General features: G+C 41.0%; 55 protein-coding genes and 1 tRNA gene (2 of these 56 cut by a window edge). 34 read left to right on the top strand and 22 right to left on the bottom strand.

The window, feature by feature from the left end; all coding sequences use genetic code 11:
- The 3 genes in view from DCK90_RS06005 to DCK90_RS05995 are tightly spaced (at most 28 nt apart) and all read left to right on the top strand, a layout consistent with a single transcriptional unit that may run on beyond the window.
- On the top strand, positions 1-263 hold the 3' portion of the coding sequence (locus tag DCK90_RS06005; RefSeq protein WP_108245281.1) for a 6-pyruvoyl trahydropterin synthase family protein. Its footprint begins 145 nt before the window's first position; 263 of the gene's 408 nt are visible here — the last part of the coding sequence; its start codon lies beyond the left edge, outside the window; its stop codon occupies positions 261-263.
- A 4-nt stretch (positions 264-267) separates the two neighbouring features.
- Entirely contained in the window at positions 268-1236 is a 969-nt protein-coding gene (locus tag DCK90_RS06000) for a type I phosphomannose isomerase catalytic subunit (protein WP_108245280.1), read from the top strand.
- 28 nt (positions 1237-1264) lie between these two features.
- Positions 1265-1537 (top strand): hypothetical protein, encoded by a 273-nt coding sequence (locus DCK90_RS05995; RefSeq protein ID WP_108245279.1) that lies wholly within the window; start codon positions 1265-1267, stop codon positions 1535-1537.
- Here DCK90_RS05995 and DCK90_RS05990 read toward each other — a convergent pair.
- Positions 1534-2160, bottom strand: a complete 627-nt coding sequence (locus DCK90_RS05990; RefSeq protein ID WP_234414659.1) for a DUF4369 domain-containing protein — start codon at positions 2158-2160, stop codon at positions 1534-1536. The genes DCK90_RS05995 and DCK90_RS05990 overlap by 4 nt on opposite strands.
- A gap of 117 nt (positions 2161-2277) precedes the next feature.
- Complete coding sequence (locus tag DCK90_RS05985) at positions 2278-3540, bottom strand: DUF819 family protein (RefSeq protein ID WP_108245277.1); 1263 nt, start codon at positions 3538-3540, stop codon at positions 2278-2280.
- A 250-nt stretch (positions 3541-3790) separates the two neighbouring features.
- On the opposite strand from DCK90_RS05985, the gene DCK90_RS05980 reads away from it, so the two are divergent.
- Positions 3791-3958: a lmo0937 family membrane protein gene (locus tag DCK90_RS05980; protein ID WP_108245292.1), complete on the top strand. Its 168-nt coding sequence runs from the start codon at positions 3791-3793 to the stop codon at positions 3956-3958.
- A 106-nt stretch (positions 3959-4064) separates the two neighbouring features.
- Here DCK90_RS05980 and DCK90_RS05975 read toward each other — a convergent pair whose 3' ends face one another.
- Positions 4065-6263: a DUF5916 domain-containing protein gene (locus DCK90_RS05975; protein ID WP_108245276.1), complete on the bottom strand. Its 2199-nt coding sequence runs from the start codon at positions 6261-6263 to the stop codon at positions 4065-4067.
- A 136-nt stretch (positions 6264-6399) separates the two neighbouring features.
- On the opposite strand from DCK90_RS05975, the gene DCK90_RS05970 reads away from it, so the two are divergent.
- Complete coding sequence (locus DCK90_RS05970; protein WP_108245275.1) at positions 6400-7170, top strand: S1/P1 nuclease; 771 nt, start codon at positions 6400-6402, stop codon at positions 7168-7170.
- A gap of 5 nt (positions 7171-7175) precedes the next feature.
- On the opposite strand, the gene DCK90_RS05965 is transcribed toward DCK90_RS05970, so the two are convergent.
- Positions 7176-8048, bottom strand: coding sequence for an AraC family transcriptional regulator (locus DCK90_RS05965; protein WP_108245274.1), 873 nt, complete (start codon positions 8046-8048; stop codon positions 7176-7178).
- Between the two features lie 213 nt (positions 8049-8261).
- On the opposite strand from DCK90_RS05965, the gene DCK90_RS05960 reads away from it, so the two are divergent.
- Positions 8262-8639, top strand: coding sequence for a hypothetical protein (locus tag DCK90_RS05960; RefSeq protein ID WP_108245273.1), 378 nt, complete (start codon positions 8262-8264; stop codon positions 8637-8639).
- Positions 8640-8689: 50 nt separating this feature from the next.
- Here the strand turns inward: DCK90_RS05960 and DCK90_RS05955 are convergent, their stop codons facing one another.
- Positions 8690-9322, bottom strand: a complete 633-nt coding sequence (locus DCK90_RS05955) for an MOSC domain-containing protein (RefSeq protein ID WP_108245272.1) — start codon at positions 9320-9322, stop codon at positions 8690-8692.
- A 68-nt stretch (positions 9323-9390) separates the two neighbouring features.
- Entirely contained in the window at positions 9391-9744 is a 354-nt protein-coding gene (locus DCK90_RS05950) for a DUF6249 domain-containing protein (protein ID WP_108245271.1), read from the bottom strand.
- A 135-nt stretch (positions 9745-9879) separates the two neighbouring features.
- On the opposite strand from DCK90_RS05950, the gene DCK90_RS05945 reads away from it, so the two are divergent.
- A complete protein-coding gene (locus tag DCK90_RS05945; protein ID WP_108245270.1) occupies positions 9880-10467 on the top strand; it encodes an RNA polymerase sigma factor in 588 nt (195 codons plus the stop codon).
- On the top strand, positions 10451-10861 hold the full coding sequence (locus DCK90_RS05940) for a hypothetical protein (RefSeq protein WP_108245269.1): 411 nt from the start codon (positions 10451-10453) through the stop codon (positions 10859-10861). The genes DCK90_RS05945 and DCK90_RS05940 overlap by 17 nt, the downstream gene beginning before the upstream one ends.
- On the opposite strand, the gene DCK90_RS05935 is transcribed toward DCK90_RS05940, so the two are convergent.
- The 3 genes from DCK90_RS05935 to htpG form a co-directional block, all read right to left on the bottom strand.
- The gene (locus DCK90_RS05935; RefSeq protein WP_108245268.1) at positions 10858-11214 is read right to left on the bottom strand and encodes a DoxX family protein; all 357 of its coding nucleotides are present in this window, start codon (positions 11212-11214) and stop codon (positions 10858-10860) included. The two genes, DCK90_RS05940 and DCK90_RS05935, sit on opposite strands and share 4 nt — an antisense overlap.
- 5 nt (positions 11215-11219) lie before the next feature.
- The gene (locus tag DCK90_RS05930) at positions 11220-12560 is read right to left on the bottom strand and encodes a hypothetical protein (RefSeq protein WP_108245267.1); all 1341 of its coding nucleotides are present in this window, start codon (positions 12558-12560) and stop codon (positions 11220-11222) included.
- 95 nt (positions 12561-12655) lie between these two features.
- Positions 12656-14542 (bottom strand): molecular chaperone HtpG, encoded by a 1887-nt coding sequence (gene htpG, locus DCK90_RS05925; protein ID WP_108245291.1) that lies wholly within the window; start codon positions 14540-14542, stop codon positions 12656-12658.
- Between the two features lie 313 nt (positions 14543-14855).
- Between htpG and DCK90_RS05920 the strand changes: the two genes are divergently transcribed.
- Both DCK90_RS05920 and DCK90_RS05915 read left to right on the top strand, forming a co-directional pair.
- The gene (locus tag DCK90_RS05920) at positions 14856-15512 is read left to right on the top strand and encodes a TetR family transcriptional regulator C-terminal domain-containing protein (RefSeq protein WP_108245266.1); all 657 of its coding nucleotides are present in this window, start codon (positions 14856-14858) and stop codon (positions 15510-15512) included.
- Between the two features lie 5 nt (positions 15513-15517).
- Positions 15518-16828 carry an ABC1 kinase family protein gene (locus DCK90_RS05915; RefSeq protein ID WP_108245265.1) on the top strand — a complete coding sequence of 437 codons (1311 nt, stop codon included), beginning with the start codon at positions 15518-15520 and terminating at the stop codon, positions 16826-16828.
- Between the two features lie 77 nt (positions 16829-16905).
- On the opposite strand, the gene DCK90_RS05910 is transcribed toward DCK90_RS05915, so the two are convergent.
- A complete protein-coding gene (locus DCK90_RS05910) occupies positions 16906-19323 on the bottom strand; it encodes a S9 family peptidase (RefSeq protein ID WP_234414657.1) in 2418 nt (805 codons plus the stop codon).
- A gap of 154 nt (positions 19324-19477) precedes the next feature.
- Here DCK90_RS05910 and DCK90_RS05905 point away from each other — a divergent pair, with 154 nt between their 5' ends.
- Positions 19478-20488, top strand: a complete 1011-nt coding sequence (locus tag DCK90_RS05905; protein ID WP_108245263.1) for a 3-oxoacyl-ACP synthase III family protein — start codon at positions 19478-19480, stop codon at positions 20486-20488.
- A gap of 115 nt (positions 20489-20603) precedes the next feature.
- Here the strand turns inward: DCK90_RS05905 and DCK90_RS05900 are convergent, their stop codons facing one another.
- On the bottom strand, positions 20604-23054 hold the full coding sequence (locus tag DCK90_RS05900) for a TonB-dependent receptor domain-containing protein (protein WP_108245262.1): 2451 nt from the start codon (positions 23052-23054) through the stop codon (positions 20604-20606).
- 350 nt (positions 23055-23404) lie between these two features.
- On the opposite strand from DCK90_RS05900, the gene DCK90_RS05895 reads away from it, so the two are divergent.
- Positions 23405-23764, top strand: coding sequence for a CoA-binding protein (locus DCK90_RS05895; RefSeq protein WP_108245261.1), 360 nt, complete (start codon positions 23405-23407; stop codon positions 23762-23764).
- Here the strand turns inward: DCK90_RS05895 and DCK90_RS05890 are convergent.
- Positions 23748-25235, bottom strand: a complete 1488-nt coding sequence (locus DCK90_RS05890; RefSeq protein WP_108245260.1) for a sodium:solute symporter — start codon at positions 25233-25235, stop codon at positions 23748-23750. The two genes, DCK90_RS05895 and DCK90_RS05890, sit on opposite strands and share 17 nt — an antisense overlap.
- A 76-nt stretch (positions 25236-25311) precedes the next feature.
- Between DCK90_RS05890 and recR the strand changes: the two genes are divergently transcribed.
- The 13 genes from recR to rimO all read left to right on the top strand — a co-directional run bounded on the left by recR (position 25312) and on the right by rimO (position 36900).
- The gene (recR, locus tag DCK90_RS05885; protein WP_108245259.1) at positions 25312-25932 is read left to right on the top strand and encodes a recombination mediator RecR; all 621 of its coding nucleotides are present in this window, start codon (positions 25312-25314) and stop codon (positions 25930-25932) included.
- A gap of 79 nt (positions 25933-26011) precedes the next feature.
- Positions 26012-27376, top strand: a complete 1365-nt coding sequence (locus DCK90_RS05880) for a dihydrolipoamide acetyltransferase family protein (protein WP_108245258.1) — start codon at positions 26012-26014, stop codon at positions 27374-27376.
- 72 nt (positions 27377-27448) lie between these two features.
- Complete coding sequence (locus DCK90_RS05875; RefSeq protein ID WP_108245257.1) at positions 27449-28222, top strand: 3'-5' exonuclease; 774 nt, start codon at positions 27449-27451, stop codon at positions 28220-28222.
- A 32-nt stretch (positions 28223-28254) separates the two neighbouring features.
- Entirely contained in the window at positions 28255-28866 is a 612-nt protein-coding gene (locus DCK90_RS05870; protein WP_108245256.1) for a fumarylacetoacetate hydrolase family protein, read from the top strand.
- Positions 28866-29204 carry an Hpt domain-containing protein gene (locus tag DCK90_RS05865; protein ID WP_108245255.1) on the top strand — a complete coding sequence of 113 codons (339 nt, stop codon included), beginning with the start codon at positions 28866-28868 and terminating at the stop codon, positions 29202-29204. The genes DCK90_RS05870 and DCK90_RS05865 overlap by 1 nt, the downstream gene beginning before the upstream one ends.
- Entirely contained in the window at positions 29205-30455 is a 1251-nt protein-coding gene (locus DCK90_RS05860) for a competence/damage-inducible protein A (RefSeq protein WP_108245254.1), read from the top strand.
- Between the two features lie 74 nt (positions 30456-30529).
- Positions 30530-30757, top strand: coding sequence for a 50S ribosomal protein L28 (gene rpmB, locus DCK90_RS05855; protein ID WP_108245253.1), 228 nt, complete (start codon positions 30530-30532; stop codon positions 30755-30757).
- A gap of 28 nt (positions 30758-30785) precedes the next feature.
- Complete coding sequence (gene rpmG / locus DCK90_RS05850; protein WP_100817574.1) at positions 30786-30968, top strand: 50S ribosomal protein L33; 183 nt, start codon at positions 30786-30788, stop codon at positions 30966-30968.
- Between the two features lie 37 nt (positions 30969-31005).
- Entirely contained in the window at positions 31006-31158 is a 153-nt protein-coding gene (locus DCK90_RS05845) for a DUF4295 domain-containing protein (protein WP_108245252.1), read from the top strand.
- Between the two features lie 168 nt (positions 31159-31326).
- Positions 31327-32286, top strand: coding sequence for a signal recognition particle-docking protein FtsY (ftsY, locus tag DCK90_RS05840; protein ID WP_108245251.1), 960 nt, complete (start codon positions 31327-31329; stop codon positions 32284-32286).
- A gap of 47 nt (positions 32287-32333) precedes the next feature.
- On the top strand, positions 32334-33779 hold the full coding sequence (locus DCK90_RS05835; protein ID WP_108245250.1) for a DUF5018 domain-containing protein: 1446 nt from the start codon (positions 32334-32336) through the stop codon (positions 33777-33779).
- Positions 33780-33837: 58 nt separating this feature from the next.
- The gene (locus tag DCK90_RS05830) at positions 33838-35499 is read left to right on the top strand and encodes an amidase family protein (protein WP_199912653.1); all 1662 of its coding nucleotides are present in this window, start codon (positions 33838-33840) and stop codon (positions 35497-35499) included.
- Positions 35500-35598: 99 nt separating this feature from the next.
- Positions 35599-36900, top strand: a complete 1302-nt coding sequence (rimO, locus tag DCK90_RS05825) for a 30S ribosomal protein S12 methylthiotransferase RimO (RefSeq protein ID WP_108245249.1) — start codon at positions 35599-35601, stop codon at positions 36898-36900.
- On the opposite strand, the gene DCK90_RS05820 is transcribed toward rimO, so the two are convergent.
- Genes DCK90_RS05820 through DCK90_RS05810 form a run of 3 tightly spaced genes read right to left on the bottom strand, consistent with a single transcriptional unit; the run spans position 36897 to position 38757 of the window.
- Complete coding sequence (locus DCK90_RS05820) at positions 36897-38030, bottom strand: serine hydrolase (RefSeq protein WP_108245248.1); 1134 nt, start codon at positions 38028-38030, stop codon at positions 36897-36899. The genes rimO and DCK90_RS05820 overlap by 4 nt on opposite strands.
- 11 nt (positions 38031-38041) lie before the next feature.
- A complete protein-coding gene (locus DCK90_RS05815) occupies positions 38042-38299 on the bottom strand; it encodes a hypothetical protein (protein WP_108245247.1) in 258 nt (85 codons plus the stop codon).
- Between the two features lie 5 nt (positions 38300-38304).
- Positions 38305-38757, bottom strand: coding sequence for an SRPBCC family protein (locus DCK90_RS05810; protein WP_108245246.1), 453 nt, complete (start codon positions 38755-38757; stop codon positions 38305-38307).
- A gap of 116 nt (positions 38758-38873) precedes the next feature.
- Between DCK90_RS05810 and DCK90_RS05805 the strand changes: the two genes are divergently transcribed.
- From DCK90_RS05805 to DCK90_RS05780, 6 genes are all read left to right on the top strand, one after another.
- The gene (locus DCK90_RS05805; protein ID WP_108245245.1) at positions 38874-39755 is read left to right on the top strand and encodes a peptidylprolyl isomerase; all 882 of its coding nucleotides are present in this window, start codon (positions 38874-38876) and stop codon (positions 39753-39755) included.
- Complete coding sequence (locus tag DCK90_RS05800) at positions 39739-41136, top strand: peptidylprolyl isomerase (protein WP_234414655.1); 1398 nt, start codon at positions 39739-39741, stop codon at positions 41134-41136. Before DCK90_RS05805 ends, DCK90_RS05800 begins: the two co-directional genes overlap by 17 nt.
- Positions 41137-41140: 4 nt before the next feature.
- Positions 41141-42094, top strand: a complete 954-nt coding sequence (locus DCK90_RS05795) for an AAA family ATPase (protein ID WP_108245243.1) — start codon at positions 41141-41143, stop codon at positions 42092-42094.
- Positions 42095-42198: 104 nt separating this feature from the next.
- Positions 42199-44466 carry an aconitate hydratase gene (locus tag DCK90_RS05790; RefSeq protein ID WP_108245242.1) on the top strand — a complete coding sequence of 756 codons (2268 nt, stop codon included), beginning with the start codon at positions 42199-42201 and terminating at the stop codon, positions 44464-44466.
- 80 nt (positions 44467-44546) lie between these two features.
- Positions 44547-45107 carry a TlpA family protein disulfide reductase gene (locus DCK90_RS05785; RefSeq protein WP_108245241.1) on the top strand — a complete coding sequence of 187 codons (561 nt, stop codon included), beginning with the start codon at positions 44547-44549 and terminating at the stop codon, positions 45105-45107.
- Entirely contained in the window at positions 45104-45670 is a 567-nt protein-coding gene (locus DCK90_RS05780) for a TlpA family protein disulfide reductase (protein ID WP_108245240.1), read from the top strand. Before DCK90_RS05785 ends, DCK90_RS05780 begins: the two co-directional genes overlap by 4 nt.
- On the opposite strand, the gene DCK90_RS05775 is transcribed toward DCK90_RS05780, so the two are convergent.
- The 7 genes from DCK90_RS05775 to DCK90_RS05745 form a co-directional block, all read right to left on the bottom strand.
- Positions 45671-46123 (bottom strand): sterol desaturase family protein, encoded by a 453-nt coding sequence (locus DCK90_RS05775; RefSeq protein WP_108245239.1) that lies wholly within the window; start codon positions 46121-46123, stop codon positions 45671-45673. It abuts the gene before it with no gap.
- Entirely contained in the window at positions 46120-46962 is an 843-nt protein-coding gene (locus DCK90_RS05770) for a phytoene/squalene synthase family protein (RefSeq protein WP_108245238.1), read from the bottom strand. The genes DCK90_RS05775 and DCK90_RS05770 overlap by 4 nt, the downstream gene beginning before the upstream one ends.
- The gene (locus tag DCK90_RS05765; RefSeq protein WP_108245237.1) at positions 46959-48419 is read right to left on the bottom strand and encodes a phytoene desaturase family protein; all 1461 of its coding nucleotides are present in this window, start codon (positions 48417-48419) and stop codon (positions 46959-46961) included. Before DCK90_RS05765 ends, DCK90_RS05770 begins: the two co-directional genes overlap by 4 nt.
- Positions 48420-48425: 6 nt before the next feature.
- Positions 48426-49328, bottom strand: coding sequence for a MerR family transcriptional regulator (locus tag DCK90_RS05760; protein WP_108245236.1), 903 nt, complete (start codon positions 49326-49328; stop codon positions 48426-48428).
- A gap of 139 nt (positions 49329-49467) precedes the next feature.
- Positions 49468-51090: an alanine/glycine:cation symporter family protein gene (locus DCK90_RS05755; RefSeq protein WP_108245235.1), complete on the bottom strand. Its 1623-nt coding sequence runs from the start codon at positions 51088-51090 to the stop codon at positions 49468-49470.
- Positions 51091-51199: 109 nt separating this feature from the next.
- Entirely contained in the window at positions 51200-52297 is a 1098-nt protein-coding gene (locus tag DCK90_RS05750; RefSeq protein ID WP_108245234.1) for a hypothetical protein, read from the bottom strand.
- A 157-nt stretch (positions 52298-52454) separates the two neighbouring features.
- Positions 52455-52538 (bottom strand) — tRNA-Leu (locus DCK90_RS05745).
- Between the two features lie 164 nt (positions 52539-52702).
- On the opposite strand from DCK90_RS05745, the gene DCK90_RS05740 reads away from it, so the two are divergent.
- The 3 genes from DCK90_RS05740 to DCK90_RS05730 all read left to right on the top strand — a co-directional run.
- Complete coding sequence (locus DCK90_RS05740) at positions 52703-53263, top strand: RNA polymerase sigma-70 factor (RefSeq protein ID WP_108245233.1); 561 nt, start codon at positions 52703-52705, stop codon at positions 53261-53263.
- Positions 53264-53384: 121 nt separating this feature from the next.
- On the top strand, positions 53385-54341 hold the full coding sequence (locus DCK90_RS05735; protein ID WP_108245232.1) for a FecR family protein: 957 nt from the start codon (positions 53385-53387) through the stop codon (positions 54339-54341).
- Between the two features lie 150 nt (positions 54342-54491).
- A protein-coding gene (locus DCK90_RS05730; RefSeq protein WP_108245231.1) for a SusC/RagA family TonB-linked outer membrane protein crosses the window boundary here: on the top strand, positions 54492-57671 show its 5' portion. Its footprint extends 75 nt past the window's final position; the window shows 3180 of its 3255 coding nt (coding positions 1-3180); its start codon is at positions 54492-54494; the stop codon falls past the right edge of the window.

Here is a 57671-nt window from a genome sequence, read left to right as displayed (position 1 = left end):
GCGTTACCGGGGAAATAGATCCGGAAACAGGCTTTGTAATGGACTTAAAGGTACTTAAGGGATTGATCAAGGAACATGTAGAGGATGCATTGGACCATAAGAACCTGAATCTCGACGTTCCTGAATTTAAAGACCTGAATCCCACTGCGGAAAATATAGCGGTGGTAATATGGAACAAGTTAAGACCACATATAGAACAAACTAAGGAGTTGGAGGTAGTGCTTTATGAAACGCCTCGAAACTTTGTAACCTATAAAGGATAGCACAATGAACCTATATCCGTTAAAATTTAAACCTATCCTCAAAGAAAGACTTTGGGGAGGAACCAAATTAAAAGATGTATTGCATAAGCCTATTGAAAGTGATATCACCGGTGAAAGCTGGGAACTTTCGGGGGTTGATGGGGATATTTCCGAAGTATCAAATGGAGATTTGACAGGAACTTCCCTTCATAGTTTGATGGACGAACATGGCGAAGCCCTTTTAGGAAAGAGTGTTGTGGAACGTTTTGGGAACGATTTTCCCATACTCATCAAATTTATTGATGCAAAACAGGACCTTTCCATACAGTTGCATCCAAATGATGAATTGGCCAAAGAAAGGCACAATTCCTTTGGGAAAACCGAGATGTGGTACATTATGGATGCCGACCCCGGCGCAAAATTAATCGTGGGCTTTAATAAGGATGTAGAAAAGGACGAATATGTTAAAAGCCTTGAGGAAGGAACCTTGACCGATTTAATGAATTATGAGGAAGTAGGCGAGGGGGATACCTTTTTTATCAATACAGGAAAAATACACGCCATTGGTGCAGGGGTACTTTTGGCCGAAATCCAGCAAACCTCCGATGTCACCTATCGGGTATTCGATTTTAACCGCAGGGACAAGGAAGGTAATTTAAGGGAATTGCATACCAGTTTGGCGGTCGATGCCATAGACTATGAGAAGAAGGATGACTTTAAAGTGGAATATGCCAAGAACCAAGATCATGTTAATTCAATGGTGGATTGTCCCTATTTTAAAACAGACTTTTTGGAACTTACCAAGTCCATGAAACAAGATTTGACCCAACGAGACTCCTTTACCATTTTTATGTGCGTAGGAGGTGCTGCCCAAATTCGAAACGATTGGGGCAGTGTTGCCATAACAAAGGGGGAAACTGTCTTAATTTCAGCATCAACTACTTATGTGGATATTGACACAGAAGGAGCTAAACTTTTAGAAGTTACTATTTAGTGGTATATTTAATAAAAACAACCGCGTTATGCCAAGTATTCGTGATTTAAAGAAAGATATCAATTTTGTGTTGGGAGATATTATTGAAGCTGTTTATATATGGGAAGCCGGCTCAGGAAACAAGGAGTCGGAAGAAGGTACCGTAATCATAGACGAAGCCATTGAGGTTTATGACGACCTCATGAATAAGGTCAACCAAAAAAAGTTGGAGGATAACAAAGCTCACTTTAAAGCTATTCGCACGGAACTGGAGGAAAAGGCCACCAAGCTCGTGGAACAGTTGAATAATTTGGAAGCTTAGTTGTTCTTGTCCAAGAACACTTTAAACTCCTTTCCGTATTTGGAAGCAGCTACCTCTGGTGTCAATCCTTTATAAATGGAATCCAAATATTTTGGATTGGCTTCGCTCGCTTCGGTCATCAAAATGTAAGGAGTTGCATAAGAGTTTCCATTATTCAGGCCAAAATTTAAGGCGTATCTATATCTGCTAATCGTATTTTGATTGACCAGCCTTTGCAAAGAATCCAAGACCAAGGAATCTTTCTCTGTGTCGAGATTAGAAGCTTGTTGCAGTAGCCCCAACTCCTTGATATTGAATTTAGAGGCCATTTCGTGAAACTCTAAAAGCTTTTCATGCGATTTGGAACCTGAAATCTCAACATCCGTATCAAAAGTGTTCCAAGCCGTATTAATGGTAATGGTTCCTGGCTCCCCGAAAAAGGTGATCCTATCGTTAATGTCGTTATTGTCTTCCTTCTTTAGGTAGAGGTAAAATACTTCCGGTTCGCTTACTTCCGTAGAAAAATTAAAAGCACCATCACCCTTTATCTCCAATGAATCCAAAATGGCCAACGTGGAATCCTTAAATTGTTGCAAATACAGAGTACCTTTCTTTAACCCTTTAATATTTCCGCTAACGGTCATGGTGTTTTGTGTGTTTTTTTCACAAGACAACACTGAAATTCCAATAAGTAATACAAACAATATCCGCTTCATCATAAAATTTTAGCAGCGCAAAGATGCATAATCTTCTGAAAATATTTAAACATTAGAGGCTACTTCCATCAACAAAGCACATAAATATGCTCCAGCAGTACCCACAACGTATCCAAAAACGGCCAAAAGTATACCAACCGATGTCAAAGACGGATGGAACTCTGCTGCCACTACCGGTGCGGAGGCAGCTCCCCCTACATTGGCTTGGCTCCCCACAGCTAAGAAAAAGAATGGGGCTTTTATGAGTTTGGCCACTAAAATAAGCAGTCCAGCATGTATGGTAATCCAAATTAAGCCAATGGCGATAAGGCCGGGATTATCCAAGACTTTCCCTAAATCCATCTTCATACCTATAGTGGCTACCAAAATATAGATGAACATACCGCCGATTTTACTGGCGCCGGCACCTTCATAATTTTTGGCATTCGTAAAAGATAATCCAATGCCGATGGCGGTAGCAAAGACTACCATCCACAAGAATTCTGATCCAAGTGACGATAATATTTTTTGTGGGTTACGGATAACTTCGAAATTATCCTGTAAAAAGACGGCAAAGTGGTGCCCCACCAAATGGGCAACTCCAACACCAACAAAAGCGAAGAACAATATCATGATAAAGTCCTTGAGGGTAGTGACCCGTGCAATTTTTTCAGTATGGGTAGATACTTTTACCTTGAGCTCTTCAATGGAAGAGGTGTCCGCTTTGAGCCAACGGTCTATTTTATCGGTTTTGCCCACTCCCAAAAGAATGACGGCTAACCAAAGGTTGGCTACTACGATGTCGATAAGGACCATGCCTCCATAGTTTTCTTGGTTGTATTTAAATACCTCCAACATTGCAGCTTGGTTGGCGCCTCCACCGATCCAACTACCTGCAATGGTCGCCAATCCTCGCCATACTGCGTCCGGGCCGGCCCCACCTACAGTTTCGGGTGAAAATATGGAAACAATCAATATTGCTATAGGGCCTCCAATGACTATCCCGACCGTTCCCGTTAAGAACATGACCAATGCTTTAGAACCCAAATTTATGATGGCTTTGAGATCAATGCTAAGCGTCATTAGTATCAATGCGGCGGGCAGCAAATATCTACTTGCCACATAATAGGTTTGTGATGCCGATTCGTCCACAATTCCCAAGCTGGCCAAAATAGCGGGCAACAAATAGCACATGAGCACGGTAGGCACTACACCATAAAATTTGTTCCAAAACCCGGTTTTAATGGATGAGGTATAAAAAACGAATCCTAAGCAGAGACAAAGAAGCCCAAAAATTACGGTGTCTTGGGTAAAAGGTAGTTGATCCATATTTTTTTAAGATAGAAGTCCAAATATAGGAAAATAGGTGGGGTGGTGTAGTTTGTGGCACAAAATGGATACTTCTTTTGCCTGAATCTGATTTAGATGTTTTTATGTGTTGCTAACATTTTGTAAATTAATCAGATAGAACTGCTTTTGGACTTAAACGGTATTGAGTCAACAATTACTTGAATTGAAACAATCACTTGAATCTTTTTTAAATACTTTTATTGATATAAACACTAAAAACCTAGAACATATGAGAAGTTTACTTTGGCTTGTTGCTGTAATTTGTATAATTATTTGGGTATTGGGATTTTTTGGAATTGTGGCAGGAATGGCTACTAGTAGTCTTATCCACATTTTACTTGTGGTTGCTGTAATAGCAATTCTTTACAATATTATTTCAGGACGTAAACCCTTATAATATACTAAACACTACGATTGACCTTATAGCTTTGAAAAAGAAAATATAAAAAAGGCGGTCACATTTATGTGACCGCCTTTTTTTATTTGGAATCGCAAACAAACGTTTAAATATTCAACCAATAGGTCAATTTTAGGTTAATGGAACGGCTTCGGGGCATAAATGAATTCACAAAATAATTATCGTTGTAAACCAAGAACAAATCGGATAGTGGAGCAAATCGCCATTGCAACCTAGAGTTGAAACCTAAATTGTCTAGTTGGTTGCTATATTGAATCAATGTGGACCAGAACACCGATTTGTTGAAGGTCAGTTCTATTTTGGGACTCACCAACCATATCTCACCACTTTCATAGGGCTCTGGTAATGTAATGTTGTTATAATTGAAACCTAAAGAAAAATTCATCTTGGGCTGTACCCTTAAATTCATCTCGCCCTCTAGAACCAATCTTGACCCATTAAAAAATTCACCATACCCTGGTTCAAGCGTATAGGAAAAAACCTTTCTTCTGTCGCTAGCAAATTCCACCTCGCCACTGGTGTAATGATATCCAGTTCCTCCTGGCAGCTCTGTTCCGTTGTTGGTTCGGGTAGGGTCAAAAGAAGCAGTTAAATAGGTGTATCGGTTAAAAAGTCTGAGGGAGAGTTCTTCCTGGCTCTTGAATTGTGCCTGCCAACCGGTATAAATAAAATAATCCGTGTTTTGATAATCCAGTGTTGGTCGCCACACAAATTCCGGTCGGGCTATAAATCCATGTGAGTTTAAATTTCCTTTTTTTGGATAAAAAATCACTTCTGCGGATGGATTAAAAAACAGGATGTCCTTTCTGGGGACAAAGCCAAGGTCTGACCTAAAATTGTTTCCTATAAAATTTCCACTCAAACCAAGGTTTAAAAAGCGTGAATTATACTTTAGATTGATTCCACCGGCTGCATCGCGATTTTCCACTCCATGTGAAAAGGATTTATGATAGAAAAATTTGCCTGTCCAAGTATTGTCTGCACTGGCCAGATTGTAATCCAACCCAACTACCCGATTGTACCTATCTGCTTCATTCAAAAAATCATAATCCTCAAAGGTCTGCCGGTTCACAAAAATGAAGCTAAGGTTGGAACGTGAGAACATTTTTTTCTGAAGGGCCAATACTGTATTGTTATTACTGGCTATTTCATTGGATTCATCCTTTTCGGTTTGAAGATTCATTAGCCCTAGGCGCCAATTTTCATTCAATTTACCGCTAAGCCTTACACCGCCCACTATGCCATTCTCTATGGTTTCTCCCTGTGCATTTTGGGCAATTCCTATCCTTCTGGAAAAAAAAGGATTATAATCTCCTTCTGTACCAAAAGACCCAAAAAGGTCACTATTGTCTATAAAAAATTGCCGCTTTTCGGGGAGGGATACTTCAAAACGGGTAAGGTTGGTGATAACATTGTCCACTTCCACATTGGAAAAATCAGGGTTTACTGTTATGTCCAGATTCATTCCGTTTCCTATGGATACTTTCGCATCTCCCCCTATTTTGATATTGTTTTCCTCTATTTGTTTCTCGTAATCTTTGGCCACAATACCATTCACATAAGGTATAAGGGCCATAGGGGTCCTGGACTTCCCCAAGGGCCTTTCAAAAACCATATCGCCCATAAAGGCAAGATTGTAGATTCTTTGATTTTGCGGGATGCGGACCCATGTACTTTGTTCATTGGTCTGCATATCGAACCTATAGGAATTGAAGCGCCATTTTTGTTCTCCCTGTTTAAATTTGAACGAGGTAAGCGGGATGGCAATTTCACAGGTGTAATAGCCTTCGTACAATTTGGTTTCGCCCTGCCATTTAACGTCCCAGGACATGGTAAACCCACTTGTGCCTTGTCCGCCACCAGAGATTAGGGCTTCACGGCGTACTCCAAAAGGATTGATTCCAAAGAGAAATGCATTGGTGCCATCATTGAAAGTGTCGAACACTAAACTGATGTTATCATTGCCACCTGCCCCATAGTCACGCTTAAGTGAAGGTGTTACATAACCTTCACCATCGGAAAACAATTTGATGCCTATGTACAGGGTAGTGGCACTATAGAGCATTCTAATCTCGGTTTGTTTTACTGCTTGAATGGTATCAACGGGGAAAAACTGGTAAAAACTATCGGTAGTTTCTGCGGAATTCCATTGAGGCTCATCCAAGATACCATCGATTTTAAAAGGAATTTCTGTAAATTTTACATTGATGTTCTTGGAACTTGTTTGTGAGTAAAATGTAAGAGGTACTAGCAATGCAGTAAGTGCAAAGTATAGTTTGGTCATAATCTTTAGTTTAGTTGGTATGTCAAATGTAACCTTATAGTTAAAAAAATCCCAAAATCGTGAAATGGATTGTTAATTGGTGAAACATTCTGAAACTTAGTTGGGCAAACAGCTTTTATATAAGAGACGTTAAAAAATGAAAAAAACCTTATTTCTATTGCTTTTATTTCCTGTTTTGGTGTTCGGTAACACCATTTGGGGGAAAACAGGCCATCGCGTTACAGGGCAAATTGCCCAGAATTATTTAACAGGAAAGGCCAAACGAGCCTTGAACGATTTATTGGATGGGCATAGTCTTGCATTCGTTTCTACTTTTGCAGATGACATAAAAGCGGACCGGAGCTACTCAAAATATTCGGCATGGCATTATGTGAACTATCCTTTGGGAACAAGTTATCGCGATTCTGATAAAAGCGAATACGGTGATATTGTTGTGGCCATTGAGGAGTGTGTCCAAAAAGTGAAGAACAACGAAAACTCCAAAGAGGACAGGGTATTCCATTTAAAAATGCTCATCCATTTGATAGGTGACCTCCATCAACCTATGCATGCCAGTAGGGCAGAAGACAAAGGTGGGAATGATATTCAAGTGCAATGGTTTGGTGAAGGAAGCAATTTACATAGGGTTTGGGATAAAAATTTGATTGAGTCCTACGGAATGACTTATAGCGAACTGGCCGATGAATTGAGCGATGTGGACAAAAAAAAGCGCAAGGCCATTCAAGAAGGCACCATATATGATTGGGTGGATGAATCCCACGCTATTTGTGCGGAACTATACGATTCGGTAGAAATAGGCGACAAACTTGGGTATCGCTATTCATACGATTACAACGATTTGCTTTTCCAGCAATTGCAAATGGGAGGCTTGCGCTTGGCAAAAGTATTGAACGACCTGTTCGATTAACAATATTAGGACTGTAAAACAGTTTTTAACTGGTTTCTATACTCCGATGGGTTTTGTCCCGTAAAGGCTTTAAACGATTTGTTGAAGTGCGAAAAGTTATTGAAACCACTATCATAACAAACTTGGGTAATGCTCATGGGCTGTTCGGCCAATAATTTGGAAGCGTGCACCAAACGATACTCATTTACAAACTGCGTAAAAGTCTTATTGGTGATTTTTTTGAAATACCTACAGAAGGATGGGACCGTCATACTCACCAAATCTGCAATCTCTTCTAGGCTGATGTCTTCCTTGAAGTTTGTTTTCACGTGATTGAAAACAACATTGATACGGTCGTTGTCCTTAACCTCGGTCTCCATGGAGAATCCTTCGGCGTTCAAAACATTGATTTCGGTGGAAGTTGCCAGAATGTTCAATATATTAAGAATGGAGAGCAATCGTTGAAAATCTGTCTGGTATTCCAAAATCTCCATTTTTTCCCCGACCTTCATTTTGGTCTTACCGGAGAATGCGATTCCACCTTTTGCGACTTCAAAAAGTTTTTGGATATTTTTCATCTCTGGAATGTTGAAAAAATCACTTCCCAAAAAATCCGCTTTCATCTGTACCAAGGTCTCACTCTTGTTGCCGGTAAGTTTGTCCGTAAAACCACAATGGGGCAAATTGGAACCTATTAATATAAGGTCACCGTTCCTATAATAGGATACGTGGCTGCCAATTTGCCTTTTACCAGACCCTCCGTTCACATATACCAACTCCAACTCTGGGTGGTAGTGCCAACCATTGTTCTTGTTTTCGTTGTTGGCATTAAACTTTTGAAACGTAAAAGAATGGCCAAAACTGGGTGCTATTGCCTCAAATGCTGGTTTTTGAATCATTTACTGCAATTTTTTCTTTCGTATGCTAAAGTTAAAAAACTAATTAGCATGCAAATATCTACAATGTTAACTCAAAGTTATGCTATTTTATCATTAATACTATGTTAAAACACCTACCATGTTAATATAGCATATAAAGTGGAAAAAGGAGTGGTATTCCTGTGCGCTATTGCACCATACATTTGTACTGTAATCTTAAAAAAACGAAGTGTTATGAAATTAGTAAAGAACCTAACAGTAGCAGCGGCCCTATTGATAAGTGCAATCGGGTTGGCGAACGGAACCACAACCGATTTTGGCAAAAAAGTAGTAGCCAAGTACGAAGTTGAAAAGAATTTGGTAAAAGTAAACCTTGATCCAGTATTCGTAAAAAAAGGTCAGAAAATAATGATGAACCTTTTGAACGTTTCCAAGGGTAAGGTGCTTTTAAAAGTATATGATAGCGAGGACAGACTTATTTTTGACGAAGCTATCGATGGTGACATTGTAGTTGAAAAAGCATTCAACTTCGAAAAAGCCTTCAAAGATGAATATACCATTGTTGTAGTGGACAAATTTGGAACCTACAAAGAAACTATGGTAGTAAGATAGTTTGTTTAGTTAATTTTTATGTGCATTGGGGGTCGAGAGGCCCCCTTTTTTTATGCCCATTTCTCAAGCTTTTTCCTTTTGCTCTGCGGGAGAGCTTCATTATCTATGGCCCATTTTAAGACTTGCTTGTCCTTGGTTTTGGCAAAAAGTAGCGTATAGAATGCTTGAATGGACAAAGGGTTTTCCGATTCTTCCACGAGTTCCATGGAATCGCCCATTACAACTTTTCCAGGTTCAAGAACACGTACGTATGTTCCAGGACGTCCATGGTCTATGAACTGCTTTAAAATGCCTTGGTCGTTGAACCGAATGCCCAATTTGTAGCAGGGCTCCCTAGGTTGTGTAATCTGTACCAGTGCTGTTCCCAATTTATAAATGCTTCCAATCTTTAATTGGGACTCGTCCAAACCATCAAGGGTCAAATTTTCGCCAAACATGCCCCAGTTCCAATTCAACAGTGGGTATCTCTCTTTCCAATAAGCATAGTTGTCTGAGGAGAACAGATAACAAGCTTTGTACGTACCACCATGGTGTTTTCTGTCGACTACGGTATCATTCTTTACATCTTCCACATCTAAAAAAAGTGGTTCATCGACTGGATGTTTATAAATGCCCGTCATGGTTTCTTTACCGTTCCATACAATTTTGGTAGGATTGCCGAGGTTGGTGGAGATTACTTTCATAATGGCAAGTTATAAAAAACCACCGTTTGTGGCGGTGGTCATGTAACTAAATTTAATGTCTAAGAAAATCAATCTTCCCTTTCCAATTTTTTGGTCATGGTAAATCCGGCAAAAAGACCGGCCCCTGCTAGCATAAAGATGGTGCCCGGATACGCAACTTCTTCATCGACCCCTAGGCTATAGTGCAGTATAGATGCAATGAAAATGGCTGCTCCAATGCCTATGAGCAACAACGCCAAGTTTAAAATGATGATTTTCCAAATTGGTGCAGTCCCATTTCTTTTTCCTCTGACAAAAATACTGGCGTCTGCCCCTTTTTCGATTAATGCCAAACGTTCCTTGTTTCTTGTTGAAAAATAGAGGTATGCAATGGCAAGGATAACACCAAAAATGATAGGAATAACGATTACTTCTGATCCCATAACTGTTCGTTTTAATGATTATTTGTAATTTTTTTGTTCATAAGCTATGACGACGGTTTTTCCGATCAGGTTACATAATTTTATAAAAATAATTTTTTGTGTAACCCAAACGGTACTTCCAACGTCCAATGAACGATGCTGACCAACAAGGAAAATCAAATGATCTCGGAAATACGCAGGGGGAATACCCGCGCGTTCTCGGATTTGGTGGATAGTTATAAGGATATGATATTTACACTTTCGGTTAGAATGTTGGGCAATAGGGAAGAGGCAGAGGAAGTATCACAAGATGTATTCATTAAAGTATTCAAATCCCTGCCTAAGTTTAAGGGCGATTCAAAATTGTCCACCTGGGTGTATAGAATTGCCTACAATACTTGTTTGGATAAGATAAGAAAAGTAAAAAAGCAACGAATCCATTTGGATATGGAACATGCGGACAAGATAGATTACGCCGACCTGGATACAGCGTTTCATAAAATGGTAGCGATAGAGCGAAGCCAATTGATAGAGCAATGTCTATCCAGATTATCGGAAGAGGATGCAGGTATCCTTACTTTGTTTTATCTTGAGGAAAAGAACCTGCTGGAAATGGAAAAGGCGACCAACCTCCCTGTGAATACATTAAAGGTGAGGTTGTTCAGGGCCAGAAAACGATTGGCCAGTATTATGGAAAAGAGTTTGAACAAAGAAATATTGCAGAGCAATGGATCAATTGGATGATAAAAAACTGGAAGCATTTGTAAATAAGGTCATGGAAGAAGCTCCGTTGGAGTCTCCTTCTGCCGATTTTACCAAAAATGTGATGCAAAAACTTGAGGTGGAAGCACCGCAACAAGCTTTTGAATACAAACCCATACTATCGGGCAGAACTTTGTCCTTGGCTTTTGTTGCTTTTGTGGCCCTCGTGTTTCTACTGGGTTCACAACTGGGTGTGGATAATGGGCAGGGTTGGTTCAAAAACTTGAACATGGAATCTTGGTTCCATACCGATTGGGGATGGGTGAAAGGTTTCACTTTTTCCAAAGTTACCGTGTACGCTTTCCTGTGTTTGGGACTTATGTTTTTTGTACAGGTGCCTTGGCTGAAAAGGTATTTGGATAAAAGTATTTTCTAGAGATACGCATAGTAATATGCCCAATACATTAAAAAGAATTGCAGGGGAATCCGTAGGATCAAAATCCATTTTGGGATACCAGCTGATGCTTTTTCGCCCGAAAGCATGTAAAAATGTACCGAAAGAAAAACACCTAGCATTAAAATGATGCCAAAGGTGCTCAGTTTTCGGGTGGCATCGAAGCAGACGCCTATTCCCAAAACAATTTCGGCGATTCCGCTCAAATAAACCAAAAGCCTATGGTTTGGCAGGTACCTGGGCATAATGCGCATATACATTTTAGGTTTTATAAAATGCATTAAACCTGCGAAAATGTACATTCCGGCCATTACGTAAAGGTGCCATGGAGCCATAAATCCTAATCTTTAAAGTACCAAAACGGTAAGATAACATCTGTAACGGTCTTAACCGTATCTTTTTCCTTTCTTTTTCGTCTGAGCCTTAAAAGGTGTTTTCCCTCTTCGAGATTAGCGAGGTTGAGGTAGGTCTCGAATCCTAGGATATTTTTGATTCCCGTGGTAAGGATAAAATCTTCGTCCATATCCAAGCTATCAATTCGGAAAGCATGGGTTTCATTAAAAGTTCTGAGGTACATCTTTCGGATACTGTCTTTTTGGCGCGCACTGGTAATCTGGTCGCTCCAGTTGGTGGTAACCTTCATACTACTGGATAGTCCCCGCCTATCAATCTCCGGTGTCAAGGAATCATTGTAGGCAAAAATCCGGTTCTCCAAATTATCAGAAAAGGGTACAAATACTTTTAAAAAGGGTTTGTTGATTACCTTGGACGGAATAACCATCTTTCCTGGAAAATCACCATCTTCCGTAAGCATGTCGGCATAGTTTTCCTTATTGGCAAAAGTGCTCGAAGATTGCTGGTCCTTGTCCAGATAGTTGGAGTTACGATATTCCAAACTGGTTATCATTAATATCGCAATATAAATGGGTACTAGTAGTAAAATAAGTCTTCTTCCAAAACGATTGTCCAGAAAATTATAGACCAAGGGCCTGTATAAAAATGAAAGTGTCAAAAAACTAAAAACCCAATATATGGGAAAGTAGATCTTGGATGTCCATTTCTTCTTTTTGAGCCACCCCTGCGTTAAAAAATCAATAAAGGTTAAGGTCATGCCCGTAATAATGAAAACAATGAGCACAACCCCTAGAATACTGGAAAGTCCTTCCGGGAGATAATCACTTTCAATAACAAAATTGGCCACCAAAACAATCGATAGGATAATCATCGTCATGGCCAGCACGTAGAAAATCAACAAGAACGAAATGGCAAAAAGTACACTGCAATAATTCTCTAGATTGGCAATGTACCGGTCAAAGGAGACGATGCGTTTTTGAAGGTATTTGGTGAAGCGTTCCGAATAGCGAAGCTTTTCAAACTCTATGTCACCGGAAACGTACCGTAATCCAAGAGATCCTATCCAAAGTCCACGAAGGATTACGTGCAGCAATAGGTTGAACAATAATATGGAACACGAAATTTGAAGGATGAGGTAGACTACAAACCGGTAAATTTGTTGTTCGTTCTCAGCATTTACCGTTTCAATGCGAAGGGGCTCGTAGGCCGTAAACAGTCCGAAGATGGCAAAACCCGAAATAATAAGCTCAAGTTCCCAACTTTGTTGTTGCAGCGAGTCCAGTAGTTTTTTAAATGAGGGACTGTTGTAATCGTTGTTCGCGCCCACGGTCTTTGATTGGTTTGTACATCCAATATAGGCATAAAATGCAAAAACCGCTCTAAATGAGCGGTTTTGCGTTGTTGATTATAAAAAAACCAAGACTATTTAATCATCTCATAGCTTCTTGCGATAAAGTTGGTGAGCTCTTCTCCTTTCAGCAATCCTTTGGATAGACGTGCCAAATCCAACGACTGATTGATCAGCCTTTCCCGTTTTTTAGCGGTCTTGGTATTTAGTATTTCACTTACCAATTCGTGATTGGTATTCACGATAAGGTTGTACATGTCGGGCATATTTCCCATTCCGAACATGCCACCACCACCAGTACGCTGCATTTCTTTCATTCTGCGCATAAATTCTGGCTCGGTTATTATGAACGGGGAAGCACTGCTTTCCATGGCCTCCAATTGAATGGTATATCCTTTATCGGAAATTACTTTTTCTATATCAGCCTTTAGGCTGTCTTTTTCCTCATCGGACAATTTGGAAATAGCCGTATCCTCTTTTTTGATAAGGTTGTCCACATGGTCCGCATCTACTCGAACAAAAGACAGGTTCTCTTTGGAGGTTTCCAATTTTTGCATCAAGTGGGAAACAATCGGTGAATCCAGTAACAGGATTTCGTATCCTTTTTTCTTGGCAGCTTCAATATAGCTGTGTTGCGCCTCTTTGTCCGAAGCATAAAGCACTACCAATTTATCATCCTTGTCGGTCTGATTGTCCTTGATTTTGGCTTCTAGCTCTTCAAAAGTGTAGAAATTGCCATCAATTGTTGGGTAAAGTGCAAATTTGTCCGCTTTTTCAAAGAATTTATCCTCGGAGAGCATACCATACTCGATAACCACTTTGATGTCGTTCCACTTCTGCTCAAAATCCTCGCGGTTGTTCTTGAAAAGCGAGCTTAACTTATCGGCCACTTTTCGGGTGATGTACGAAGAGATTTTCTTCACCGCGCCATCAGCCTGAAGATATGACCTTGAAACGTTCAATGGAATATCCGGAGAATCGATGACACCTTTTAACATTGTCAAGAATTCGGGAACAATGCCTTCTACATTATCCGTTACGAATACTTGGTTCTGGTATAATTGAATTTTATCCTTTTGAATGCTGAGGTCGTTCGTCAACTTAGGGAAATACAAGATACCCGTTAAGTTGAACGGATAATCCACGTTCAAATGGATATGGAACAAAGGCTCCTCAAACTGCATAGGGTAAAGTTCCCTGTAAAAACTTTTGTAATCTGCTTCTTCTAAATCTGCAGGTTGCTTGGTCCAAGCTGGATTTGGATTGTTGATGATGTCATCCACTTCCTGAGTCGGCGCCGGGTCGTCTTCTTTAGCATCTTCCGGTTTGGGAAGCGTTTCCGTTTTTGTCCCAAACTTGATTGGAATGGGCATGAACTTATTGTACTTCACCAAAAGCTCACGGATTCTTGATTTTTCCAAAAACTCGGTGGAATCCTCTGCAATATGAAGGATAATTTCCGTTCCCCTTTCAGTTTTGTCACTTGGTTCAATGGTAAACTCGGGAGAACCATCGCAAGTCCAATGTACCGCGGGTTCTTCTTTGTGACTTTTAGAAATGATTTCCACTTTCTCCGCAACCATGAAAGCGGAATAGAAACCAAGGCCAAAATGCCCAATGATGCCGGCATCTTTGCCTGCATCCTTGTATTTGTCCAAGAATTCCTCGGCACCGGAAAAAGCCACCTCGTTGATGTACTTTTTCACTTCTTCCTCCGTCATCCCGATACCTTGGTCTATAATATGGATGCGTTTGTTATCCTTGTCCACTTTAACCTCAATAATGGGGTTGCCGTACTCCACCGTTGCTTCCCCTATAGAAGTTAAGTGCTTTAATTTTAAGGTTGCATCCGTAGCGTTGGAGATAAGTTCCCTCAAGAAAATTTCGTGATCACTGTATAAAAATTTCTTGATCAAGGGGAAAATGTTCTCTACTGAAACATTGATTTTACCTGTAGCCATCGTTTTGTTTTTTATTCTTTTTACAGCAGATGAGTCAAAAAAAATACCATAGTGCAAAATCTGACAAACTGACATTTGGTCGTCTGATTCAGAACTTTAACATAAAATTGTTTATTTAATTTTGAAAAAGATTAAACAGAATTAGTATATTTACAGTGTTATAGGATAAAAATTGCTATGAAATAGTATTACTATAACAAGTTTGTTTATTTATTGGTTAGGTTGTGAAAATGCACTTTCGCCAGAAAGTGCATTTTCTTTAAAAAGTAAATTGTAAAATACTAACCTTGTAACACTTCAAAAACATACTAAAATGGCAAAGACGACTAAACCCAAAATTACCGAGGATAAAATCATTGGCTTGTTCATGGAATCTGTTTTGGAACATGAAAAGGTACCGAGCTCGGTGTTTAAGTTTTGTAAAGCAAATGATATCAAGGAAGAGGAATTTTATGGATTCTTTGGTTCGTTCGAGTTCTTACAACAAATTATCTGGAACAAATTCTTTGATAACAGTTATGGTTTGATGCAAAAGAACAAGCAATATGCATCCATGACCAACGAGGAAAAAATGTTGACCTTTTTCTTTACGTTTTTTGAAAACCTGACACTGAACAGGAGCTATGTGCTTATCATAATGAAGGAACATCAATATTCCTTGGAGGGATTGAAGCAATTGAAAGGGCTTCGGTCAAAGTTTAAGGATTTCGCTTCCACACTTATAGAGGAAAGGAACGATGAAAAGCAGCACAAAATCTTTAAGTACAATGCTCCCTTGTTTGCCGAAGGCGCTTGGTTACAGTTCCTATTTATTCTAAAATTCTGGACGGAAGATGGTTCCCCAGGTTTGGAAAAGACCGACATTGCCATTGAAAAATCAGTTACTACGATATTTCAAATTTTCGAGACCACTCCATTGGAAAAGATAGTGGATTTTGGAAGATTCCTTTATAAGGAGAAATTCGCATAGAGCACATGAAAAGTTTGGATACCATTCCCACAGGGAAAATAGAACGGGCAGGTAAGCTTGTTAAGACTGGGGTAAAGATTGGTGGCAACTATGTGAAATACTACGGTAAAAAACTGGTTGACCCCCAAATGTCAAAAGATTCCTTGGACCAAGACAATGCGGAGGATATTTATGATGGACTCAAAAGTTTAAAAGGTAGTGCCCTCAAAGTGGCCCAAATGCTCAGTATGGAGAAGAACCTCTTGCCAAGGGCCTACGTGGAAAAGTTTTCCCTTTCCCAATTTTCCGTGCCCCCTTTGTCCGCACCTTTGGTCCGCAAGACCTTCAAAAAATATCTGGACCAATATCCAGAAGAGATTTTTGACGAATTTGAAAAGGATTCTGTAAATGCGGCCAGTATAGGTCAGGTTCATCGCGCAGAAAAGGATGGTAGAAAATTGGCGGTCAAAATTCAATATCCGGGGGTTGCAGAAAGTATTGGTAGCGATTTGGCCTTGGTCAAGCCCGTGGCCATTAAAATGTTCAATCTCAAGGGGAAGGACTCCGAAAAATATTTCAAGGAAGTTGAGCATAAACTTATCGAGGAGACCAATTATATCTTGGAGTTGGAGCAGAGCCATCAGATTACAACGGCCTGTTCCGTGATTCCAAATATGCAATTTCCAAAATATTATCGCGAGCTGTCAAGCGAGCGTATCCTTACCATGGATTGGATGGACGGTACCCATCTTGGCGAATTTACCAGAACGGACTTCGATGCTGAACTTGGGAATACCCTTGGGCAAGCCCTTTGGGATTTTTACATGTTCCAGATTCATAAATTGCGAAGAGTGCATGCAGACCCGCATCCCGGTAATTTTTTGGTAAGTGAAAGCGGTAAGTTGATAGCCATTGATTTTGGCTGCATCAAACAGATACCGGACGATTTTTATGTTCCTTACTTTGAACTGGCCAAGGAAGAGAACATCAATGATGACAAAATTTTCATGGAAAAATTGTACGAACTGGAAATATTGACACCTACCGATTCTGAAGAAGAACTAAAGTTTTTCAAGGCGCTTTTCAAAGAAATGCTCACCATTTTTACATCGCCTTTCCATAAAGAAACTTTTGATTTTGGAGATGAGACATTCTGGTCCAAGATTGCGAACTTGAGCGAACGTTACTCCAAAGACGAACAAATCCGAAAGATGAACGGGAACAGGGGGTCAAAGCACTTTTTGTATATAAATCGCACATTTTTTGGACTGTATAATCTTCTTCACGATTTAAGGGCCAAAGTAGATGTGAATTCATACGTGGCATATATGGATTGATTTCCTCCAATGGAAATAAAAAAAATCCCGTTCATTGGATTAACAATGAACGGGATTTTTGTTTTATGGAAGTTTATTTATTTTTTCTGCTTCACATATTTTTCCAACCATTGGTCTTGTTCCCAGAGCAAATGAAGAATGCTCTCTTTGCCTCTGTACCCATGGCTTTCTTTGGGCAACATGACCAACCTTACCGTTGCGCCCAATCCTTTTAATGCATTAAAATAGCGCTCACTCTGCATGGGGTAGGTGCCGGAATTGTTATCAGCTTCTCCATGAATCAACAATAAAGGCGTTTTCATTTTCTCGGCATGCATAAATGGCGACATGGTGTAATACACCTCTGGAGCCTCCCAATAATTTCTTTCCTCACTTTGGAAGCCAAAGGGTGTCAGTGTTCTGTTATAGGCACCACTTCTTGCGATTCCTGCCGCGAACAAATCGGAATGAGATAGCAGGTTGGCAACCATAAAGGCCCCATAGCTGTGTCCACCCACCGCAATGCGTTCACGATCAATATGGCCAAGTTCATCAACTGCATCGATTGCGGCCTTCGCATTGGCTACCAATTGACTTCTAAAGGTATCGTTTGGTTGTTCATCACCCTCACCAATAATGGGGAAGGCAGCACCATCCAACACAACATAGCCCTTGGTGACCCAGTAAATTGGTGACCCCCAGTACGGATAAGTAAATTCATTCGGGTTGGATGTGTTCTGGGAAGCACTGTTTTTGTCTTTGTACTCTCTTGGATAGGCCCAAAGGATCATCGGCATTTTTTCCTTTTTCTCCATGTCATAGCCAACAGGAAGGTATAAAGTTCCGGAAAGCTCCAATCCGTCATCCCTTTTATACGTAATCACTTCTTTGTGCACATTTTGAATGCTTTTGTACGGGTTCTCAAAATTGGTGAGTTGAATTGGCCCTCTTCTTTTGATCAAACTTTTATAGTAATAGTTCGGATACTCATTAGCAGATTCAATGCGAACCAGCAATTGGTCTTTTTTAGGGTCGTACTCAATAAGGTTTTCCAATTTCCCCTCTAACTTTGAGGTGTATAGTCTTGTTTTTTTAAGGCTCTCCAAGTTGAATTTTTCCACAAATGGAAATTGACCTTCCTCGGTATAGCCATCACCAATAAGATAGGCATTGTTGTTTTTATCCAAGGAGAGTACCCAACTACCATTTTCATTTCTTTTAGTGACGAAATTACCTGGGTCACTGTAAACATCTTGATAATTTCGATCTTCGATTATCTTAGCCTCTTTTTCTGGTTTGGAGGGGTCAAAAACATACGTCTTTGTGTTTCTATTGTTCCACCAACGGTCGTGGGCAATTGCCAGGTTGTCATTCCCCCATTGGATATAGCTAAATCTATTTTTTGTTTTCAAGATGGATTTTCCATTTCCGTTAAAAGGAGCCTCCAGTTGGAACACTTCATCACGGTAATCGACTTCGTTCTCTGGATCACCTCCGTCCAGCGCTTCAACATACATTATGGTGGCCGGCTTATCGTTTCTCCAGCTTATATCCCGCATACCAGTTCTTTCGGCCATAAAGCCTTGGGGAAGGTCTTCGATAAGAGGGACTTCCAGAAGAGTTTTTACCTCGGAGCCGTCTTTTTTGTATATGGTAGTGGTGTTGGGAAACCTGTAATAGGGTACCAAATAGGAGAAGGGTTTGTCCAAAGTCACTGTCATGACATATTCCCCGTCCGGAGAAAAACTGATGCTGGTGTACATATCCGCATCTTTCCATTTGGTCTTGGTTCCGTCCATTTGAACTTTGTAGAGCTCTGATCGGGCCAATTGCTCAAAATTGAACTCATCATTTGGGTTTTTCAACAAATCCTGATAGGTTCTGTTCTGCGCTTTTTTTCCATCGTTGGTGGAAATGGTCGGTCCATCGGGAACAGCCTCGGCTGTATTGATCAGTGGTTTTCTATCATCCGGTAGCATTTTGACCAAAACAGACTCCCCGTCCTTGAACCAATTGATAATGTCCCTCATGTTGGCATTCACGTTGGTTTCCGTAATGGCAGTGGCCTTGGCCGATTTTAGATCAAGGACCATTATTTCCACCCCGTCTTTGGTAGTGTTTGTAAATGCAATTTTTGACTGGTCGGGAGACCAATTGAAATTGGCCAATCTAGGGTTTTCGGATAGTCCGTCTACTTGCCGGCCCTCTTTTGCACCAACCTCCTTTACAATTATATTGTTGTAATAGTTGGTCCTGCTGCCAATATTGGTCTTTGGGTTGATTCTGAGCCCGGCCAATCTAAGCTCGGTTTCTGACAATTCTGCAATGCTTTTATAGTAATCCCTGTAAAGTAGCACCATATGCTCACCGTTATCGGTAATTAACACACTGGGTGCCAAAGGGGCGTTTACAAGTTCAAGTATTTCTTCCGAAGGTTTTTGATACGTTAATTTTTCCTGTGCATGGACAAAACAGATAGACAGGGTCGCCCAAAATACCCAGAGATAATTTTTCATAAGCCTGATGTAATTGTTTAACGAGTTAAGTTTTTTCATTTTTTAAAAGTACAACTTTTAAAAAGTATTATTTTGGCGGAATAATGAATAAACAGTATGGATATTTGATAATTTTCAAATTCTAACTATCTTATTTCTATAAAACATATACTAAATGTACAATTCCAAGATTGCTGGATTAGGATTTTACGTCCCTGAAAATATAGTCACCAATGACGACTTGTCAAAAGTGATGGATACGAATGATGAATGGATTCAAGAACGTACAGGGATTAAGGAACGGCGTCATGTAATAAAAGATACTGAAACCACGACCTCAATGGGAGTGGAGGCCGCTAAAAGGGCCATCGAGCGTGCGGGTATCGATAAGGATGATATTGACTTTATTGTTTTCGCGACCCTTAGCCCCGATTATTATTTCCCTGGGCCCGGTGTATTGGTGCAGCGTGATCTTGGCCTAAAAAGAACCGTTGGTGCCCTGGATGTGAGAAACCAGTGTTCCGGTTTTGTTTACGGGATTTCCGTGGCCGACCAATATATTAAAACCGGTATGTACAAAAACGTACTGGTCATCGGTTCCGAGCTGCATTCCCGTGGTCTGGATATGACCACAAGGGGCAGGGGGGTATCCGTTATTTTTGGTGATGGTGCGGGAGCGGCCGTTTTGACCAGGGAAGAGGATACGTCCAAAGGAATCCTTTCTACCCATTTGCATTCCGAAGGACAACATGCTGAGGAGCTTTCACTGATAGCGCCCGGAATGGGCAAACGTTGGGTCACCGATATTATCGAGGATGCCGATAAGGAAGATACTTCCTATTATCCGTACATGAACGGACAATTTGTTTTCAAGAATGCAGTGGTCAGGTTCAGTGAGGTCATCATGGAAGGACTCGGTAAAAATGATTTGGCCCCGACCGATATTGATATGCTGATCCCACATCAGGCGAACCTTAGAATCTCCCAATTCATCCAGAACAAGTTTAAATTGAAGGATGAACAGGTATTCAATAATATTATGAAGTACGGTAACACCACGGCGGCTTCCATACCCATAGCATTGACGGAGGCTTGGGAGGCTGGAAAAATCAAGCAAGGTGATTTGGTGGTCCTTGCGGCCTTTGGTAGTGGCTTTACCTGGGGCAGTGTCATCATTCGTTGGTAGACAATCGACATTTATACAATTAAATATAAAACCCCGGTCCGTTTGGATCGGGGTTTTTGATTGATGCTAACATAAGATAACCAACCAACACTTGAATATGAAGCATCAATATATTTTAAAGGATTCCGCCTCCACCTTGTTTGGTATTGCTGTCCCTGCGTTTACGCTGCTTTGCTTGGTTTTTACCGCTTCCAAATCTATATGAAAGACCTAGGTACAGATTGTTGCTTTCCCAATTAAAGGCTCCTTCTTGCGCGTAAGGATAATCGCCCTCGAAAGCAAATCGCATGGTATTGAAAATGTCATTGTAATTAAGGCTCAATGTGCCCTTGCCTTCAGCAAAACTGTAGCGAGCACCCAAATTCACAAAATACATCGGGTCGGCATTGAACTGTATACTTTTATTTCTTCCACGGTAAAAACCGAAAGCTTGTAGCGTTAATGCCTTGGTAACGGTAAAGCTGTTGTTCATTCTCAGGTTCCAAGCCGTATTGTCCACTTTTACCCGTTGCGCCACAATATCTTCTTCACTGGGTTCCGGGTCCGTGGTGTTCAAGGTTTCTGTCAACCCTCTTTGGGTTTGCGAGAACAGGTCAAAACTTCCATTGATGTTCCACCATTTCAAAGGTTTGTAATTGGTGGAGAGTTCCACCCCGTAGGCAGATGTTTTGTCAAAATTATCAAAGGTCAGTATGGTCTTGTTCAAGTCCAAGCGGTCCACATAGATAGCTCGGTTGATTTCATCTGTTATGCTTCTATAGAAAACACCTCCGGTAATACTTCCATTTTTTATTCTTTTGGTGTAGTTTGCTTCATAAGAATTGGTGAACTGAGGTACCAAATTTGGGTTTCCAAAAGAAGAGATCAAAGGCGTTGCAAACTCACGGATGGGGTTTACCTGTTGTAGACCGGGCCTATCTACCCGCCTGCTGTAGCTCAGTTGCACTTGATCACCTTCATTGGGTCGGTAGGTGACAAATGCTGAAGGGTAGATCTCCGTATAGTTGTCCGTAAAGGCACGTACGGAATTGGTGTCCGCTTTTACTTGAACGTCCTCGATACGAACGCCCATTTGATAGGACCATTTTTCGTAGGTCTGCCCAAATGTGGCGTAGGCCGAATAAATATCCATGTCGTACACAAATTTAGTGGAGGGCGTAGGTACCAAATCCCCATTGGAATTAAAAGATTGCCCAGTGGAAGAATAATCCACAATGGTCTCAAAATTTCTGGATTGTAGACCCAGTTCCAGTTTGGAAATACTGTCCAGCGGATTCACATAATCCAAATTGGCAGTGGTCTGGGTACGCTCGGTGTCCACAAAATCCATATAATCTGGATAGGTTGAGGCGCCGACAGACCTAAAATCTGCATCCTGTTCACTGTCGAACAGGTTGTGGTCTATTTCCAGTTCTATGTTGTGGCCTTCCTTATTAAAATCGAGTTTATAGTCGAAATTATATTGCTCACTGCTATTGTTGGAGTCGTCCAGGAACAATTGCGTCACGTTTCGCGAAGGATTATTAAAATATGAAACAGCAGTCTCTCCTGTTCCTTCACCTTCATAGATATTTTGATTGGTAAAAAAGGAAATGGTGTTTTTATCGTTCAGGTAAAAATCCACTCCTAATTTGTACAGGTGCGACTTATTGTTGTTGAAAAAGTCAAACTTTTGGCGTGAGTTTTCATCTACACGAAGAATGCTTCCATCATTCACCCATTTACCGATGTTGTTGCCATAATTTCCATAAAAATTAAACTTTCCATTACGGTAGTTCATATCAATGGAACTGTTGAACTTCGCCTCGATTCCTTTAGTTAGTCCAAGGTTGACGTTTCCATTAAAACCAATGTTTGCATTTTTGTGCAATACAATATTGATGATGCCGCTCATTCCTTCGGGATTGTACTTGGCGGATGGATTGGTAATCAGTTCTATGGATTTAATGGCAGTTGATGGAATCTGCTTGAGCAGCTGTGCTACGGGAACGTTAGACAATTTTCCGTCGACCATGACCCGTACATTTGAGTTGCCCCTAAGTGTAATATCACCTGTTTGGGAATCCACGTTTACGGATGGAATATTGTTCATAATGTCGGAAGCCGAGGCGCCAGCAGTGGTCAAATCTTTACCCACGTTGATTACTTTGCGGTCTACGCGTTGTTCAATGGTAGTGCGTTCCGCTACCAGCTCCACACCCTCGAGTTCTTTGGTTTCTTCAACTAGGGTTACGGTTCCCAGGTTAAGGGTCCGTTTGCCCTTGGCGATCACTAATTTTTGGGAATACGTTTTGTATCCTATGTACTGTACTTCAAAAACAAATGTGCCATCGGGCAGTTTGTTGATTTCAAAGCTTCCATCTTCTGTGGTAATTCCACCTGTAATGGTCTGGGAACCATCTTCAGATTTGATGACAACAGCAGCATAAGCTACAGGTTCGTTGGAAATTTCGTCGATGACCTTACCATTGATGACGCCCAGGGCATCGTTTGGATTATTGGCAAAAGTTGAAAAAGGGGATATCATGCACAGCAATAGTGCAACTAGAAAGCTCACATGTCTCATGAGTAGTTCGTTTTTTGATTGATGATTGATTGATGATTGATGTCACTCTTAAGACGCCGTAGGTTCGGGAATGTTACAGGCAAAACTTAATTTAACATCCTTTAACAATAAAGCATTCTAAATTGTCTCAACTTTGTAAGGCAGGCTTCTATTAGAGACTAATGATATAACGCTATAAAAGAAGAAACCCCGGTAACGAGTACCGGGGTTATACATTGATAAGCTATACTAAACACTAACCATTAACTATAAAAATACAGTCTTACCAATGACTTTAAGTTATAAAAAATAGACGACTCTTCATGTGAAAAATTACAGTCTATATAAAAATTTAACACAAAAATTAACAAATGCAAAAAACACTTGTCATAGGGGCTTCTACAAACCCGGGAAGATACAGTAACACAGCAATTCGTAGGCTGGTTGACAATAATATTGAAACAACCGCATTTGGGATACGTGGGGGAACTGTATCAGGGGTACAAATTAAAGACAACTTGATTGATTTTCAAAATATTGATACCGTAACTTTGTATTTAAATCCAAAAAATCAAAAAGAATACTACCAACAAATCGTGGACCTAAACCCCAGGCGGATTATTTTTAACCCGGGAACGGAAAACCCGGAATTCTACAAAATCCTTGAAAATGCTGGGATTGAGGTCGAAGTTGCTTGTACTTTGGTGCTACTTGCTACTGGACAATTTTAGATTGTTCTCCCGACTTTTTAGTACGGATAAACCATAGGCCAATAAATGTAAGCAATCCGTTTAACGGTAACAATTCATAGCCAACTTGATAGCCCCCTAAATATTCCGAAGGGATATTGGCTATAAAAACTATGGCAATCACCGATAATAAAGCCACTATCCAGACATAACTGTCCTTGATTTTGTGTTTGGTGAAGATGCCAAAGGCAAAAAGACCCAGTAGTGGGCCATAAGTGTAACCGGCTACCGTAAGCAAGCTATCAATCACATTGCTGCTAAGAATATACTTAAATGCAATGATGACCACAACAAGAGCAAAGCTCATGGCAATATGGGTACGTTTTCTAATGCGTTTTTGTTCTTTGTCCTCCTTGTTTTGAACGTTTAGGAAATCCACACAGAAAGAAGTTGTCAAGGAAGTAAGCGCACTATCGGCACTACTGTAGGCCGCGGCGATGAGACCGAGCATAAAAGTGATGGAAAGTGCCAGTCCCAATCCACTGTTCAGTGCAATTTCAGGAAATAGAAGGTCGGTCTTGGGGGTGCCGTCCATCAATGGAAGCCCAATACCTTCCCTTTTGGCATAAATAAAGAGCAATGCTCCCAAAAGCATGAACAAAAATGTGGATATCACAAGTACAAAACTAAATGAGACCATATTTTTCTGGGCGTCTTTCAAGGATTTGCAGGTAAGGTTCTTTTGCATCATATCTTGGTCAAGACCCGTCATGCAAATGGTTATGAACATTCCTCCCACGAAGGATTTGATAAAGTAATTTCTATCCAAAAAGCTCTCTGTTACCAAAAAATCATTGTAATTCTTTAGCTCTTCGGAGGCAAGGAATTCCCCAAAGCTCCAACCGAGTTCTTGATTGATCATCACAATGGAAAGTACGACCGCCAGTATCATAAAAAGCGTTTGCATGGTATCTGTCCATACTATTGTTTTAATGCCACCTTTGTTGGTATACAGCCAAATCAATAGGATAGAGATGACTACGGTAAATTCAAAACGCACTCCCAGATCATCAAAAACAAACTGTTGCAAGACTATGGCAACCAAATAAAGTCTGAAAGCTGCTCCTAAAACCCGTGATATGAAAAAGAAAAATGCCCCGGTCCTATGGCTCGTCTTACCAAATCGATCCTCTAAATATTCATAGATAGACGTCAGGTTTAACCTATAGTAAAGAGGTAACAGTACAAACGCCACCACAAAATAGCCCACAAGATAACCAAGGATCACCTGCATATAGCTGAATTGGCTATCCTGCACCCAGCCCGGCACTGAGATAAAGGTAACGCCCGATAATGAGGCGCCAACCATTCCAAAGGCCACTACGTACCATGGTGATTGTTTTCCGGCCTTAAAAAAATCGGCGTTGGAATCATTTTTTCCAGTAAAGTAGGAAATCAATATAAGCACCAAGAAATAGGCGCCAATAAGCAACAGGATTTGTGTGGCTGACATATATGCAATTTGATTTGCAAAGTACGAAAGTAAATTGGTAACTGTAAAATCGTAATTTTGTAGGAGAATTGATGCTATGGAATTTTCATCGAAGCTATTGGAAAATGCTGTTTACGAGATGTCGCAACTGCCAGGGATTGGTAAAAGAACGGCTTTGCGCTTGGTGCTGCACCTTTTAAAGCAACCAGAAGAGCGGTCGGAGCATTTGGCGAATGCACTCCTTAAATTGAGAAGCGAGGTCAACTTTTGTAAAAATTGCCACAATATTTCCGATACAGAAGTATGTGAAATATGCGTAAACCCCAAACGGGACGAAACCTTGGTGTGCGTAGTGGAAGATATTAGGGATGTAATGGCCATTGAAAATACATCTCAATATAACGGATTGTACCATGTGTTGGGAGGTAAGATCTCTCCCATGGAGGGCGTGGGCCCACAAGACCTAAATATTGGGTCACTGGTGAAAAAAGTAAAGGACGGAACCATTAAGGAATTGATCTTGGCATTGAGTTCCACTATGGAAGGGGACACCACTAATTTTTATATTTACAAACAACTGGAGGGATTGGAGGTGACCACTTCTACGATAGCAAGGGGAATTTCAGTGGGAGATGAATTGGAGTACGCGGATGAGGTAACTTTGGGAAGGAGTATAATCAATAGGGTGCCTTTTGAAAATTCTATTAAAGCGAATTAATAAACATAAATCAAAAATAAGTCGATTTCTTTAGTATTTTTGTAAAATACAAATCAAAATCACTTTGATAAATACGAATATGTCAAAATTTGAATTGAAATTACCGCAAATGGGAGAAAGTGTTGCTGAAGCCACCTTGACCAATTGGTTAAAAGAAGTGGGCGACACGATAGAGATGGACGAAGCCATCTTCGAAATAGCTACGGATAAAGTGGATTCCGAAGTTCCCAGTGAAGTAGACGGGGTATTAGTGGAAAAGCGGTTCGATGTAGATGATGTGATAAAGGTGGGCGAAGTTGTCGCCGTGATTCAAATTGAAGGAGAGGTTGACACTGTTGCCGAGGGATCCTCGGAAGAAAAAGTCGAAGAAGTGGTGTCCGTGCAGGAGCCGGCAGGAGAGTTGGAAGCTCAAATGGCCAGTGTAAAGGAGTCAGTTTCCTCATCCACGCCCGATTTTTCAAGTTCAGAAAGATTTTATTCGCCTTTGGTGAAAAACATAGCCAAGGAAGAAAACGTTTCCATGGATGAGCTCGAGGCCATTACCGGTACAGGTAAAGAAGGTAGGGTCACCAAAAATGATATCATGGCCTATTTGGAAAACCGCTCCAATGGAAGTCAGGTAAAAGAAGAGGCTAAACTAAAACCTGAAACAAAAACCGATAAAGTCGAAGCGCCTTCTGCTCCAAAAGAGACGGTCGCGAACAAACCTCAGGCGCCAAAAGTTCAGGTAGGCGCAGGGGATGAGGTCATTCCGTTGACCCGTATGGGCAAATTGATTGCCCATCACATGATTGAAAGTATATCAACCTCCGCCCACGTTCAGAGTTTTGTGGAGGTGGACGTGACCAATGTGGTGAACTGGAGAAATAAAGTAAAGAACACTTTCCAGCAGCGAGAAAGTGAAAAATTGACCTTTACACCCATATTTATGGAAGCTGTGGCCATGGCCCTCAAAAAATATCCGTTGATGAACATTTCGTTGGATGGAGATAAGGTCATCAAAAAGAAGAACATCAATTTGGGAATGGCAGCAGCCCTGCCCGATGGCAACCTGATTGTGCCCGTAATCAAAAATGCCGACCAATTGAACTTGGTAGGGATGGCCAAAACAGTGAACGATCTGGCCGATAGGGCAAGAAACAATCAATTAAAGCCCGATGAGGTAAAAGATGGTACGTACACGGTAACCAATGTTGGTTCCTTCGGAAGTGTTTTTGGTACGCCGATCATCAATCAACCGCAAGTAGGAATCCTTGCATTGGGGGCCATCAGAAAATTACCATCTGTAATTGAGACCGATCAAGGTGAATATATAGGTATCCGCAGTAAAATGTACCTCTCACACAGTTACGATCACCGAGTGGTGAATGGTGCATTGGGCGGAATGTTCGTAAAATCAGTGGCAGATTATTTGGAGGCCTGGGACATAAATAGGGAAATATAGTAGAAAACTGCCCATATTCCTGTCACTATTCTTAATTTAGAAGCCTAGTGAACCTTATTTAAAACGCCCCACATGCAATTACAATTGACCAAACCTATCTGTTTTTTTGACCTGGAGACCACTGGGACCAATGTTGCAAAAGATAGGATTGTAGAGATTTCCATCCTAAAGGTTTATCCGAACGGAAATAAAGAAAGCAGAACATGGTTGGTAAACCCGGAAATGCCTATTCCAGCAGAATCCGAGGCCATTCATGGAATTTCTGATGAAAAAGTGGCCAACGAGCCAACGTTTAAGCAGTTGTCCAAGGAAATTTATGCGATGATCCGCGATAGTGATCTTGGAGGGTTTAATTCTGATAGGTTCGATATTCCCTTGCTAGCCGAGGAGATGCTCCGTGCCGATGTTGATTTTGATATGAAAAGCATGGTATCTGTTGATGTACAGACCATCTTTCATAAAATGGAAAAACGTACGCTCGAAGCAGCCTACAAGTTTTATTGTGACAAGGATCTGGACGATGCGCACAGTGCAGAAGCCGATACCTTAGCAACTTACGAGGTTTTACTGGCACAGTTGGAACGCTATCCCGAACTCGAGAACGATATTAAAAGACTGTCAGAGTTCACCACCAGAAGACAAAATTTGGATTTTGCAGGCTTTATCGGCCTCAACGAAAACCAGGAACCGATCTTTGCCTTTGGAAAGCATAATGGGAAAACCGTGGAAGAGGTGATGGAGAAAGAACCCGGCTACTTTGGCTGGATATTGAATGCCGATTTTCCGCTGTACACCAAAAAAGTTCTTACCCAGATAAAGTTGAGCAAACTCAACAATAAATTTTAAGATAAACAACACGTTAACCCCATCAGCAAATTATGAAACTGATTTGTATAGGACGTAATTATGTGGATCACATAAACGAACTGAGCAATGAGCGTCCGGACGAACCTGTGGTTTTTATAAAGCCCGATTCCGCTATTTTACCCAAAGAGCAAGATTTTTATATCCCCGAATTTTCCAACGATGTTCACTATGAAGTGGAAGTTCTGGTGAAAATCAAAAAAGTGGGAAAACATATTTCCAAAGAATTTGCCCATAAATATTATGATGAAGTTGGGCTGGGCATAGATTTTACGGCGAGAGACCTTCAATCCAAATTAAAATCCAAAGGATTGCCCTGGGAAAAGGCCAAAGGGTTTGATGGTGCTGCCGTAGTTGGAAGATGGCTTTCCAAGGAAATGTTTAAGGATATGGACAACCTGAAATTTTCATTGTCAAAAAATAATGAAATTGTCCAAGATGGGAATACCTCGTTGATGCTGTGGAAGATAGATGAAATCATAGCTCATATATCCACTTATTTCATGTTGAAAAAGGGAGATATCATATTTACGGGTACCCCTGCCGGTGTTGGTAAAGTAAGCCCAAATGACTACCTTGTCGGTAGATTGGAAGGTGAGCAAATGTTTGATATTAATGTAAAATAATGATTTACAACCTCGATAAAATAAATGAAATGGCGGAAGGTGACGAGGATTTCATAACCTCGGTAATTTCCGTTTTTTTAGAAGAAGTTCCTGAAGATCTAGAAAGCCTGGAAAAAGCTATTGGTAGCAAGGACTATGAAAACATATATAAGTTGGCCCATAAAATTAAGCCCAACGTGGATATTTTGGGCATGGAGCAGACCAGGGCCAAGGCCTTGGAAATAGAAACGCTCGGTAAGGCAACCGGTAGCATGGAGGAAATAGAACAAAAGTTTCCTTTGTTGAAAAAGGATGTGCTCCAAGTGGTCTCTGAACTTAAAAACGACTTTGATTTATAGATGCAAGCGGAGATAATCACCATTGGGGATGAGATCCTCATAGGTCAGATTGTAGATACCAATTCAGCGTTTATTTCCAAAGAACTGAACAAGATTGGGGTCTCTGTTTACCAAATCACTTCTATTCAGGATGATAAAGACCATATACTAAGGTCTCTGAAAGAGGCCGGTGAGCGTTCCTCTGTGGTAATCATAACAGGTGGTCTTGGCCCTACAAAGGATGATGTCACCAAGCATACCCTTTGTGAATTTTTTGAAGATGAACTGGTCCGGGACGATACGGTGTTGCATCATATTGAAGAGCTTTTCAAAAAATACATTACAACCCCAATTTCGGATTTGAACAGGGAACAGGCTATGGTTCCGTCAAAGGCAACTGTGCTCCATAACGAGTTCGGAACAGCACCGGGCATCTGGATGAAAAAGGGCGAAACTGCTTTTGTTTCATTGCCGGGAGTTCCCTACGAGATGAAAAATCTAATGACCTCTTCCGTTTTGCCCAAAATCATAGAAGAGTACAAGCGACCTCATATTGTCCACAAGACCATTCTGACTTACGGAATGGGTGAGAGTGCGATTGCCGAAAAGCTTGAGTATTGGGAAAACAATTTGCCGCCATTTATCAAGTTTGCCTATCTGCCGAACATTGGTAGTGTAAGGCTTCGTCTTTCGGCAAAAGGGGAGGATAAAGATGGGCTGCTTGCTGGGATAGAAGAACAGGTAAAAAAACTTTATCCCATTATTGGAGAGATTATCTACGGGGAAGAGGAGGAAGATGGAAGAGTCGAAAAACAGATAGGCACATTGCTTACCGATAAAAAAATGACCTTGTCCACCGCCGAAAGTTTTACCGGGGGAAGCATAGCGGAACGAATCACCTCCGTTCCCGGAGCATCTGCCTACTTTAAGGGAAGTATGGTGTGCTATGCCACCGAGGTCAAGATAAATGTTCTGGGGGTTCCACGAGAACTTATCGACGAACATTCCGTGGTCAGTGAAGAGGTGGCGATTGCCATGGCAAATGGCGTAAAAAATACGTTGGGGACCGATTTTTCCATAGCTACGACAGGTAATGCAGGACCCACCAAAGGCGATTCCGATGCCGAGGTTGGAACCGTATATATAGGAATTGGTACTCCAAAAGGTACTTTTGCCCATAAATTTGTGATGGGAAAACATCGTGACAGGGTCGTAAAAAAGTCTGTTAACAAGGCTTTTGAGCTATTGTATAAAGAAATTTTAAATTTCTGAAAAAGAATTTTGTACGTCCCAGTAAAATGGTATAAATTTGCAGCCTCAATAAAATCACTCAAATAGTTAGGGAGATGTCTAAAGTTTGTGAAGTAACAGGAAAAAAGGTGATGTTTGGAAACAACGTTTCCTTTTCTATCAATAAGACAAAAAGGAGATTTGATTCAAATATCTCCAAGAAGAGGTTTTATATTCCAGAGGAAGATCGTTGGGTGACCTTGAACGTATCTGCCCGTGGGTTGAAAATCATCAACAAAAAAGGAATCTCTGCTGTCTTGAAGGAAATCAATTCCAAAAAGTAAGTTGTAAAAGCATTTTAAGTAGAATACAATGGCAAAGAAAGGAAATAGGGTTCAGGTAATTTTAGAGTGTACAGAACACAAAGAATCTGGTATGCCAGGTACTTCTAGATACATTACCACAAAGAACAAAAAAAACACGCCAGATAGGATGGAAATCAAAAAATACAATCCTATCCTTAAGCGTATGACCGTTCATAAAGAAATTAAGTAATAGCTTTTTACTAAGTAAAGGGCAAAAAATATAAGCCATGGCAAAGAAAACAGTAGCAACACTTCAGTCATCATCCAAGAGATTGACAAAAGCCATCAAAATGGTAAAATCTCCAAAAACAGGAGCCTACACTTTCGTAGAGTCTGTAATGGCACCTGAAATGGTGAATGACTGGTTGAACAGCAAATAAGGAAAATCTCCTTGTTAACAATACTAGGGCCGCTTTTTAGCGGCTTTTTTTATTCCCATAATTCTGTTGGATGCTTCAACTTGGCGGCGATAAGGCATTTCAAAGGAATTTTCTGTTAACAAAACTCCCCTTACTTTCCTATCTTTGACCATTCTCAAAGAACACAGGATGAGCTTATTCAAAAATATATTTTCAAAGGATAAAAAAGAGACCTTGGATAAAGGTCTGGAAAAGTCCAAAACCAGTTTTTTTGGCAAACTGGGGAAGGCCGTAGCGGGTAAGTCAAAGGTAGATGATGAGGTGCTCGATAATCTGGAAGAGGTACTGGTAACTTCCGACGTTGGTGTAAATACTACCTTAAAAATCATCGAGCGTATAGAAGAGCGTGTATCCCGTGATAAATATATGGGAACCGATGAGCTCAATACGATCCTTCGTGAAGAGATCGCAGGCTTGCTGTCGGAGACCAATTCCGGGGAGGACACTGAGATTGCCGTTCCCAAGGACAAAAAACCATATGTAATTATGGTGGTAGGTGTAAATGGGGTCGGTAAAACAACCACGATTGGAAAACTGGCCCATAAGTTTAAAGCCCAAGGGCAGAAAGTAGTGCTGGGAGCCGCCGATACCTTCCGTGCAGCAGCTATTGATCAATTGGAAGTTTGGGCAAAACGTGTGGATGTACCTATTGTCAAACAAAAAATGGGAAGCGATCCCGCTTCTGTTGCCTTTGATACGCTAAATTCTGCAGTGGCCGAAAATGCTGATGTGGTGCTAGTGGATACGGCAGGTCGTTTACACAACAAGGTCAATTTAATGAACGAACTGTCCAAGGTAAAACGGGTAATGCAAAAAGTAGTTCCCGATGCACCCCATGAAGTACTATTGGTACTTGATGGCTCTACCGGACAAAATGCATTTGAGCAAGCCAAGCAATTTACCAAGGCTACTGAAGTGAGCAGTTTGGCGGTGACCAAGCTGGACGGTACCGCAAAAGGTGGTGTCGTTATCGGTATTTCCGACCAATTTCAGATTCCCGTTAAATACATCGGTGTAGGAGAGGGTATTGAAGACCTTCAAGTATTCAATAAATATGAGTTCGTCGATTCATTTTTTAAATATGAATAAAAGTTCGTAACGTTGTGTTCGGGTGAAATCCATTACCAGAACCAACCATGCAAAAGAGAACCTTTTTTCCTTGCTTACTCTTCCTGATATGTATTTCGTGCAGCTCAGAAAGTGATGACAAAATTCTTAGTGCCGAAAACTTCATTACATCTTTTGTTGTTAAAAATACAGGTATTGAGTATAAAGCTACAATAGGAACCAGTTCAATTTCAGCAGATTTACCTAGTGAGTTTAGTTTAGAGTCGGTCAAGCTTGAGGTGGAGATTTCACAGGGGGCTAAAATTGATCCTGCTCCAAGTTCAATAACTTCTTTGCTTAATCCAGTAGTTTTTACTGTTACCGCAGAGAATGGTTCTAAACGGGAGTATACATTGGATATTGAAAGACAGCTTTACTCACAAAATTTTATAACATCCTTTGAGTTAAGGAAAGGTGATTTTTCCTTTTCTCCAAACGTAGGGAGCGCTGTAATCGAAGGTACGGTTCCAAGTCATATATTATTGGAGGATATTGTGTTGGAAATTGAAATTTCCGATGGGGCAACCATAGAACCTGCTCCGGAATCTATTACTTCGATTACAGGTACATTTATTTTTGTCGTGACGGCGGAAAACGGGGAAACCAACGAATATTCAGTGGACATCATTAGGGAGCTGTCTTCTGAAAATGCTATTTTGGGAATTAGTGCAAAGGCTGATTTTAATGATATTGTGGTTAATAAGGTAAGTGAGGGGAAGTTTTTTCAACGACTGCCATCCTTTATGCAAACTGATAATATTTCATTGGATATAGAAATTTCGGATTTTGCTACAATCTTACCCAATCCCATAGATATAAATGATTATACTAGTCCGGTTGTTTATAAGGTTATAGCTGAAAATGGAGAGGAGAGTTCCTATGAGATAGGTTTTGAGGTTATGGATATTGATTTTGAAGTGAGGTGTTCTGAATCAAATGCGAGCAAGTGGTTTGGTGGGGACGATAGGGATAATCCGGATTTTGAGCATGGACCATACGATAGAAATGTGGGTACGGGCCAGATTTTACAGCTATCTGAAGACCTAAACCCGGATACATTCGGAGTCCTGTTTGATAGAGGTTTTGCTTATTACCAAGGAGGTACATATTATGACCAAGATTTGGAAGTGCAACTGGATATCCGCGATGAGAACGGAACTATACTGGGTACAACATCTGTTATTGTTCCCCCGACCTATAGAGGTGGGTGGGTGTATTTCGACTTGACATCTACAAAGGTTTATATGAAAGCAAACAGACCATACTTTTATACATGGCACTTGGTGAATGGCGGAGAACTTGGTGTTAACACGGGTTCTATTGGCTATAATGAGAGCATTGCTGGAGAGGAATGTGGGCAAACTGGGTTTTCAGGACAATCAAGAGTAGCATTTGAGACCAATTTGGAGGAAGAATGGGACCTATGGTACGAACATCCATGGCACTTTAATTATAGTTTGTCTGGTAAAAAGTAATTTCCTGTTCTTGATATATTTTTATAATGAATTGAATAGATGAAAATTTCAAATGCTGATGATTAGAAATTTAATTTGTTTCCTTTTTTTGGTGGTATTTGCTTCGTGCAAACAGAAAAATGTGGAATCCCGGGATAAAAAAACTGTTTGGACGTCCTACAATGATTCCGCGGAGGTGGCTGCCAGTGCTAATAACAAAAGCGAAAGGATGCGCTATAAATTCATCCAGAGCAAAGTCTTGGATAAGAACGAAGTGTTTCTTCCTCTTTATGACGAAGTGTCCCAGTTTACCGAAGCACAATATCAAAAGATGAAGCCTTTGGTGCTGGAGCAGGATATCCCGACCCTTCAAACCCATATCGGCCATGGTACTTTTACCTACGAAGATTTGACATTGTTTTATTTGTATCGAATCTATAAGTATGAACTCCCGAACAATACGACACTAAATACCGTTATTGCATTGAATCCAAATGTGTTGGAAGAAGCACGTCAACTGGATGAAAGCAAGGAAATCCATCATCTTATTTATGGGATGCCCATTTTGTTGAAGGATAACATTGGAACCGCAGAAATGAAGACGACGGCAGGTGCTATTGCACTAAAGGACAATCAGACCGATGATGCATTTATCGTTGAACGTTTAAAGGAAAAAGGAGCGTTGATTTTAGGCAAGGTCAACTTGAGCGAATGGGCCAATTTTATATGTGGTGCCTGCCCCAATGGTCAGAGTGCTGTAGGTGGACAAACTTTGAACCCCTACGGAAGAAGGATTTTTGATACAGGAGGCTCTAGTGCAGGTAGTGGAACATCTACGGCAGCCAATTATGCTGTGGCCGCAGTTGGTACTGAAACATCGGGTTCCATACTTTCACCTTCCAGTCAAAACTCCGTGGTGGGCTTAAAGCCGACCATCGGCTTGTTGAGCCGAACAGGGATTGTGCCCATTTCCAGTACCTTGGATACTCCTGGCCCCATGACAAAAAATGTGACGGACAATGCGATTTTGTTGGATGCGATGTTAGGAAAGGATGAAGCCGATTATAAATCGGTGAGCTCGGAACCAGGCATTTTATCAGCTTGGATGAACCCGGAAACTCTGAAAGAAATCCGTTTAGGCGTAATGAAGAACTTAATGGAACGTGATTCCATTTATGCTGCGAACATCGAAGCATTACGGAGAGCTGGAGCTCAAATTGTGAAGTTTGAAGCTGAGAATATTCCCCTTGAAGGTTTTACCACGCTGCTGAATCTGGATATGAGGGAGGATCTGCCTGCTTATATAAAAGCTGAGGTCAAGCATAAAGATGCAGTTAAAGTAGAGTCCGTAGAAGATGTCGTAGCATTTAACCAACAGGATTCTTTGGTGAGAATACCCTACGGACAGGAACGTTTTGATGGTATTTTGTCCGATTCCACTACTGCAGAACAATTTGAAAAAATCAAACAAAATTTAAAGGAGTCGGGCAGGGCATTCTTCAATATCATGGAAGAAAAAAACTTGGATGCCGTGTTGAGCATCAACAATTACCATGCGGGTTACGCGGCAGTCGCCGAATACCCCGCATTGACCATTCCCATGGGTTACAAAACCGATGGCGAGCCCGAAAGTTTGACCTTCATCGGAAAACCCTTTACCGAAGCGCATTTGCTTCGAATAGGTAAAGCCTTCGAACAATTGAACAGGGCCAGGAAAATGCCTGAGACGTATCAGGAATAATCAAACAGTTAGAGTTCTTGTCATTTCAATAAATATTATAGGCCAAAGTGATTGTAATGCCTTGTGTTATTGTATTTTTGCACTCCATTTAAAGGAACTATGCGCACAAAATCGCTTAAGAAGAACAAAATTAATGTAGTGACCCTGGGTTGTAGCAAAAACGTGTACGACTCTGAGGTGTTGATGGGACAATTGCGTGCCAACAATAAGGAGGTCGCCCATGAAGAGGAGGGCAATGTGGTAGTGATCAATACCTGCGGTTTTATTGCCAACGCCAAGGAAGAAAGTGTGAACACCATTTTGGAATATGTTCAAAAGAAGGAGGCTGGTGCTGTTGACAAAGTTTTTGTGACCGGTTGTTTGAGCGAGCGTTACAAACCAGATTTGGAGAAGGAAATTCCAAATGTGGACCAATATTTTGGTACGAGTGAGCTACCTAATTTATTGAAGGCTCTCGGTGCTGACTATAAGCATGAATTAATTGGTGAACGTTTGACGACCACACCAAAAAACTACGCATACCTTAAAATTGCCGAAGGATGTGATCGACCTTGTTCTTTCTGTGCCATCCCATTGATGCGCGGAAAACACCGTAGCACGCCAATTGAAGATTTGATGGCAGAGGCCGAGAAATTGGCAGCCAAAGGGGTAAAAGAACTCATCTTGATAGCGCAGGACCTTACCTATTATGGTTTGGACCTGTACAAAAAAAGAAACTTGGCTGAACTGCTACAGGCCTTGGCCAAAGTAGACGGCATTGAATGGATTCGTTTGCACTATGCTTTCCCAACAGGATTTCCGATGGATGTTTTGGAGGTGATGCGAAACGAGCCAAAGATTTGTAATTATATCGATATCCCACTTCAGCATATATCCGATGCAATTCTAAAAAGTATGAGGCGTGGAACTACCTATGCCAAGACCACCCAGCTTTTAAAGGATTTTAGGGGAGCTGTTCCCGAAATGGCCATCCGAACCACTTTGATTGTAGGTTATCCGGGCGAAACCGAAGAGGATTTTGAGACTTTGAAAAATTGGGTCAAGGAAATGCGTTTTGAACGTTTGGGCTGTTTCACCTATAGCCACGAAGAAAATACCCATGCCTACAATTTGGAAGATGATGTTCCCGAAGAAGTAAAACAAGAACGTGCAAACATCATTATGGAAATCCAGTCACAGATTTCTTGGGAACTGAACCAGGAAAAAATTGGACAAACCTTTCGTTGTATAATCGATAGAAAAGAGGGGAGTCATTTTGTAGGACGTACCGAGTTCGATTCTCCTGATGTGGACAACGAAGTTTTGATAGACGCTACCAAGCATTATGTAAAAATAGGTGACTTTGTGAATATCAAGATAACCGATGCTTCCGATTACGATTTGTTCGGCGAGCCGACCTAACGTTTTCGGCTTAGCTCCAATTCATAAAGTTCCTTTCCCAATTGGGCCAAGAATGGGATACCAACCTCGTCATATTCGTAGGTGTTATCGTTAAAAATTCCGTTGCTGTTCACCAAAATAGTGGCCGTTATCATAAAATCGATATCGTTTTTGGTATCCTTTATGTAGGCGCAGTCTGTGAGCGTTCCGTAAGCGTACCCAACTTTGTTGTAAATTTTGATGTGGTCGGGTATCGGGTCGGTAGTGTCGCCAAACATAAAAAACTTCACGTAGCTATCGTAAAATTCCTCTGGGTCATACCCTAGTTGTGGGGGTAGGGTGTGCATGGCTTCCAACAGATAGGTGCGTTGCTCAACGCTGAGATTAAAACGTTGGTCTTTCGGAAATGCTTCGGGAAAAATGATGCGTTTTAAAAGAGCGGTTTGTGCATCTATGGGATAGTAATTTTTTAAAGAGAAATCGAATGCTCCTGTTTGTAAGGATTCATCAGCGATATACCCCTGTCCTTTTTTGATGCCCTTTAATTCCATTGGTCTAATCGGCGAATTGATAATGGACTCGCTCAAATAGGTTGTGGAATCGTTGAGGTAGAAAACCAAAGGTTTGGTGGTAACATCTTCCGCATTCTCGGTAGAGAGTCGATGGGCAATTCGAATGGGCGACACCCCTCGTTTTTTCATTCTGTCGTTTACTTCATCTTGACCCAAAAACTCAATCAAACGATTATTGGCGGCATTGTCCGATACGGCAAAGATTTCAGAAATAGCTTTGGCAAAAGTTGTTTCCACGGAATCACCTTCAACAAAAAAGCGAGTGTCCATGGATAGAGAATCAATTGTGTTGAGCTTTTCCAAGGCAGCGACCGCCGCGGGAAATTTTACGGTACTTGCAGGGTAGAAATAGTTATTTTTATCGACCTGAAAATCAAAATCCGTAAAAATAATACTATCATTTTTTCGGTCTATCCGAGTGTATCTGACTTGGATTTCGTGCTCATCCAAATTATCCATCACCCTTCTAATTTTGTTATTTTCCGAAGATAGTGCCTCAGTAAGAGGGTTATCGGGGGGATTTTTGGAGCAAGAGGTTCCCAAAATAAGGGAGCACACTACCGCAATTTTGAACCTCATTGGTGAAAAGATTAAATTTCTCCTGAATATACCTGGCCCCGGTGGGGTTTAAGAACTTCCCTTATCTCCTTTAATTCAAATTCAGCAACAACCAAGTAGGCAATGCTGTGGGCTGGACTAAAATGCTCTACCCCGCCCAGGTCGTATTTAAGTTCTTCTACCTCCACAAATTCTTTAAGGTGTTTTAGATAATGTTCCGCAGTATGTGCGGCACTTGGCCCTCTAAAGTCCCAGATGATCTTGATTTTTCTGTCCAAAAGTTTTTCCATTGTTGTTATGAGTTGAGCACAGATGTGCCATTTTCGGCAAATGCCTTAAAATCTTGCATGTATTTTAGGGACTGTTTTTTGAAGGCCCCGGGCATTAAAAATCCCATAAGTTTCATCCCAAACCCAGTAAATTGAAATTCTGATTCCGATACCCAGCGCGTAGAGGCACCTTCTTCCTTAAAGTAATTTTTTTGGATATTATGAACACCTTTGGTATCATAGGTCATATGCAATTCGTTGGGAAGTTCTTTTTTAATGATAGTCTCCACCATGTCCATTTTACGACTCCCCATTTCGTAACTTAGACTCATTCGGGAACCCTCCTGCCCGGGACTGGCGGATAATTGCTCGTAGTCGATAAGTCCTTGTTGCCAATGCTTCATATTGTCGGGGTCGTCCATTTTTTTAATAAATTCATCCCTGGGTACATCAACAACAATTTCCGTAGTGTACTTCATATTTGGTTTGGTTTTGTACTAAAGTAGCAATTTCTGGACATCTATAGGGCACAAAAAATCTGTTAATGAAATGAGAAGCTTCTTGTAAGGGACTTTGTAATTGTTATTTTTGCGAAATGCTTAAGCTCCAAAAACACACACTTTTCCTTTTTGGCACTTTTGTGGCAATTCTTGTTTCCTCTTGTGAAGGTATGTTCAATGAGGAGGAAGAAAAGGAACCTCTGGCGAGGGTGGGCGACACTTTTTTGTACAAAGAAGATGTTGCTTCCTTGATCAGGGATGATATGACGGCGCAGGATAGTACCATATTTGTAAACAATTATATAAATAATTGGGCGTCAAAACAGTTGTTGTTGTCAAAATCAAAGATAAACCTGCCCGAAGAAAAGTTGGCCGAGTTCGACCGCTTGGTCTCCGATTATCGTGCCGACCTGTATACGCGTGCCTACATAGAAGCGTTAGTCAATCAATCCCAAGATACGTCCGTTACCAAAAGTCAATTGCAAGAATTTTACGAGAGAGAAAAAGAAAACTTCAAACTCAACGAAAAATTGGTTCAGTTAAGGTTTGTTGGCATGTCCGAACAATTTTTGGATAGGGATGGGGTCGAGTCAAAAATTAAGCGATGGGAAGATTCAGATAGAAGGTATTTGGATTCCATTGCGGTCCAGTTCAAGAAAATACATTTTAATGATTCTATTTGGGTCAGTGCATCAAGAGTTATTCAAGAAATACCTCCCTTAACACAGGCAAATGAGGAGTCCCACTTAAAAAAATCACAATTTTTTGAGCTACAAGATTCGTTAGAGGTATATTTGGGGTTGGTAACCAATGTGTTGGAAGTCAATGAAACAGCCCCGTTTGATTACGTGGAACCTGATATTCGGCAATTGATTTTGAATAGAAGACGCTTAAATTACATTAAACAATTGGAGACCGAAATTATAGATGAAGCCATTAAGAAGAATGAATTTGAGGTTTATGACAAAGAAAATTAAAGGACTTTCGATTGCATTTTTTGCAATAATAGGAATGGTCCAGGCACAGGAAGCAGACCAAGCAATGAGTGTGGATACTACGAGCAACACCAAAAGGATAAAGCTTGACGGAATTGCAGCGGTAGTGGGAGATTACGTAATCTTGGAATCGGACATAGACAAAACCTTGATCGATCTTCGTAACCAAGGTGCTTCCACCGAAGATGTTACCCGTTGCGGACTTTTGGGCAAGCTTATGGAGGACAGGTTGTACGCCCATCAGGCGGTGCAGGACAGTTTGTTGGTGTCCGATGATATGGTGAACGCCCAAAGCGATAGGCAGATCCAACAATTGACACAGCAGATAGGAAGCGTTGAAAAAATGCTCAGTTACTATAAAAAGCCCGATATGGAAAGTTTCCGTGAGGAGCTTTTTGAAATCAACAAGCTGCGTATGCTTTCCGAAAAGATGCAGGGAAAAATAGTAGAAGAGATTGAAGTGACCCCAGAAGAGGTCCGACAGTTTTTCAATAAAATTCCAGAAGATGAACGACCTGTTTTTGGTGCGGAATTGGAAATCGCCCAAATTGTAAAGCAGCCTGAAGCTCCCGAGGAAGAAAAACAAAAGGTAATCAATCAACTCAAAGAAATCCGTCAAGATGTATTAGAGAATGATGCTAGCTTCAATGTGAAAGCTATTTTATATTCTCAAGATCCAGGGTCAAAATCTAAGGGAGGTTTTTACAGCATGACAAAGGAAACTCCTTTTGTGAAAGAATTTAAAGATGTTGCCTTTAGCTTGAGAGAGGGAGAGATATCTCAGCCTTTTGAAACTAGTTTTGGGTATCACATCATTTATATTGAGAAAATAAGAGGTCAGGAATTGGATTTGAGGCATATTCTGATGATTCCGGACATACCGCAAAGCGCTATTGATAAAGCAACAAAGGAATTGGACTCCATTCGCCAGCAGGTTTTAGATGGCAAGTACACATTTGCCGAGGCTGCCTTGAATTTTTCGGATGAAAAAGAGACCAAGTTTGACGGTGGATTGCTTCGTAACCCCGTAAATTTTGATTCCCGGTTTGAGTTGACCAAGATGGACCCCACGCTTTATAACCAGGTAAGGAACCTTAAGGATGGAGAGATTTCCCGCCCCATTCGTGAGGATGACCAAAGGGGAGGACCACCAAAGTTCAAGATCATGAAGATTTCCAACCGTTATGATGAACACGAAGCGGATTTTGCAAAGGATTACATGAAAATCCAGGAACTGGCACTAAGGGAAAAACAGTTCAATGCCATAAAAGAATGGATGGATGAACATATCGACGACACATATATCCACGTGGACCCAGAAAGCAGAGGATGTGATTTTGCTAACAATTGGGTAAAGGAATAACCGTATGTCGGACGTAACTGCAGTAGAAAATCTGGTAAAAAAACACCAAGACTTAAAAAGGGAGATTGCCAAGGTCATTGTGGGCCAAGAAGAGGTAATCGAACAAATACTACTGTCCATATACACAGGTGGACACTCCTTGCTGATCGGTGTGCCCGGTCTGGCCAAGACGCTAATGGTGAACACGATTGCGCAAACCTTGGGGCTCGATTTTAAAAGAATCCAGTTTACTCCCGATTTGATGCCCAGTGATATTTTAGGAAGCGAGGTCTTAGATCAAAACCGTAATTTTAAATTTATAAAGGGACCAGTTTTTGGAAATATTATCCTTGCCGATGAAATTAACAGGACCCCTCCCAAAACCCAAGCGGCATTATTGGAGGCCATGCAGGAACGAGCGGTCACCATTGCAGGAAATCAATACAAACTCAATCAACCGTATTTTGTGCTGGCCACCCAAAACCCAATTGAGCAAGAAGGTACATATCCTTTACCAGAGGCCCAATTGGACCGTTTTATGTTTGCCATAGAACTAAAATACCCATCGGTCGAGGAAGAGATTCAAGTGGTGAAATCCACCACTAGTGATGATCAAGCCACAATAGATACCTTGTTTACCGCCGATGAAATTATTGAGGTACAACATTTGATCAGGCGTATACCAGTTCCGGACAATGTTGTGGATTATGCGGTAAGGCTTGTAAATAGAACAAGACCAGGGCAAGAGGGAGCATCGGAATATGTTCAAAACTATATCGATTGGGGTGCTGGACCAAGGGCTTCACAGAACCTGATTTTGGCCGCAAAGGCCCATGCAGCCATCAACGGAAAGTTCTCTCCGGACATCGAGGATGTAAAAGCGGTAAGCCTTGGAATCCTTCGCCATAGGGTTCTAAAAAACTACAAAGCGGAGGCTGAAGGCATTACCGAAGAAAAAATTATCACGGAATTGTTGTAAAAAATAAGGAGGACAACACTTATTTAGTGCAATTCTAATTCCAAAATACTTCACTATTTAGTAAATTTACCGAATTACGAAAATCTTAAAAACTCAATTGTAGAATGGCATTTGATATAGACATGATCAAAGGGGTCTACGCTTCCATGGGGGAACGCGTGGAAAAAGCCCGTGAATTGGTGGGCAAACCCCTGACACTTTCAGAAAAAATCTTATACTCTCACCTTTGGGACGGTAAACCAACAACAGCCTTTGTAAGGGGCAAGGACTATGTTGATTTTGCCCCGGATAGAATTGCTTGTCAGGATGCCACGGCACAAATGGCCTTGCTTCAGTTTATGCAGGCTGGAAAGGATAAAGTGGCCGTGCCGACCACAGTTCACTGTGATCACTTGATCTTGGCCAAACAAGGTGCTGCTGCGGATTTAAAACATGCCAACGAGACCAGTAAAGAGGTTTTTGACTTTTTAGGGTCTGTATCAAACAAATATGGCATTGGGTTCTGGAAACCAGGTGCTGGTATCATTCACCAAGTGGTTTTGGAAAACTATGCATTCCCAGGTGGTATGATGATCGGAACCGATTCTCACACCGTAAACGCAGGTGGTTTGGGAATGGTGGCCATCGGTGTCGGTGGAGCTGATGCTGTGGATGTAATGGCCGGGATGGCTTGGGAACTTAAATTTCCTAAGTTGATCGGTGTTAAATTGACCGGAAAACTTTCTGGTTGGACCGCCCCTAAAGATGTTATCTTAAAAGTGGCCGAAATTCTTACCGTAAAAGGTGGAACAGGTGCCATTGTTGAATATTTTGGACCTGGAGCAACATCAATGTCGTGTACGGGTAAAGGAACCATTTGTAACATGGGTGCCGAGATTGGAGCTACCACATCTACTTTTGGTTACGATGAATCCATGGAGCGCTACTTAAGGGCTACCGATAGATCTGACGTTGCCGATGAAGCCAATAAAGTTAAAGAACACTTGACCGCTGACCCAGAGGTTTATGCAAATCCAGAGCAATACTTCGACCAAGTGATCGAAATCAACCTATCCGAATTAATGCCGTTGTTGAACGGACCATTTACCCCAGATTTGGCTACCGAAGTGGGTACCATGAGGGAAAAGGCCGAAAAGAACGATTGGCCTTTGGCAGTTGAGTGGGGATTGATAGGTTCTTGTACCAACTCTTCTTATGAAGATTTGTCGAGAGCATCTTCCATTGCACAACAAGCTTTGGACAAAAAATTAAAAACAAAGGCCGAATTTGGTATCAACCCAGGTTCGGAACAAGTAAGATATACCACCGAGCGTGATGGTATCCTAGAAATATTTGAAAAATTGGATGCCAAGATCTTCACCAATGCCTGTGGACCATGTATCGGTCAGTGGGGACGTTACGAGGATCCCAAGAACGCTCCTAAGAACAGTATCGTTCACTCTTTCAACCGTAACTTTGCGAAGCGTGCCGATGGAAACCCAAATACACACGCATTCGTGGCTTCTCCAGAAATGACGGCTGCCATTGCAATCGCAGGTCGTTTGGACTTTAACCCATTGACGGATAAGTTGATCAACGAGGATGGAGAGGAAGTAATGTTGGATGAGCCAACAGGATGGGAATTGCCACCAAAAGGCTTTGAGGTAAAAGAGAATGGTTACGAAGAGCCTCGTGAGGATGGAAGCGGAGTAGAGGTAATCGTTGCCGAAGGTTCCGAGCGTTTGCAGCTATTGCAACCTTTCGTGCCGATCAAGGCCAGTGATCTTCAGGGAATGAAATTATTGATCAAAGCTTTCGGAAAATGTACCACGGACCACATCTCCATGGCAGGGCCTTGGTTACGTTTCAGGGGGCATTTGGACAATATCGCCAATAACACCCTGATCGGGGCAGTGAATGCTTTCAACCAGAAGACCAATTTGGTAAAGAGCCAATTGACAGGTGAGTATGGAGGTGTTCCGGATACCCAACGTGAGTATAAAAAACAAGGAATCAAAACGGTTGTTGTGGGTGACCATAACTACGGAGAAGGTTCTTCACGTGAGCATGCTGCCATGCAGCCAAGACACTTGGGCGTTGCCGTTGTATTGGTTAAATCCTTTGCAAGGATCCACGAAACGAACTTGAAGAAGCAGGGTATGTTGGCCTTGACCTTTGCCAATGAGAACGATTATGATCTTATTCAAGAGGATGACACCTTCAACATTGTGGATGCTGCCGAGTTTGCACCGGATAAGCCTTTGACCATCGAATTGGTACATGCAGATGGAAGCAAGGATACCATTAAGGCAAACCATTCATACAATGATGCACAGATCAAGTGGTTCAATGAAGGTTCTGCCTTGAACTTGATCAAAATACAGAATGCTTAATTGTATCTAATATAATCTGTGAAAACTCCTGATGTTGTTAAAGATATCAGGAGTTTTTAATTTTTGAGAAATAACAATCCATGAAAATCAGTAAAAAGACCGTTCTCAATATAGTATTGATTCTTTTTGTGCTGTCATTTTTTGTAACTCCCATCGGGTACTACGGAAAAATTTGGCTGAACAGATTGTTTTCCTTTTCCCCTTCAGTTATCGAAAAGGCGGAGCAGGAAAAAATTACAGATTATGACTGGAGACTCAAGGACGAAGACTGGAACTTTTTCAATTTTGAAAAATCAAAAGGAAATGTAATACTTATCAACCTTTGGGCATCTTGGCGATTACCTTCGGAAGCTGAGCTTGCAAGTATTCAGGAATTGTACGACAAATACAAAGGCAAGATGGATTTTTATATCATTACAAATGAAGAGCAAGAACCTGTGGAAGCTTTTATGGATGAACATGAATTTACTTTTCCCGTCACCTATTTGATTATTGGAGAAAAAATGGCAGTAGATACGGGTAAGGTACCATCATCGTATTTGGTTGATAAATCTGGAAATATTGTCATCCACGAAGAGGGAATTTCGGATTGGAGTAATAAAAAGGTGTACCGGTTGTTGGATGAATTGATTGCGGAATGAAACTGACCAAGGAACAGATTGGCAATGGTATATGGATTTTGGCCATATTACTCATTCTATTTACTCCGATAGGTTTTCATGCGAGGGTTCTTGTTAATAAGGTACTTGCTGCCGTCATCAGTCCAAGTACCGTGGAAGAGAAAGAGCAGGAAACATTGGCCGATTATCATTGGAGCCTAGTGGATATGGAAGGTCAATCAATCAACCTTCAATCAAAAAAAGGTGATGTGATTTTGGTAAATGTTTGGGCTACTTGGTGTCCACCATGTGTGGCCGAGCTTCCAGGTTTTGTCGAGTTGTATTCGGATTATAAGGATAAGGTCACTTTTGCGTTTGTGGCCAATGATGAGAAGGATAGGGTGATCGCTTTTTTAGAGAAAAAGGAATATCAATTACCTGTATACTTTCAGGCTTCTGCGACCCCAGATGAATTGGAAAGTGGAAGTATTCCAGTTACCTACATTATAGACAAGGAAGGTAAAATTGTTGTGAACAAAACCGGTGCGGCAAATTGGAATTCAGAAAGCACGCGCAATCTTTTGGATGGATTGCTAAGTGAATAATCAGTTTTTCTTAAAATATTTAAACGGAACAACCAACATTCCAAAACATTCACCGTCGTCCTTTCCCAAATGTTTGTGGTGCATTTTATGGGCTCTTCGAACACCGCGAGCATACCGATTGTTGGCATTTCGAAACATTTTAAAGCGCTGATGGATAAATATGTCATGAACGGTAAAGTAGGCAATCCCATAGGCCAAAATGCCAAAGCCCAATGGCCAACCGTACCAAAAGGACGTATAACTTCCCAAGTAGAACAAGGTCATACTTACAATGGCATAAAAAATAAAGAAGGCATCATTGCGCTCAAACCACGAATCGTGGTCTTTTTTATGATGGTCCCGGTGTAGGCTCCATAGAAAACCATGCATTACATATTTATGGGTGAACCACGCCATAAATTCCATAAAGCAGAAGGTTGATAAAAAAATCAATATCCAGAGTGCTACTTTCATTGTACCAGTTGAAGTTTGTAATTTACATAAGATTGCGCCAGCAGACCAAATTTTTGGTAATTGGGCACACGAATTCTAGTATTCTTGATTTCCAAAGGAGGCGTGCTCTGTAATTTTTGAAGCAATTTTTTGTAATAGCAATACGCGGTATATACGCCAAATTTAGCCTGTTCCGGTAATTGAACTATTCCTGAATAACCAAGGGCAAAATCAGCTTTGATTTCATTCACAATACGTTTTTTGGATTCTTCGTCAAGTTCCAACAAGTTGGTATTGGGAAAATAGGTACGGTTCAAGTCCTCATAATCGGCCTTAAGGTCGCGCAGGAAATTTACCTTTTGGAAAGCGGAACCCAAGGCCATGGCAGATTCCTTTAACTCTTCGTACTTTTCTTTGTCTCCTTTAACAAATACACAAAGGCACATTAGCCCTACTACATCGGCAGAGCCATAAATGTATTCCCTGTACTCATCAAAAGTCTCATAGTTTTTCTTGGTAAGGTCCATCCGCATACTTTTCATAAAGGACGCTACCAAGTGATGTGGGATATCATATTTATGATAGGTGTCCTGAAAGGAATTTAGAATAGGGTTTAAACTTATTTTGTCCGCAATGGCCTGTTCCATATCCTTTTCAAAGGCATCGAACAATTTGGCCTTGTCATAATCATGAAAGGTATCTACAATTTCATCGGCAAAACGTACAAAACCGTAAATGTTATAAATGTCCGCCCTTATGGAAGGAGCCAACATTTTTGTGGCCATAGAGAATGAGGTGCTGTAAGATTTGGTTACAATCTTGCTGCAGTGATAAGATACATCGTCAAAAATAGTTTTCATTTGTTAACTTCTTTAATGATTAAATCAGCCACCAGTTTACCGGATATCAGGGATGGTGGGACCCCTGGGCCGGGTACGGTCAACTGACCGGTAAAGAACAAGTTTTTTACCTTGCTACTTTTGAGGTTAGGTCTTAAGAAAGCCGTTTGTCGCAATGTATTGGCCAAACCATAGGCATTTCCTTTATAGGAGTTGTACTGTTCCACAAAATCGTTTACACAGAAACTTTCCTTAAAAATTACTGATTTTTTTACAGATTGATGGGTCAATTTTTCAAATCGGTCCATCACAATATCAAAATATTGGTCCCTGAGTTGTGGGGTATCCTCCAGTCCTGGAGCAATCGGTACCAGAAAAAATCCGGTTTCATTGCCTTCTGGTGCCATGGATGCATCCGTTACTGATGGGAAATTGGCATAGAATAATGGATTGCTGGGCCATTGAGGGTTATCGTATATTTCTTGGGCATGTTTTTCAAAATCGGTATCAAAGAACAAATTATGGTGTTCAATGTTGTTCAATTTTTTATCAAAACCAATGTAGAACAATAAAGAAGAAGGGGCATAGGTCTTTCTGTCCCAATATTCCTCTGAATATTGCCTATATTTTTTGTCCAGTAAGGTCTCGGAATGATGATAATCCGCGCCGCTCACCACATAATCTGCCAAATGATTGGTTCCATTGCTTCGAATGCCCAAAACGTCACCGTCCGATACCAAAATATGGGATGCGGGACTATTGGTGTGAATGGTTACACCCAATTCTTCGGCCATACTTTTCATCGCCTTGATGATTTCGTACATTCCCCCTTTTGGATGCCATGTTCCCAAACCAAAGTCTGCGAAGTTCATAAAATTATAGAAGGAAGGAGTTTTACTTGGCTTGGCACCCAAAAAAAGTACGGGAAATTCCAAAGTTGAAATGAGTTTTGGATTTTTGAACCTTTTACGGACCTGTTGACTGATTGTTTTAAAAAACTGGTCAACTTTTAATACTGTTTCCTTGGTCACCAACTCTAATGGAGAAAGCCCCGGTCTCAAAACAACTTTGTTTATGGCGATATCATAATTTTCCTGAGCTTCACCTATAAATTGTTTGAGATGCTTGCTGCTGCCAGATTCAATCCGCTCAAACTCGGTACATATCTTTTCCATGCAATCGCCAATGGTAATGGTATCGTCTTCAAAGAAAATTTTATAGGCTGGATTTAGTTTGTCCAATTGATAGAAATCAGAAGTTTCCCTGTCGAAATCGGCGAAAAATTTATCGAATATGTCGGGCATCCAATACCAACTTGGGCCAATGTCAAAAGTAAAGCCATCCTTCACCAATTGTCTGGCCCTGCCGCCCACAGTATCGTTCTTTTCGAATAGTTCTACCTCGAACCCAGCTTTTGCCAGATAGCAAGAAGCGGATAAGGAAGAAAAACCGGACCCAATGACAATTACCTTTTTCATTTGTGTTTAGAGGGTATCTACCAATTGGTTAATGGATTTAAATATTTTGATGGACCCCTCGAGAGGTTTTTGCTCTCCAATTTCTTGTATTTGATGTCCCAAAACATAGAGTTTGGAACCAGGGGATTTTTTTAACACTTCGCGGAACCGTTCAAAATAGTCATCGATTTCATCCTTTGTTGGAGCAACGGTAAAATAGGAGACAAACCTGATATTGTTGTAGTATTTCAGTAAATCCTCCAAACTTTCGATGGGCATGGTCTGTCCCAAATAAATGGTTTTGTAGCCTTGCAATGCCAATTGATAATTGATATACAACAATCCCAATTCGTGTATCTCGTTCTCAGGTAAAAACAGGACAAATACCTCATCTTTTTTGGTAGGTGACTCAAATTGAAGCTTCTCTGTGTGGATATAAATTTTTTGTTTGATCAGGTTAGATATAAAATGCTCGTGCGCAGGGCTTATGGTATTTGTTTGCCATAACAAGCCCAATTCGTTCAACAATGGTATAAACACCTCATTGAAAATCTGGGTGAATGATTTTTCTTCCATAAGACCGTTGTATGTCTTTAGAAAGAGAGATTGGTCAAAGTTGAGCATTGCCAATTTCAATGAATTGAGTGCATGGCTTTTTTCGCTTTTTTCGGAAATAATCTCGTTTACAAGGACAGGAATTTTCTCTTCGCCCATTTTGGCAATCTTGGAAATCTTGTACCCGTTGTTGTACAATAGCGTAACGTTCAACAATTTTTGTAGACTTTCAAGATTGTAGGTTCGGATATTGGTGTCGGTTCTTTCTGGGCTGAACAAATTATATCGCTTTTCCCAAATTCGGATGGTATGGGCCTTTATACCGGAAAGGTTTTCCATATCGCGAATACTAAAGGAAGTTTTTACGCTGTTCATCTTTTTTAATTAAACGTTAAACAAATTTACAATTTAAAAGATGCCATCCTAGTTTTTTATCATAAAATTTAGATTGTTCCTTATATATTTCAGTGATTTAGGAAATGATTTGTGAATATTTCAACCTTTGTTTATCATTTCAAGACGAGTTCTTTTTTCTGAAAATCAATTTTTTGTAGCATAAGAATTCGCTTTTCACATAAGGAAACAGTATAAGTAGACCTATCATATTGGGAAAGACCAAGGCCAATATCATGGCATCAGAAAATTTGATGACGGCATCCAAAGTGATGGCAGCGCCCAAAACGGTGAACATTAAATATATGATTTTGTATGTAAGGTCCATGATCTTACTTCTGCCAAATAGATATTTCCATGCCTGTAATCCATAATAGGACCATGATAGAATGGTACTGAAGGCAAAAAGGCATACGGCCAACATTAAAATCCACGAAGAACCGTTTATGGAGCTTTCAAATGCCAGTGAAGTAATGTTGACCCCGCCCAATCTGCTACCATCGTTCAGTAAGGCTTGTCCTTCCAAAACATTTCCGTAGACAAAGACGCCATCCATATTGAACAAAATGATGACGATCGCCGTCATGGTGCAAACCACAACGGTATCTATAAAAGGCTCGAGCAATCCAACCAATCCTTCGGATGCCGGATATCCTGTATTGACTGCAGAATGCGCAATGGCTGCAGATCCTGCTCCTGCCTCATTTGAAAATGCAGCCCTTCGAAACCCTTGAATCATAACACCGACAAAGCCCCCGGAAACGGTCGCTTCAGGTGTAAAGGCACTTTTAAGAATCAAAGCGAAAGCATCATCGACCCATTCAATTTTTGAAAAAATGATAAAGAGCGCAGCACCCACATACAGTATGGCCATAAAAGGGACCACCTTTTCGGTAACCTTGGCAATTCGCTTGATACCTCCAATAATGACGACACCGGCCAAAATGGCAAAGACTACCCCGATAATACTTCCCGTGGCATTTCCCGTAAGGCCAAAACGTTCTATGATCTGAGCGGCAGCTTGATTGCTCTGAAAGGCATTCCCCCCGCCAAATGATGCTCCCACACAAAGCATGGCAAACAGCCCTGCCAATAATTTGCCCAGTTTGGAAAATCCTTTTTGGGCAATTCCCTTGGAGAGATAGTACATTGGCCCTCCATAGACATTCCCCTTCTTGTCAATATCTCGGTATTTTACGCCAAGCGTACACTCCACGAACTTTGTTGACATTCCTAGAAGACCGGCAAGTATCATCCAGAATGTAGCTCCCGGTCCCCCGATGGAAATGGCCACGGCCACCATGGCAATATTGCCAAGTCCCACAGTGCCAGAAACGGCCGTCGCCAGTGCCTGAAAATGGTTGACTTCTCCTAAATGCCCCTCATCCTTTATTGTATCTACCAAATCACCATCTACCTCATAAACCTTTGGTTTTGAATTAGGTCGGTTTTTTTCGAGTTCATCATATTTTCCCCGGACCACTTGTATGGCAGTGGGGAAATGACGGACATTGACGAAACCAAAATAGATGGTGAAAAATAGCGCACCCCCAATTAAAATGATAAGAATCAAAGGAATTCCTTGGCCGAACATGGGAATTTCCGCCAAAATTAAATTCTCCCACCACACAGCAAATGGCATAAAGGTATCATTGATTTTTTCATCCAGTCCTTGATTGGATGCTGACACAAAATGTAGCGGTGAAAAAGCAGCTAAAGTGTTGTTGTAAAGTGTATTGACCATAATCGAAAGTTTGCCTGAATTTCGATTTTAGGTTTAATTATGAAGCGCTTTGTCGGAATAGATTTATAAATGTCGGTAACACTAAGGCAGACAAAGTTAATGTAACCGTCTAATAATCAATGTATATGTTTTCTTTTGGAATGCGAAGCCTAATTTTTCTTTCCCTATTTTCCGACATCTCGAACAATGTTGCTTTTAGGGGCTCATAGTGCTTGTCCTTGGTCCAGTTCTTTTTGCCGAAAAGGCCATTAAGAATGGCTTCCAGTAATCTTTTTAATTCGTTATGGTCACTAATGTCGTAGTCTTTTGTGACATCAAAGTTTTTTGGTTTTATTTCCAACCAATCATCAGTCATGTCTTTTTTGCGCTGGGCAAATTCCTTGAAAAGTCGATAAAGGGCAGGTGTGAGTTGTATAATACGGTCTTTATCACCAGGGAACCCAATCAAGGAAACGGAGTTGGCCATTGTACTTGGTTTTTGGTTCTTTTTGATAAACTTTATTTTCAATTGAAATGGGTCTGGTATCAATGTTTCCGTAAGTTCTTTGACCCAGCTTAGCGCAAGGGCAAAAAACAACATGATCAATGATGTTTTAAATATGGCCGAGAACAACAATAAATTGATGTTGTTGTCCATTAATTTATAAATCTGAGCCATTAAGGTGACCAGTATGGTAATCAAGGCCAGCCAACCCAATAATAATAGCCTTCTTTTGATAAATGATTCCCAAAGTACAAATCCTAAGAAAATCAAGGTCAGCAATGCATAAACCACGTCAAGTTCATTGATGACGTAGGCTTCGCGTACCAAGAACATTTTAAACAATGTAGGAAACAGGGCAAAAGCAAATGGGATCCCTATGATAAGGGGCCATAATTTCGACTTGATCAACGGGGTAAGGGGGGCAGGTAAGTATTTGAACCATGGCAGCGCCATTAGGATAAATAAACTGTTGGTCAGTGAGAGGATACTTGTGAGTCCGTCTTTATAATGTGAATAGACTGAGGTATTGTTAAATATAATTTCAATAAGACCCGAAAATGCCCAACATAAGACGGATAGTGCAAGCCAAACCGGACCATAATCGTGTTGCCTTTTCCCAATATGGTACCAAATGGACATTAAGGAAAGAAAGGCAAATAGGCATACCGAAAGCTGCCACCAACCATAAAACATGGAAATTTCATGTGAAATCTGAGCATCCATGCAAACGTTACTTTAAGAAAGGTTTATACAAATTCAATTATTTAGGAATAAACTGGAAAATAATTAAAAAAGTAGAAAGTAAAAAAATGATGCTTGTTCAATATGCCGATAAAGTCATTAAAACAAAAAAACCGCAAGCAATTGCGGTTTTTTTCTGTGCCCACGACTGGAGTCGAACCAGCACGTCCTTACGAACACTACCCCCTCAAGGTAGCGTGTCTACCAATTCCACCACGTGGGCCTTTGGAATTTTAAGTGTGCAAATATAATTTTTTTGGGCAAAAGGAGAGGGATTTAATGGCTTTTTATGAAAGTTGGTTTTAGGGGGACGACCGTTTCGACTTTGCACAAAGTTTACAAAATCATAATATCTGTCTCCTCTTATTTTTCTGAAATTTGCCTTTGATGAAACACCCCCATACAAATGAAGCGCAGCAAGAACTAGCTCTTCGTGTCCAAGACTCGGACAGGGAAGCCTTTAACTCATTGTTTTCCATGTTGTGGGAGCCCATGTATACTTATGCAGCTTCCTTGATCATGAATAATTCCCTTGCCAAGGACCTTGTTCAGGATATTTGGATAGATTATTGGCAGCGAAGGGAACATGTTGAGGTGGAAAACATCAAGTCTTATTTGTTCAAAGCTATTCGCTATAAGTGCTATAACTCATTAAGGGATACCAAGTTCAACAAAACACAGATTGATGTTGCCGAATCCATTTATGTGGCTTCCGAAATTGAGCAGGAAGAAGATGTGCTCGAACTTTCAAAACGTATCGATAGGAGTATGGCCAACCTTCCGCAACGGTGTCAGGAAGTTTTTAGGTTGAGCCGAATCCATAATATCAGTAATAAAGAGATTGCAAACCAGCTCAATATCTCCCATCGCTCAGTTGAAAATCAGATTTCTTTTGCGCTCAGGCGACTTCGAAAAGATCTTTCCATTGTTAAGTCAATGTTCCTTTGAGCACCTCTTTTTTTAGCTAAAGGTTAAGTGCCGCCCATTAAGTTTAAGTAATCATTAAACAGCACTTTTTGAATGTGAGTCCCTTTGCATTTCCGGTACTTGTAGATGAAACGAACGCGCAATGACTGAAAATGAGATCAAGGTCTTGATGAAGAAATACCTCAATGGAACCATTACCAGAGAGGAAGAATCCCTTTTGGAAGCTTTTGATTACAAACTGCTTTCTAAGAATCATCAAAATGTATTTAAAAACGCCCAACATAAGAGCGGAATTGGTCAAAAATTGGCCAAGGGTATCCAAAGTTCCAAGACAAGAAACCCTTTTTTACACTGGGGCAGAATTGCGGCATCACTGATTTTGTTGATGGGGCTATCCTACTTTTTGTACAACTATACCCATCAAGAAATAGAGGTAGAACCTAATATAATATTGACCAAATCCACGGAATGGGGACAAAAACTAAATTTGGTATTGGCCGACGGTACCGAAGTGTACCTAAACTCGGGAAGTACCATAAAATTTCCAAAACGATTTGATGGAGATATACGGACCGTGGATTTGGAAGGCGAAGCCTTTTTTGATGTGGCGGAGAACCCCGATAAACCTTTTGTTATAAGATCAGGGGAGGTGGAGACCACAGTTTTGGGTACATCCTTTAATGTAAAAACCTATCCAGAGAGCCATCAGGTCGCAGTAACCGTAGCCTCGGGAAAGGTGAAGGTGGCTTCCAGGGAAAAGGAAATCTTTCTATTGCCGAACGAACAGGGCTTGTTTGATAAGAACTCAAAATCCATTTCAAAGAAAAAAATCGACGCTTCAACATTCCTGCATTGGAAAGATGGCATCATTCATTTTGAAGATGCAGAACTCTCCGAAGTACTCGAGACTTTGGAACGATGGTATGGGGTGACCTTTGAAGTGGATAATGAAAACATAGGGGATTGCCATCTAACGGCATCCTATAACAACGAAAGGTTGAGTGCCGTCCTAGAAAGCATCGTTTATGCGAAAAAGGGAATCAGCTATGAGTTCCTGAGCAGCAAAAAAATTCAATTAAGGGGAAAATGTACAGACTAAAACCAACTTAAATCAAACATCAATAAACTATGACATAGAAACAAACTCATTAAAAAAGAGACAGCCCATTACACTTTGGCGAGCGGAAATAGGCTGTCGATAGTTCAATAATTACAAATAATCATAACCATTTAAACATTATGTGAAATTATGAATTCACTAACTATTAAACAATTAATCAAGTTGACATTCCATACATTTTGCTTTCTGATTGTTTTGTCCCTGCTGAATCCGGTGCTTGCTGCCGATGCCAGAGGTCAGAACTTGGAAAGTTTTAAGGTGGATCTGTCTGTGGACGACGCCACCGTAGTAGATGTGCTGAGACAAATTGAAGATCAAACCGATTTCAAATTTGTATATGACCGCAAAGTGGATAGGTTGCAGAACACCTACAACATTGCATACCAAAACGTATCGCTCAAGTCCGTTTTGGAATTGATGGCCAAAGACGCCGACCTAACTTTTAGAAGAATAAACAATACCATTTCCATTGATGTAAAGCCAAAAGCTCCTAAAAGAGTGGTTGAAGTGGTTTTTCTGACAGTTACCGGACAGGTAACCGATGAAAACGGAGTTCCCTTGGCGGGTGCATCCGTTATGGAGAAAGGCAAGGGCAACGGCACCATTACAGATTTTGATGGAAACTACACCATTGAGGTCGAGAATGATGCCGTTCTTCAGGTTTCTTATCTAGGGTACAAATCACAAGAAGTTGAGGTTAACGGTCGGAGTACTGTTAACGTACAACTGCTTCAGGATGCCACCATGTTGGAAGATGTGGTTGTCGTGGGGTATGGTACCCAAAGAAAAACAGACGTTACCGGCTCCATTGCCTCGGTGGATAGCGAGGATTTTAACAAAGGAATTGTAATGAACCCAGGTCAGCTTTTACAAGGTAAGGTTGCCGGTGTAAATATTTCCAACGTAAGCGGAGAACCGGGTGCACAACAAGATGTAATCATTCGCGGTGTTGGTAGTCTTCGTTCCGGGACAACGCCCTTATATGTTATTGATGGATTTGCCCTGGACAATACCAGCACTGGCGTACCGACCAACCCGTTGAACTTTATCAACCCACAGGATATTAAAAGTATCGATGTGTTAAAGGATGCCTCTGCTGCAGCCATTTATGGGGCTAGGGCAGCCAATGGTGTAATTGTGATTACCACAAAAAGGGGCAAGGCCGGAAGGACCCAAATGGATTTGAATGTTTCTACAGGTTTTTCGAGCTTGGCCAATCAAGTGGATGTTTTCTCTGCAAATCGATTTAGACAAGAAGTTGTTGCCGCTGGAGGAACTTTGGATGATGGAGGGGCCAATACCAATTGGCAAGATGCCCTCAGCAGAACCGGGTTTACCAAGAATGTGAACTTGGCCATGAGCGGAGCATCCGAGCAATTCTCGTACCGAGCTTCTTTGGGAGTTAATGACCAAGAAGGAATTCTTAGGGGCAACGACCTTAAGCGTTATTCAGGAAGATTGAACCTTACTCAAAGAGCATTCAATGATCGGTTAAAGGTCGAGTTCAATATGACCGCTACCAGAACGGAGAACCTTCGTGCCGATTCTGATGCCATAGTAAGGGATATGCTTCAGTTGAACCCTACACTGCCATTGTATGTTGATGGTGAGCCAGCTTTGTTGGACAACATGCTCAACCCTTTGACACGAGAGCGAATCTATAGTGATGATGCCGTGAACCATCGTATTCTGGCCAATTTGGCACCTTCCGTAGAAATCGTAAAAGGCCTTACCTATAAATTGAACTTGGGTGTGGATTACTCTTCTACCGCTAGGGACATACAGCTAAAACCATACTCACTGTTGGAAGATTTTGTCAGGGGCGAACTGAACAGCATCTATACGACCAATAAGAACAGTCTTATTGAAAACACTTTGACTTACAATTTGATGACTGACAGGCACAACTTTACCTTCTTGGTCGGGCACACCTATCAAGAAACCTTTGTGCACCAGAAAAGTTTTGAGTTGGAGGATTTTTCGGATAATGGAATAGATCCAAAATATCAAGATCAGATCAGCTCCGAGGATATGCCCACCTATATGAATACCTATGCCACCGAGAACGAGCTGCAATCCTTTTTTGGAAGGGCCAATTATGTGTTTGACAATAGATACATGTTAACGGCTACAATGAGAGCGGACGGGTCATCCAAATTTGGTGGCAACAATAAATATGGGTATTTCCCTTCAGTAGCTGCCGGTTGGAACATCATGAACGAGGAATTCTTGAGTGATAACGCTACTATCAACAATTTGAAACTAAGGGCCAGCTGGGGTAGAACAGGTAATCAGGAGATACCTTCAAAAATTACCAAAAGAAGTTTTACCGATAGCAGGGACAATAACGACTCTTATCCGATAAATGGAGACGAAAGTACTTTGGCGGATTATCCTTACGGAACCATATTTACCCGTTTGGCAAATCCCGATATTCAGTGGGAAGTGTCGGAACAGTTGGATTTTGGTCTCGATTTTGGACTGTTCAACAACCGTTTGTCGGGTACTTTGGACTACTTTAATAAAGTATCCGAGAACATTTTGCTGGAAGTAACACCGGCAGATCCTGTTCAACCTACCGATAAATATTGGACCAATATTCCGGATATGGAAATCAAGAATAGTGGTATAGAGTTCTCTTTGGATCACCATAGCGACTATAGCAAAGATTTTTCGTATAACATCGGTGGTAACCTGGCCTATACCAAGAACGAGGTGTCCAATTCGCCTTATGAAGTGTTGACCACGGGAGCGGCACAAGGGGCCGGACAAACCGATGCGACCATTAACGGAAACATCAATGGAGAGCCTATAGGTGCCTTTTACATGCAAGAATTTTTAGGAATAGGGGATGATGGACTAAGTATTTTATCAGATGACAGACGAGTGGTAGGTAGTGCATTGCCAGATTTGATCTATGCCTTCTACCTAAACTTCAACTATAAGAATTTTGATCTTGGATTGAATTTCAATGGGGTATCCGGTAACAAGGTGTACAACCATACCGCCATGTCCTTGTTCAGCAAAGGACTCCTAACTTCCAATTTTAACACCACATCAATTGCCACACAGTTTCCCGAAGAGGATATTACCAACTCCAATGCAGTATCCACCAGATATTTGGAAGACGGTGATTTCTTGAGGTTGAACAATGCCACCTTGGGATACAACCTAAATCCGGCGTTGATAGGGCTGGATGGATTGGTGAACGCCATTCGCTTGTCCATTACTGGACAAAACCTGTTCGTAATCACCGATTATAGTGGATTTGACCCAGAAATCAATTCAAACTTGACCATAGACGGGATA

The sequence above is a fragment of the Muricauda brasiliensis genome (assembly GCF_003057865.1).
GTDB lineage: Bacteria > Bacteroidota > Bacteroidia > Flavobacteriales > Flavobacteriaceae > Flagellimonas > Flagellimonas chongwuensis.
The sequence above is the reverse complement of the archived record's forward strand: the minus strand, read 5'-3'. Positions and strand labels throughout refer to the sequence as shown.

Coding starts and splice junctions, on each gene's coding strand:
- DCK90_RS05870 (WP_108245256.1), top strand. CDS start 28,255: ATGAAACTGATTTGTATAGGACGTAATTATGTGGATCACATAAACGAA.
- DCK90_RS05935 (WP_108245268.1), bottom strand. CDS start 11,214: ATGGCTCCATGGCACCTTTACGTAATGGCCGGAATGTACATTTTCGCA.
- DCK90_RS05820 (WP_108245248.1), bottom strand. CDS start 38,030: ATGAGGTTCAAAATTGCGGTAGTGTGCTCCCTTATTTTGGGAACCTCT.
- DCK90_RS05790 (WP_108245242.1), top strand. CDS start 42,199: ATGGCATTTGATATAGACATGATCAAAGGGGTCTACGCTTCCATGGGG.
- DCK90_RS05865 (WP_108245255.1), top strand. CDS start 28,866: ATGATTTACAACCTCGATAAAATAAATGAAATGGCGGAAGGTGACGAG.
- DCK90_RS05945 (WP_108245270.1), top strand. CDS start 9,880: ATGCTGACCAACAAGGAAAATCAAATGATCTCGGAAATACGCAGGGGG.
- DCK90_RS05805 (WP_108245245.1), top strand. CDS start 38,874: ATGCTTAAGCTCCAAAAACACACACTTTTCCTTTTTGGCACTTTTGTG.
- DCK90_RS05975 (WP_108245276.1), bottom strand. CDS start 6,263: ATGACCAAACTATACTTTGCACTTACTGCATTGCTAGTACCTCTTACA.
- rpmB (WP_108245253.1), top strand. CDS start 30,530: ATGTCTAAAGTTTGTGAAGTAACAGGAAAAAAGGTGATGTTTGGAAAC.
- DCK90_RS05960 (WP_108245273.1), top strand. CDS start 8,262: ATGAAATTAGTAAAGAACCTAACAGTAGCAGCGGCCCTATTGATAAGT.
- DCK90_RS05910 (WP_234414657.1), bottom strand. CDS start 19,323: ATGAAAAATTATCTCTGGGTATTTTGGGCGACCCTGTCTATCTGTTTT.
- DCK90_RS05900 (WP_108245262.1), bottom strand. CDS start 23,054: ATGAGACATGTGAGCTTTCTAGTTGCACTATTGCTGTGCATGATATCC.
- DCK90_RS05815 (WP_108245247.1), bottom strand. CDS start 38,299: ATGGAAAAACTTTTGGACAGAAAAATCAAGATCATCTGGGACTTTAGA.
- DCK90_RS05845 (WP_108245252.1), top strand. CDS start 31,006: ATGGCAAAGAAAACAGTAGCAACACTTCAGTCATCATCCAAGAGATTG.
- DCK90_RS05965 (WP_108245274.1), bottom strand. CDS start 8,048: ATGATTCAAAAACCAGCATTTGAGGCAATAGCACCCAGTTTTGGCCAT.
- DCK90_RS05955 (WP_108245272.1), bottom strand. CDS start 9,322: ATGAAAGTAATCTCCACCAACCTCGGCAATCCTACCAAAATTGTATGG.
- DCK90_RS05760 (WP_108245236.1), bottom strand. CDS start 49,328: ATGAACAGCGTAAAAACTTCCTTTAGTATTCGCGATATGGAAAACCTT.
- DCK90_RS05775 (WP_108245239.1), bottom strand. CDS start 46,123: ATGAAAGTAGCACTCTGGATATTGATTTTTTTATCAACCTTCTGCTTT.
- DCK90_RS05765 (WP_108245237.1), bottom strand. CDS start 48,419: ATGAAAAAGGTAATTGTCATTGGGTCCGGTTTTTCTTCCTTATCCGCT.
- DCK90_RS05860 (WP_108245254.1), top strand. CDS start 29,205: ATGCAAGCGGAGATAATCACCATTGGGGATGAGATCCTCATAGGTCAG.
- DCK90_RS05770 (WP_108245238.1), bottom strand. CDS start 46,962: ATGAAAACTATTTTTGACGATGTATCTTATCACTGCAGCAAGATTGTA.
- DCK90_RS05880 (WP_108245258.1), top strand. CDS start 26,012: ATGTCAAAATTTGAATTGAAATTACCGCAAATGGGAGAAAGTGTTGCT.
- DCK90_RS05915 (WP_108245265.1), top strand. CDS start 15,518: ATGAAAAGTTTGGATACCATTCCCACAGGGAAAATAGAACGGGCAGGT.
- DCK90_RS05785 (WP_108245241.1), top strand. CDS start 44,547: ATGAAAATCAGTAAAAAGACCGTTCTCAATATAGTATTGATTCTTTTT.
- DCK90_RS05835 (WP_108245250.1), top strand. CDS start 32,334: ATGCAAAAGAGAACCTTTTTTCCTTGCTTACTCTTCCTGATATGTATT.
- DCK90_RS05990 (WP_234414659.1), bottom strand. CDS start 2,160: ATGACCGTTAGCGGAAATATTAAAGGGTTAAAGAAAGGTACTCTGTAT.
- DCK90_RS05950 (WP_108245271.1), bottom strand. CDS start 9,744: ATGGGATCAGAAGTAATCGTTATTCCTATCATTTTTGGTGTTATCCTT.
- DCK90_RS05985 (WP_108245277.1), bottom strand. CDS start 3,540: ATGGATCAACTACCTTTTACCCAAGACACCGTAATTTTTGGGCTTCTT.
- DCK90_RS05780 (WP_108245240.1), top strand. CDS start 45,104: ATGAAACTGACCAAGGAACAGATTGGCAATGGTATATGGATTTTGGCC.
- DCK90_RS05920 (WP_108245266.1), top strand. CDS start 14,856: ATGGCAAAGACGACTAAACCCAAAATTACCGAGGATAAAATCATTGGC.
- DCK90_RS05895 (WP_108245261.1), top strand. CDS start 23,405: ATGCAAAAAACACTTGTCATAGGGGCTTCTACAAACCCGGGAAGATAC.
- DCK90_RS05940 (WP_108245269.1), top strand. CDS start 10,451: ATGGATCAATTGGATGATAAAAAACTGGAAGCATTTGTAAATAAGGTC.
- rimO (WP_108245249.1), top strand. CDS start 35,599: ATGCGCACAAAATCGCTTAAGAAGAACAAAATTAATGTAGTGACCCTG.
- rpmG (WP_100817574.1), top strand. CDS start 30,786: ATGGCAAAGAAAGGAAATAGGGTTCAGGTAATTTTAGAGTGTACAGAA.
- DCK90_RS05905 (WP_108245263.1), top strand. CDS start 19,478: ATGTACAATTCCAAGATTGCTGGATTAGGATTTTACGTCCCTGAAAAT.
- DCK90_RS05735 (WP_108245232.1), top strand. CDS start 53,385: ATGACTGAAAATGAGATCAAGGTCTTGATGAAGAAATACCTCAATGGA.
- DCK90_RS05800 (WP_234414655.1), top strand. CDS start 39,739: ATGACAAAGAAAATTAAAGGACTTTCGATTGCATTTTTTGCAATAATA.
- DCK90_RS05750 (WP_108245234.1), bottom strand. CDS start 52,297: ATGGATGCTCAGATTTCACATGAAATTTCCATGTTTTATGGTTGGTGG.
- DCK90_RS05795 (WP_108245243.1), top strand. CDS start 41,141: ATGTCGGACGTAACTGCAGTAGAAAATCTGGTAAAAAAACACCAAGAC.
- recR (WP_108245259.1), top strand. CDS start 25,312: ATGGAATTTTCATCGAAGCTATTGGAAAATGCTGTTTACGAGATGTCG.
- ftsY (WP_108245251.1), top strand. CDS start 31,327: ATGAGCTTATTCAAAAATATATTTTCAAAGGATAAAAAAGAGACCTTG.
- DCK90_RS05830 (WP_199912653.1), top strand. CDS start 33,838: ATGATTAGAAATTTAATTTGTTTCCTTTTTTTGGTGGTATTTGCTTCG.
- DCK90_RS05810 (WP_108245246.1), bottom strand. CDS start 38,757: ATGAAGTACACTACGGAAATTGTTGTTGATGTACCCAGGGATGAATTT.
- DCK90_RS05890 (WP_108245260.1), bottom strand. CDS start 25,235: ATGTCAGCCACACAAATCCTGTTGCTTATTGGCGCCTATTTCTTGGTG.
- htpG (WP_108245291.1), bottom strand. CDS start 14,542: ATGGCTACAGGTAAAATCAATGTTTCAGTAGAGAACATTTTCCCCTTG.
- DCK90_RS05970 (WP_108245275.1), top strand. CDS start 6,400: ATGAAAAAAACCTTATTTCTATTGCTTTTATTTCCTGTTTTGGTGTTC.
- DCK90_RS05980 (WP_108245292.1), top strand. CDS start 3,791: ATGAGAAGTTTACTTTGGCTTGTTGCTGTAATTTGTATAATTATTTGG.
- DCK90_RS05995 (WP_108245279.1), top strand. CDS start 1,265: ATGCCAAGTATTCGTGATTTAAAGAAAGATATCAATTTTGTGTTGGGA.
- DCK90_RS06000 (WP_108245280.1), top strand. CDS start 268: ATGAACCTATATCCGTTAAAATTTAAACCTATCCTCAAAGAAAGACTT.
- DCK90_RS05875 (WP_108245257.1), top strand. CDS start 27,449: ATGCAATTACAATTGACCAAACCTATCTGTTTTTTTGACCTGGAGACC.
- DCK90_RS05740 (WP_108245233.1), top strand. CDS start 52,703: ATGAAACACCCCCATACAAATGAAGCGCAGCAAGAACTAGCTCTTCGT.
- DCK90_RS05755 (WP_108245235.1), bottom strand. CDS start 51,090: ATGGTCAATACACTTTACAACAACACTTTAGCTGCTTTTTCACCGCTA.